The 48,043-nt window shown below is 72.3% G+C and carries 55 protein-coding genes (1 of these 55 only partly in view); 20 read left to right on the top strand and 35 right to left on the bottom strand.

Annotation, left to right across the window (positions count from 1 at the left end):
• Positions 1-93: 93 nt before the first annotated feature.
• The 5 genes from AC5JJ1_RS09755 to AC5JJ1_RS09735 all read left to right on the top strand — a co-directional run bounded on the left by AC5JJ1_RS09755 (position 94) and on the right by AC5JJ1_RS09735 (position 1,835).
• Positions 94-666 carry a GNAT family N-acetyltransferase gene (locus tag AC5JJ1_RS09755; protein ID WP_495784925.1) on the top strand — a complete coding sequence of 191 codons (573 nt, stop codon included), beginning with the start codon at positions 94-96 and terminating at the stop codon, positions 664-666.
• A gap of 176 nt (positions 667-842) precedes the next feature.
• Complete coding sequence (locus AC5JJ1_RS09750; RefSeq protein ID WP_495784924.1) at positions 843-1,049, top strand: cold-shock protein; 207 nt, start codon at positions 843-845, stop codon at positions 1,047-1,049.
• A gap of 56 nt (positions 1,050-1,105) precedes the next feature.
• The gene (locus tag AC5JJ1_RS09745; protein WP_495784923.1) at positions 1,106-1,318 is read left to right on the top strand and encodes a hypothetical protein; all 213 of its coding nucleotides are present in this window, start codon (positions 1,106-1,108) and stop codon (positions 1,316-1,318) included.
• Positions 1,319-1,415: 97 nt separating this feature from the next.
• The gene (locus AC5JJ1_RS09740) at positions 1,416-1,586 is read left to right on the top strand and encodes a hypothetical protein (protein ID WP_495784922.1); all 171 of its coding nucleotides are present in this window, start codon (positions 1,416-1,418) and stop codon (positions 1,584-1,586) included.
• Between the two features lie 30 nt (positions 1,587-1,616).
• Positions 1,617-1,835, top strand: a complete 219-nt coding sequence (locus AC5JJ1_RS09735; protein WP_495784921.1) for a hypothetical protein — start codon at positions 1,617-1,619, stop codon at positions 1,833-1,835.
• Positions 1,836-1,922: 87 nt separating this feature from the next.
• On the opposite strand, the gene AC5JJ1_RS09730 is transcribed toward AC5JJ1_RS09735, so the two are convergent.
• Positions 1,923-4,040 carry a sodium-translocating pyrophosphatase gene (locus AC5JJ1_RS09730; protein WP_495784920.1) on the bottom strand — a complete coding sequence of 706 codons (2,118 nt, stop codon included), beginning with the start codon at positions 4,038-4,040 and terminating at the stop codon, positions 1,923-1,925.
• A gap of 189 nt (positions 4,041-4,229) precedes the next feature.
• Here AC5JJ1_RS09730 and AC5JJ1_RS09725 point away from each other — a divergent pair, with 189 nt between their 5' ends.
• Entirely contained in the window at positions 4,230-5,399 is a 1,170-nt protein-coding gene (locus tag AC5JJ1_RS09725; RefSeq protein WP_495784919.1) for an E22 family MetX-like putative esterase, read from the top strand.
• A gap of 110 nt (positions 5,400-5,509) precedes the next feature.
• Here AC5JJ1_RS09725 and AC5JJ1_RS09720 read toward each other — a convergent pair whose 3' ends face one another.
• Positions 5,510-5,896 carry a response regulator gene (locus tag AC5JJ1_RS09720; protein WP_495784918.1) on the bottom strand — a complete coding sequence of 129 codons (387 nt, stop codon included), beginning with the start codon at positions 5,894-5,896 and terminating at the stop codon, positions 5,510-5,512.
• 197 nt (positions 5,897-6,093) lie between these two features.
• On the bottom strand, positions 6,094-7,473 hold the full coding sequence (locus AC5JJ1_RS09715) for a glycosyltransferase family 4 protein (protein ID WP_495784917.1): 1,380 nt from the start codon (positions 7,471-7,473) through the stop codon (positions 6,094-6,096).
• 189 nt (positions 7,474-7,662) lie between these two features.
• On the opposite strand from AC5JJ1_RS09715, the gene AC5JJ1_RS09710 reads away from it, so the two are divergent.
• Positions 7,663-7,803, top strand: a complete 141-nt coding sequence (locus AC5JJ1_RS09710) for a hypothetical protein (protein ID WP_495784916.1) — start codon at positions 7,663-7,665, stop codon at positions 7,801-7,803.
• Between the two features lie 86 nt (positions 7,804-7,889).
• Complete coding sequence (locus AC5JJ1_RS09705; protein WP_495784915.1) at positions 7,890-10,097, top strand: glycosyltransferase family 4 protein; 2,208 nt, start codon at positions 7,890-7,892, stop codon at positions 10,095-10,097.
• Between the two features lie 80 nt (positions 10,098-10,177).
• On the opposite strand, the gene AC5JJ1_RS09700 is transcribed toward AC5JJ1_RS09705, so the two are convergent.
• From AC5JJ1_RS09700 to AC5JJ1_RS09680, 5 genes are read right to left on the bottom strand one after another with little or no spacing between them, the layout of a single operon-like run.
• Positions 10,178-11,947 carry a polysaccharide biosynthesis/export family protein gene (locus AC5JJ1_RS09700; RefSeq protein WP_495784914.1) on the bottom strand — a complete coding sequence of 590 codons (1,770 nt, stop codon included), beginning with the start codon at positions 11,945-11,947 and terminating at the stop codon, positions 10,178-10,180.
• A gap of 4 nt (positions 11,948-11,951) precedes the next feature.
• A complete protein-coding gene (locus AC5JJ1_RS09695) occupies positions 11,952-13,157 on the bottom strand; it encodes a KpsE/RkpR family capsule polysaccharide export protein (RefSeq protein ID WP_495784913.1) in 1,206 nt (401 codons plus the stop codon).
• On the bottom strand, positions 13,114-13,761 hold the full coding sequence (locus AC5JJ1_RS09690; RefSeq protein ID WP_495784912.1) for an ABC transporter ATP-binding protein: 648 nt from the start codon (positions 13,759-13,761) through the stop codon (positions 13,114-13,116). The genes AC5JJ1_RS09695 and AC5JJ1_RS09690 overlap by 44 nt, the downstream gene beginning before the upstream one ends.
• Before the next feature lie 3 nt (positions 13,762-13,764).
• Complete coding sequence (locus AC5JJ1_RS09685) at positions 13,765-14,583, bottom strand: ABC transporter permease (protein ID WP_495784911.1); 819 nt, start codon at positions 14,581-14,583, stop codon at positions 13,765-13,767.
• Positions 14,580-14,972, bottom strand: a complete 393-nt coding sequence (locus AC5JJ1_RS09680; protein WP_495784910.1) for an RT0821/Lpp0805 family surface protein — start codon at positions 14,970-14,972, stop codon at positions 14,580-14,582. Before AC5JJ1_RS09680 ends, AC5JJ1_RS09685 begins: the two co-directional genes overlap by 4 nt.
• 167 nt (positions 14,973-15,139) lie before the next feature.
• On the opposite strand from AC5JJ1_RS09680, the gene AC5JJ1_RS09675 reads away from it, so the two are divergent.
• Positions 15,140-15,961: an SDR family NAD(P)-dependent oxidoreductase gene (locus AC5JJ1_RS09675; RefSeq protein ID WP_495784909.1), complete on the top strand. Its 822-nt coding sequence runs from the start codon at positions 15,140-15,142 to the stop codon at positions 15,959-15,961.
• A gap of 22 nt (positions 15,962-15,983) precedes the next feature.
• Here AC5JJ1_RS09675 and AC5JJ1_RS09670 read toward each other — a convergent pair whose 3' ends face one another.
• Both AC5JJ1_RS09670 and AC5JJ1_RS09665 read right to left on the bottom strand, forming a co-directional pair.
• On the bottom strand, positions 15,984-17,378 hold the full coding sequence (locus AC5JJ1_RS09670; protein WP_495784908.1) for an amidase: 1,395 nt from the start codon (positions 17,376-17,378) through the stop codon (positions 15,984-15,986).
• Positions 17,375-17,566, bottom strand: a complete 192-nt coding sequence (locus tag AC5JJ1_RS09665) for a hypothetical protein (RefSeq protein WP_495784907.1) — start codon at positions 17,564-17,566, stop codon at positions 17,375-17,377. Before AC5JJ1_RS09665 ends, AC5JJ1_RS09670 begins: the two co-directional genes overlap by 4 nt.
• 216 nt (positions 17,567-17,782) lie before the next feature.
• On the opposite strand from AC5JJ1_RS09665, the gene AC5JJ1_RS09660 reads away from it, so the two are divergent.
• Positions 17,783-18,970: a CaiB/BaiF CoA transferase family protein gene (locus AC5JJ1_RS09660; RefSeq protein ID WP_495784906.1), complete on the top strand. Its 1,188-nt coding sequence runs from the start codon at positions 17,783-17,785 to the stop codon at positions 18,968-18,970.
• Complete coding sequence (locus tag AC5JJ1_RS09655; RefSeq protein ID WP_495784905.1) at positions 18,967-19,863, top strand: hydroxymethylglutaryl-CoA lyase; 897 nt, start codon at positions 18,967-18,969, stop codon at positions 19,861-19,863. The genes AC5JJ1_RS09660 and AC5JJ1_RS09655 overlap by 4 nt, the downstream gene beginning before the upstream one ends.
• Before the next feature lie 54 nt (positions 19,864-19,917).
• On the opposite strand, the gene AC5JJ1_RS09650 is transcribed toward AC5JJ1_RS09655, so the two are convergent.
• Both AC5JJ1_RS09650 and AC5JJ1_RS09645 read right to left on the bottom strand, forming a co-directional pair.
• The gene (locus tag AC5JJ1_RS09650; protein ID WP_495784904.1) at positions 19,918-20,424 is read right to left on the bottom strand and encodes an Ig-like domain-containing protein; all 507 of its coding nucleotides are present in this window, start codon (positions 20,422-20,424) and stop codon (positions 19,918-19,920) included.
• Positions 20,421-20,975 (bottom strand): hypothetical protein, encoded by a 555-nt coding sequence (locus AC5JJ1_RS09645; protein ID WP_495784903.1) that lies wholly within the window; start codon positions 20,973-20,975, stop codon positions 20,421-20,423. Before AC5JJ1_RS09645 ends, AC5JJ1_RS09650 begins: the two co-directional genes overlap by 4 nt.
• Positions 20,976-21,218: 243 nt before the next feature.
• On the opposite strand from AC5JJ1_RS09645, the gene AC5JJ1_RS09640 reads away from it, so the two are divergent.
• Complete coding sequence (locus AC5JJ1_RS09640; RefSeq protein ID WP_495784902.1) at positions 21,219-21,683, top strand: CHAP domain-containing protein; 465 nt, start codon at positions 21,219-21,221, stop codon at positions 21,681-21,683.
• Here the strand turns inward: AC5JJ1_RS09640 and AC5JJ1_RS09635 are convergent.
• Positions 21,680-22,906: an ABC transporter substrate-binding protein gene (locus AC5JJ1_RS09635; protein ID WP_495784901.1), complete on the bottom strand. Its 1,227-nt coding sequence runs from the start codon at positions 22,904-22,906 to the stop codon at positions 21,680-21,682. The two genes, AC5JJ1_RS09640 and AC5JJ1_RS09635, sit on opposite strands and share 4 nt — an antisense overlap.
• Positions 22,907-22,967: 61 nt before the next feature.
• Positions 22,968-24,560: a benzoylformate decarboxylase gene (mdlC, locus tag AC5JJ1_RS09630; RefSeq protein ID WP_495784900.1), complete on the bottom strand. Its 1,593-nt coding sequence runs from the start codon at positions 24,558-24,560 to the stop codon at positions 22,968-22,970.
• A 46-nt stretch (positions 24,561-24,606) separates the two neighbouring features.
• Here mdlC and AC5JJ1_RS09625 point away from each other — a divergent pair, with 46 nt between their 5' ends.
• Positions 24,607-25,314, top strand: coding sequence for an aspartate racemase/maleate isomerase family protein (locus AC5JJ1_RS09625; RefSeq protein ID WP_495784899.1), 708 nt, complete (start codon positions 24,607-24,609; stop codon positions 25,312-25,314).
• A 67-nt stretch (positions 25,315-25,381) separates the two neighbouring features.
• On the opposite strand, the gene AC5JJ1_RS09620 is transcribed toward AC5JJ1_RS09625, so the two are convergent.
• Both AC5JJ1_RS09620 and nth read right to left on the bottom strand, forming a co-directional pair.
• On the bottom strand, positions 25,382-26,617 hold the full coding sequence (locus tag AC5JJ1_RS09620) for a glycosyltransferase (protein WP_495784898.1): 1,236 nt from the start codon (positions 26,615-26,617) through the stop codon (positions 25,382-25,384).
• A 176-nt stretch (positions 26,618-26,793) separates the two neighbouring features.
• On the bottom strand, positions 26,794-27,501 hold the full coding sequence (gene nth / locus AC5JJ1_RS09615) for an endonuclease III (protein ID WP_495784897.1): 708 nt from the start codon (positions 27,499-27,501) through the stop codon (positions 26,794-26,796).
• A gap of 56 nt (positions 27,502-27,557) precedes the next feature.
• Here nth and AC5JJ1_RS09610 point away from each other — a divergent pair, with 56 nt between their 5' ends.
• Positions 27,558-28,079, top strand: coding sequence for a DUF2244 domain-containing protein (locus AC5JJ1_RS09610; protein WP_495784896.1), 522 nt, complete (start codon positions 27,558-27,560; stop codon positions 28,077-28,079).
• 7 nt (positions 28,080-28,086) lie between these two features.
• On the opposite strand, the gene AC5JJ1_RS09605 is transcribed toward AC5JJ1_RS09610, so the two are convergent.
• The 3 genes from AC5JJ1_RS09605 to AC5JJ1_RS09595 form a co-directional block, all read right to left on the bottom strand.
• A complete protein-coding gene (locus AC5JJ1_RS09605) occupies positions 28,087-28,536 on the bottom strand; it encodes a helix-turn-helix domain-containing protein (RefSeq protein ID WP_495784895.1) in 450 nt (149 codons plus the stop codon).
• A 150-nt stretch (positions 28,537-28,686) separates the two neighbouring features.
• The gene (lnt, locus tag AC5JJ1_RS09600; protein ID WP_495784894.1) at positions 28,687-30,240 is read right to left on the bottom strand and encodes an apolipoprotein N-acyltransferase; all 1,554 of its coding nucleotides are present in this window, start codon (positions 30,238-30,240) and stop codon (positions 28,687-28,689) included.
• A gap of 48 nt (positions 30,241-30,288) precedes the next feature.
• The gene (locus tag AC5JJ1_RS09595; protein WP_495784893.1) at positions 30,289-30,861 is read right to left on the bottom strand and encodes a DUF2939 domain-containing protein; all 573 of its coding nucleotides are present in this window, start codon (positions 30,859-30,861) and stop codon (positions 30,289-30,291) included.
• A 158-nt stretch (positions 30,862-31,019) separates the two neighbouring features.
• Here AC5JJ1_RS09595 and AC5JJ1_RS09590 point away from each other — a divergent pair, with 158 nt between their 5' ends.
• Entirely contained in the window at positions 31,020-31,679 is a 660-nt protein-coding gene (locus AC5JJ1_RS09590; protein WP_495784892.1) for a hypothetical protein, read from the top strand.
• 94 nt (positions 31,680-31,773) lie between these two features.
• Positions 31,774-32,412 carry a GTP cyclohydrolase I FolE gene (gene folE, locus AC5JJ1_RS09585; protein ID WP_495784891.1) on the top strand — a complete coding sequence of 213 codons (639 nt, stop codon included), beginning with the start codon at positions 31,774-31,776 and terminating at the stop codon, positions 32,410-32,412.
• 166 nt (positions 32,413-32,578) lie between these two features.
• Here the strand turns inward: folE and AC5JJ1_RS09580 are convergent, their stop codons facing one another.
• From AC5JJ1_RS09580 to AC5JJ1_RS09550, 7 genes are all read right to left on the bottom strand, one after another.
• Complete coding sequence (locus tag AC5JJ1_RS09580; protein ID WP_495784890.1) at positions 32,579-32,866, bottom strand: hypothetical protein; 288 nt, start codon at positions 32,864-32,866, stop codon at positions 32,579-32,581.
• A 77-nt stretch (positions 32,867-32,943) separates the two neighbouring features.
• On the bottom strand, positions 32,944-33,573 hold the full coding sequence (locus AC5JJ1_RS09575; protein WP_495784889.1) for a hypothetical protein: 630 nt from the start codon (positions 33,571-33,573) through the stop codon (positions 32,944-32,946).
• A gap of 41 nt (positions 33,574-33,614) precedes the next feature.
• Entirely contained in the window at positions 33,615-34,595 is a 981-nt protein-coding gene (hslO, locus tag AC5JJ1_RS09570) for an Hsp33 family molecular chaperone HslO (protein ID WP_495784888.1), read from the bottom strand.
• 71 nt (positions 34,596-34,666) lie between these two features.
• Positions 34,667-35,623: an ornithine carbamoyltransferase gene (gene argF, locus AC5JJ1_RS09565; protein ID WP_495784887.1), complete on the bottom strand. Its 957-nt coding sequence runs from the start codon at positions 35,621-35,623 to the stop codon at positions 34,667-34,669.
• Positions 35,620-36,822, bottom strand: a complete 1,203-nt coding sequence (locus tag AC5JJ1_RS09560; RefSeq protein WP_495784886.1) for an aspartate aminotransferase family protein — start codon at positions 36,820-36,822, stop codon at positions 35,620-35,622. The genes argF and AC5JJ1_RS09560 overlap by 4 nt, the downstream gene beginning before the upstream one ends.
• 158 nt (positions 36,823-36,980) lie before the next feature.
• A complete protein-coding gene (locus AC5JJ1_RS09555) occupies positions 36,981-37,652 on the bottom strand; it encodes a PRC-barrel domain-containing protein (protein ID WP_495784885.1) in 672 nt (223 codons plus the stop codon).
• Between the two features lie 125 nt (positions 37,653-37,777).
• Entirely contained in the window at positions 37,778-38,233 is a 456-nt protein-coding gene (locus AC5JJ1_RS09550; protein ID WP_495784884.1) for a GlcG/HbpS family heme-binding protein, read from the bottom strand.
• Between the two features lie 90 nt (positions 38,234-38,323).
• Between AC5JJ1_RS09550 and AC5JJ1_RS09545 the strand changes: the two genes are divergently transcribed.
• The gene (locus tag AC5JJ1_RS09545) at positions 38,324-38,908 is read left to right on the top strand and encodes a RecX family transcriptional regulator (RefSeq protein ID WP_495784883.1); all 585 of its coding nucleotides are present in this window, start codon (positions 38,324-38,326) and stop codon (positions 38,906-38,908) included.
• A 62-nt stretch (positions 38,909-38,970) separates the two neighbouring features.
• Here the strand turns inward: AC5JJ1_RS09545 and AC5JJ1_RS09540 are convergent, their stop codons facing one another.
• The 6 genes from AC5JJ1_RS09540 to AC5JJ1_RS09515 form a co-directional block, all read right to left on the bottom strand.
• Positions 38,971-39,348 (bottom strand): hypothetical protein, encoded by a 378-nt coding sequence (locus AC5JJ1_RS09540; RefSeq protein WP_495784882.1) that lies wholly within the window; start codon positions 39,346-39,348, stop codon positions 38,971-38,973.
• A gap of 64 nt (positions 39,349-39,412) precedes the next feature.
• The gene (locus tag AC5JJ1_RS09535) at positions 39,413-39,754 is read right to left on the bottom strand and encodes a hypothetical protein (protein ID WP_495784881.1); all 342 of its coding nucleotides are present in this window, start codon (positions 39,752-39,754) and stop codon (positions 39,413-39,415) included.
• Entirely contained in the window at positions 39,754-41,151 is a 1,398-nt protein-coding gene (locus tag AC5JJ1_RS09530) for an amidase family protein (protein ID WP_495784880.1), read from the bottom strand. The genes AC5JJ1_RS09535 and AC5JJ1_RS09530 overlap by 1 nt, the downstream gene beginning before the upstream one ends.
• A gap of 54 nt (positions 41,152-41,205) precedes the next feature.
• The gene (locus AC5JJ1_RS09525) at positions 41,206-41,547 is read right to left on the bottom strand and encodes a DMT family transporter (RefSeq protein WP_495784879.1); all 342 of its coding nucleotides are present in this window, start codon (positions 41,545-41,547) and stop codon (positions 41,206-41,208) included.
• A 10-nt stretch (positions 41,548-41,557) separates the two neighbouring features.
• The gene (locus AC5JJ1_RS09520) at positions 41,558-42,559 is read right to left on the bottom strand and encodes a glycosyltransferase family 2 protein (RefSeq protein ID WP_495784878.1); all 1,002 of its coding nucleotides are present in this window, start codon (positions 42,557-42,559) and stop codon (positions 41,558-41,560) included.
• 11 nt (positions 42,560-42,570) lie between these two features.
• Positions 42,571-43,305: a methyltransferase domain-containing protein gene (locus tag AC5JJ1_RS09515; RefSeq protein ID WP_495784877.1), complete on the bottom strand. Its 735-nt coding sequence runs from the start codon at positions 43,303-43,305 to the stop codon at positions 42,571-42,573.
• 217 nt (positions 43,306-43,522) lie between these two features.
• On the opposite strand from AC5JJ1_RS09515, the gene AC5JJ1_RS09510 reads away from it, so the two are divergent.
• The 3 genes from AC5JJ1_RS09510 to AC5JJ1_RS09500 are packed head-to-tail and all read left to right on the top strand — an operon-like array spanning position 43,523 to position 46,277.
• Positions 43,523-44,488, top strand: coding sequence for a DMT family transporter (locus AC5JJ1_RS09510; protein WP_495784876.1), 966 nt, complete (start codon positions 43,523-43,525; stop codon positions 44,486-44,488).
• Positions 44,488-45,405 carry a DMT family transporter gene (locus tag AC5JJ1_RS09505; protein WP_495784875.1) on the top strand — a complete coding sequence of 306 codons (918 nt, stop codon included), beginning with the start codon at positions 44,488-44,490 and terminating at the stop codon, positions 45,403-45,405. The genes AC5JJ1_RS09510 and AC5JJ1_RS09505 overlap by 1 nt, the downstream gene beginning before the upstream one ends.
• Positions 45,402-46,277: an MBL fold metallo-hydrolase gene (locus AC5JJ1_RS09500; RefSeq protein WP_495784874.1), complete on the top strand. Its 876-nt coding sequence runs from the start codon at positions 45,402-45,404 to the stop codon at positions 46,275-46,277. The genes AC5JJ1_RS09505 and AC5JJ1_RS09500 overlap by 4 nt, the downstream gene beginning before the upstream one ends.
• On the opposite strand, the gene AC5JJ1_RS09495 is transcribed toward AC5JJ1_RS09500, so the two are convergent.
• The 3 genes from AC5JJ1_RS09495 to AC5JJ1_RS09485 all read right to left on the bottom strand — a co-directional run.
• Positions 46,263-46,937 (bottom strand): NUDIX hydrolase, encoded by a 675-nt coding sequence (locus AC5JJ1_RS09495; RefSeq protein ID WP_495784873.1) that lies wholly within the window; start codon positions 46,935-46,937, stop codon positions 46,263-46,265. The genes AC5JJ1_RS09500 and AC5JJ1_RS09495 overlap by 15 nt on opposite strands.
• Positions 46,930-47,760 carry a nitroreductase family protein gene (locus tag AC5JJ1_RS09490; RefSeq protein WP_495784872.1) on the bottom strand — a complete coding sequence of 277 codons (831 nt, stop codon included), beginning with the start codon at positions 47,758-47,760 and terminating at the stop codon, positions 46,930-46,932. The genes AC5JJ1_RS09495 and AC5JJ1_RS09490 overlap by 8 nt, the downstream gene beginning before the upstream one ends.
• A gap of 126 nt (positions 47,761-47,886) precedes the next feature.
• Positions 47,887-48,043 carry the 3' end of an SDR family NAD(P)-dependent oxidoreductase gene (locus AC5JJ1_RS09485; protein ID WP_495784871.1) on the bottom strand. Its footprint extends 749 nt past the window's final position, so 157 of the gene's 906 nt are visible here — the last part of the coding sequence; its start codon lies beyond the right edge, outside the window — the gene reads right to left on this strand; its stop codon occupies positions 47,887-47,889.

Raw genomic sequence — 48,043 nt, 5'->3', positions numbered from 1 at the left:
AGGCGCTGCGGAAGCTGAAGCATCCGAGCCGCAGCCGCAAGCTGCGCAGCTTCCTCGACAACTGACCAGGGGCGTCGCAGCGGAGCGCGCGGCATGAGCGTGGCGGCGGAGCGGACGGCGGCGGTCGCCGTCGATGTCACCTTCCTGCGGATGGACCGGCGGCCGGCCGATCCGCCGCTGCCGCTGCCGCCCGGGGCCACCGTGGTCGAGGCGACGCGCTGCACGACGGGCTTCTACCGCTACCTCTACGACACGGTCGGACACGACTATGTCTGGTGGCTGCGGCGGACGCTGACCGAGGCGGAGCTCGGCCGGGTGCTGGCCGATCCGGGCGTCACCATCCATGTACTCTACAAGGATGGCGAGCCGGCGGGTTTCTACGAGATCGACCGGCGCAACCGGCCGCTGGTCAACCTCTCCTATTTCGGGCTGATGCCGCATGCGATCGGCGCCGGCCTCGGGCGGGCCTTCCTCGGCCATGCCGTCGAGGCGGGCTGGGCGCAGGGCACGCGGGCGCTGACGGTGAATACCTGCACGGCGGACCATCCGCGGGCGCTGCCGAACTACCTGGCTGCGGGATTCGGGCGGCTCAGGACGGTGCGGGAGGTGTGGAACGTGCCGCTGCATCTCGGCCTGCCCATCCCGTCGCGGCTGCGGATCGGCTGAGCCGGGCCCATTGCATTCGGGTTGGCGAAGGCCCATACCTAGACCGTCAACCCGTCTGGTTCGGCCCGTTTCGTTTGCTCCCCCGGGAGCCCGAGCCTGGTTTCCGTCCCTCAAAGGCAGATTGGCCCGCCCCGCGATGGCGTGGGACGGCACCCTTGCATGATGGGATTCCCCGCATGTCTACCGGCACTGTTAAGTGGTTCAACGCGACCAAGGGCTACGGCTTCATCCAGCCCGAGGACGGTACCGCTGACGTTTTCGTCCACATCTCCGATGTCCAGCGCTCTGGCCTCCAGGGCCTGCAGGACGGCCAGCGCATCAGCTTCGACGTGCAGCGCGGCCAGCAGGGCAAGCTCTCCGCTTGCAACCTGAAGCTCGACTGAGCGAGGGGGCGGGCTTCGGCCCGCCTTTTTCTTTTCTACGGTGGCAGGAGGCCTGTATGGCTACGCATCTCTACACCGTCGGCCAGAATGTCGAATTCATCGCCGGCCGCTTCGATGGCAATGTGCCGCGCGGCCTCTACACCGTGGTGCGACAGCTCCCTGGCCCGGCGAATGTCCGCGAGTACCGGGTGAAGCACCAGCAGGACGGGCATGAGCGCGTGGTGCCCGAGAACCAGCTTCGCGGCGGACCGCCTGCCGCCTTCAGCTGAGCGGCCCAGGCGCGGTCACCGTAGCCGCTGCGGCATGAGGCCGGCGGCGTAGAATCACGTGTCCGGGCCTTCAGCACCGGAGCTCCAGGAGCAGCCGATGGCGCGCAGACCGAATTACGGCCAGCAGCGGTCCGAGGTGAATCGCGGCAAGCAGGCGAAGCAGGAAGCCAAGCAGCGAGAGCGCGAGGAGGCCGCGGCCCGCCGCAAGGCGGAGCGCGAAGGCGCCGGCCTACCGCCCGAGGACGAGCCTGCGGAGCAGGACAAATAAGCGCCGCTGCGGCGGCATGAGGATTGGATCATGGCCAAGCGCCGCGATGACGGGAAATACGTGTTGTTCGATGTCGCCTATGCGGATGGCAGCCGTGCCTCCAATCGCAAGGTGCTGACGGAGTTGCTGGGCGGCCTCGATGGCGACGACCCGGCGCGGGACGAGATCGAGGCGCAGGACAGGCGGATCGCCGAAGCCTCCGGCAAGCCGCAACGGGCCATTCTGACGCTGGCCCGGGCGGGTCGGTGATCGAACAAAGAGCCGGCGGAGCGATCCGCCGGCCCTTTCGCCTTGGGAGCCCGCCGCGCCGAGGCGCGGCGGCATTGCGGTGACTGCTCAGCTATGGGCGAGGATCGCCAGCAGCAAAAGCGCCACGATGTTGGTGATCTTGATCATCGGGTTGACCGCGGGGCCGGCCGTGTCCTTGTAGGGATCGCCCACCGTGTCGCCCGTCACCGCGGCCTTGTGGGCGTCCGAGCCTTTGCCGCCGTGATGGCCTTCCTCGATGTACTTCTTCGCATTGTCCCAGGCGCCGCCGCCGGTCGTCATCGAGACGGCGACGAAGAAGCCGGTGACGATGACGCCGAGCAGCATCGCTCCCAGCGCCTCGAAGCCCGCCGCCTTCCCGGCGATGGCCGTGATGCCGAAGTAGCAGACCAGCGGCGACAGCACCGGCAGCAGCGACGGGATGATCATCTCCTTGATCGCCGCCTTGGTGAGGATGTCGACGGCGCGGCCGTAATCGGGCCGGTCGGTGCCCTGCATGATGCCGGGCTTCTCGCGGAACTGCTTCCGCACCTCCTCCACCACCGCCATGGCGGCGCGGCCGACGGCGGTCATCGCCATGCCGCCGAAGAGGAAGGGCAGCGCGCCGCCGAAGAGCAGGCCCATCACCACATAGGGGCTGGTCAAGCTGAAGGTCAGCGCCCCGATCCCGGCGAAATAGGGGAAGCTCGCGGCGTTCGCCGAGAAATAGGCGAGGTCCTGGGTATAGGCGGCGAAGAGCACCAACGCGCCGAGGCCAGCCGAGCCGATCGCATAGCCCTTGGTCACCGCCTTCGTCGTGTTGCCGACGGCGTCCAGCGCATCCGTCGTGACGCGGATCTCCTTCGGCAGGCCGGCCATCTCGGCGATGCCGCCGGCATTGTCCGTCACCGGGCCGAAGGCGTCGAGCGCGACCACCATGCCGGCCAGCGCCAGCATCGTCGTCACCGCGATGGCGATGCCGTAGAGCCCCGCCAGGTTGTAGCTGAACAGCACGCCGGCGATGATGATGAGCGCCGGGATCGCGGTGCTCTCCATGCTGACGGCGAGGCCGCGGATGACGTTGGTGCCGTGGCCCGTCACCGAGCTTTCGGCGATGGCCTTGACCGGGCGGTAGTCGGTGCCGGTGTAGTACTCCGTCACCACGATGATGAGGCCGGTGACGATGAGGCCGACGAAGCCGCAGAGGAAGAGCGAGAAGGCGGTGAAATTGGCCCCGCCCGCGCTCAGCGTGCCGGTGCCGAAGACCAGGTAGCTCAGCGGCAGCAGCACGATCAGCGAGAGGACGCCGGTGACGATGAAGCCGCGGTACATCGCCCCCATGATGGAGTTGTTGGCCGGCAGCTTCACGAAATAGGTGCCGGCGATGGAGGTGACAACGCAGACCGCGCCGATGGTGAGCGGGAAGAGCATGCCGGCCGCCAGCATGTCGGTGGGGAAGGCGATCGCGGCGAGCACCATGGTCGCCACCATGGTCACGGCATAGGTCTCGAACAGGTCGGCGGCCATGCCGGCGCAGTCGCCCACGTTGTCGCCCACGTTGTCGGCGATGGTGGCGGGGTTGCGGGGGTCGTCCTCGGGGATGCCGGCCTCGACCTTGCCGACCATGTCGCCGCCGACATCGGCGCCCTTGGTGAAGATGCCGCCGCCGAGGCGGGCGAAGATCGAGATCAGCGAGGCGCCGAAGCCGAGCGCCACGAGCGCGTCGATGACCGGGCGGCTGTTCGGCGCATGGCCGACGAGGATCACCAGGATGAAGAAGTAGACGGCGACGCCGAGCAGGGCGAGGCCGGCGACCAGCATGCCGGTGATGGCGCCCGACTTGAAGGCGACGTCGAGCCCCGCGGCGAGCGAGGTGCTGGAGGCCTGGGCGGTGCGCACATTGGCCCGTACCGAGACGTTCATGCCGATGAAGCCCGCCAGGCCTGACAGCACCGCGCCGAGCAGGAAGCCCATGGCGACCCCGATGCCGAGCCAGAGCACGATCGCTGCGAACAGCACGATGCCGACGAGGCCGATGGTCATGTACTGGCGCTTCAGATAGGCCTGCGCGCCCTCCTGGATCGCCTGGGCGATCTCCTGCATGCGGGCGTTGCCCGCATCGAGCGCCATGACCTGCCTGGCGGTCACCACGCCATAGGCGAGGGACAGCCCCCCGAGCAGGATCACGAGCAGCAACGTCACTGTCATCAAGACGGAAGCCCCCCTAGGTTCGCCGCGCCCTTCTGGGGGCGCTGGTAGGGCGAGGCTAGGCGGGCAGCGGTAGCGGCGCAACGGTGTCCCTGGTGCATTCCGGCGCCATATCAGCAGTTGCGAGGCTTGTCGGGCGGCCGGCGTATCGTCACGATGGAGGGAGGAATTCCTTTGGGGGAAATGCGGATGATGCGGCGTGCTTTGCCGGCGCTGGCTCTGGCGCTCGGGCTGTGGACGGGGCCGGCGATGGCGCAGGATGTCGTGGAGAAGCGGGTTTTCGAGGGCGGCGCCTACCAGACCCGCGGCGGGGCGACCATCGCCAACCTCCGCATCGGCTACCAGACCATGGGGCGGCTGAATGCTGAGGGGACCAACGCCATCCTCATCTGCCACTTCTTCAGCGGCAACAGCCATGCCTTCGGGCGGCTCGCGGCGGGCGGGCCGGCGGGCTACTGGGATGCGATCATCGGCCCGGGCAAGCCGATCGACACGGACCGGTACTTCGTCGTCTCGGCCGATACGCTGGTCAACGTGAACGTGCCGGATGCGAACACCGTGACGACGGGGCCGGCGAGCATCAACCCAGATACCGGCCGGCCCTATGCCCTGACCTTCCCCGTCGTCTCCATGCGCGATTTCGTCGAGACGCAGAAGCGGCTGCTGGACAGCCTCGGGGTCAAGCGCCTGGCGATGGTCGCAGGGCCGTCGAATGGCGGGCTGCAGAGCATCGAATGGGCGGCCGCCTATCCGGGCTTCATTGAGCGGGTGATGCCCGTCATCGCCGCCGATATCGATGCCTGGATGCAGGGCTGGCTCGACATCTGGGAGGCGCCGATCCGCCTCGACCCGAACTGGGCGGAGGGCAATTACTACGGCCCAGGGCGGGAGGCGCCGCTGCGCGGCCTGGCGGAGGCCTGGAAGATCGTCACCCTGCATGCGCGCGACCGGCCCTGGGCCAGGCAGTATGACCGGCGGGTGCCGGAGGGGCAGGACCCGGCGCGGCGGATCGGCGACCGCTTCGCCATCGAGCGCTGGCTCGACGACGCGGCGGCGGCGCGGGCGCGCACCTCGGACGCGAACTCCTTCCTCTACATGGTGCGGGCGAACCAGCTCTTCCTGAACGAGTACCCAAGCTTCGCCGCGGCGCTCTCGGGCGGGCCGGCGCGCTGGCTGGTGATCTCGGCGCCGACCGACCGGGTCTTCGTCGCGGATGGCGTGCGCGAGTTCGTGGAGACGCTGCGCGGGGCGGGCAAGCAGGTGGAGGCGGCGGAGCTCGACGGGCCGCTCGGCCATCTGAACGGCGTGGTCGGGATGGCGCCGGCCGGGGATCGGATCAGGGCCTTCCTGGCGCAGTGACCGTCCTTGGCGCGGGTTCCGTTCGCATAGGCTCACGCAACCCGCTCTAGCCTGTCGTTTGATTGAGCACATACCTCCGATCAGGTGGCATCACCTGATCGGAGTTTGCTCTAGTGCAGCGGCAGCAGGGCGGGCGCCGGCTCGGCCTGCGCGCCGATGACCTTCTCGATGGCCCGGATGAGGTGATTGATCTCGAAGGGCTTGAGCACCAGGGCGAGCGGCCCGCCCTGGCCGGAGAGCAGGACCTCCCGCCCGTTCGGGGGCAGGAAGCCGGTCATGACCACCACCGGCAGGTCGGGGCGCTGAGTGCGGAGGCGGGGAATCAGCTCCCACCCCGTCATGCGCGGCATGGCGAGGTCGGTGACCAGGACGTCGAATCCATGGAGTTCGGCCATGCGCATGGCCTCCTCGCCATCCGAGGCGAGCAGGACGTCGTAGCCGAGCTCGCTCAGCACGTCCTCGACGACCATGGCGGCGAGGGGCTCGTCCTCGGCCACCAGGACGCGTATGCCGTTCCTTGATCCCAGCGCCTGATCCATGTCAGCCCCAATACGCCGTTCCTGCAACCTCGATGGGATCGCATGCCGCATTACGCCTATCGCTGGTTTAGCCGATCATTGGTGCAGGCAATTTCAAGTTCCGTTGAGCGCACGGGTAAATCAGCCGCTGTGGCGGATCTGCATTGGGGGCAGGGTCAGACCGCCATCCGGTACTCGGCAGGCGCCGGCTGGCCCGCGGCGGGCGGGACGCCGAGCCGGGCGTAGAGGGCGGCGAGCCTCGCGGCATAGCGCTCCGCGCTGAAGAGCGCGGCCCGCTGCGGGCCGGCCTGGGCGAGCCGGGCGCGGAGCAGCTCGTCCCGGTCCATGGCCTGGATCGCCTGCACCAGGCTGCTGATGTCGTAGGGGTCGATCGTCAGCGCCGCATCGCCCACCACCTCCGGCATGGAGGCGGTGTTGGAGGTGATGACCGGCGTGCCGAGCAGCATCGCCTCGAGGGCGGGCAGGCCGAAGCCCTCGTAAAGCGAGGGGAAGAGCACGCCGCGGGCGCCGCGGATCAGGTTCACCAGGAGGCGGAAGGGGGCGTAGTCGAGCAGCATGATCTTGTGCCGGGTGCGGAGCGTCATTCCCTCCTGCACCAGGTAGCGGATATGGTCGTCGAACATGAGGCGCAGCTCCTCCTCCGACTTCCAGGCCTTCTTGCCGACGATGACGAGCGGGCCCTCGACGCCGCTGGCGAGGAAGGCCTGGATCATGCGGCCGACATTCTTCTTCGGCTCGATGGCGCCGAAGAAGAGCCAGTACCCGCCGGCCTCGAGGCCGAAGCTGCCCTGCACTTCGGCGGCGACCTGGTGCATCGGCGCGTCGGTGAACTTCCGGGGGATGTCGACGGCCTGGTAGGTGTTGGTGACGCGCTCCTCCGGCACGCCGAGCAGGCTGACGATGTCCCGCTTCGAGGCCTCGGAGACGGTGACGATGTGGTCGGCCTCGCGGCCGAGGCGGCGGTTCAGCCGGTAGTAGCGGCGCTTGTTGTCGAGCGTCGTATAGGGCAGGCGCAGCGGCACCAGGTCGTGCATCGTGTAGATGTTGCGCGTGCCCTTGGCGTGGAGCGGCAGCGGATAGGTCCAGTGCATGAGCTGCGGGGGCTTCGGGATCTCCACCCGGAGCTCGCGGCCGAAGATGCGGTAATGCGCATGGGCCTGCTGGAACAGGTCGCGGGTGTTCCAGATCTCGTCGAAATGCGGCAGGCGGTCGCGGAAGGTGGTGGCGATCACCTGGCCGGTGATGGGCACCGGCACCGCGAGCTCGCCGACCGGGGCGCGCAGCATGCGCTTCGCCCTGCGGAGCGCGACGAGCCATTGCGGCGGGTCGCCGACGCGCTCGTCGAAGAAGGCGATCTCGCGAATTAGCGGGTCGAGCGAGGGCGCGGCGCGGGTGCCGTAGAGCACGCCAACCTCGGCGCCGAGCGCCCCCATCGCCAGGCTGAGGTTGCGCGCATAGGTCGCGACGCCGGTGCCCTGGCCGAGGGCGAGGTTGTAGCCGTCGAGGAAGAGGCGGGGCCGGGCCTGGGAGGTCATGCGAGGGCCTTCGGGATCGGGGGCGTCGGGTCGAGTTGCACAGAAAGTTGAAGAAGAGAAAAGGGACCCACTATTTCCGAAACATTCACCGTTCCATGTTATCCCTTGTGGCGCGGTAAAAGCGGGTGTCTTATCGCCTGGTTGGTTCGGGAGCCTAACGTGGCGCGGTCCTCGGAAAGGGTTGTTGACTTGGCGGCCTCGGAGGCCGCCCTCCCGCTGCGCAGCGCTGCTGCTCTCGGCATGGTTGATCTTGCCGTTCTTATCATCCGCGCAAGCGCCATCCTCCTGCTGATGTTGCCGATTCTCCTCCTGCTGCTCGCATTCTCTTGAGCGCAACGCGCTGATGGAGGATACCGGCAGCCAGACAGCGGCGGTTTAACCGCAAGCTGATCTGGTTGACCGCGAGGATCCGTCGGATGGACATCATGACCTGGGCCGGCGGCATCGACGCCGGGGCCGACCCCGATGCGGCGTTGACCCGGGCCGACGCCCTGCGGGATGCCGGCGCCTGGGCCGAGGCCGCCTCCGCCTATGCCGCCTTCCTCCGCTCGCGGCCCAGGGAATGGTCGATCCGGGTCCAGTACGGGCACTGCCTGAAGGAGGCCGGGGACCCGCATGCGGCGCTGCTCGCCTATCGCGATGCGGAGCGGGAATGCCCCGCGGATGGCGACATCCATCTCCAGATCGGCCATGCGCTGAAGCTGCTCGGCCGACAGGATGAGGCGCTCGAGGAATATGCCAGGGCGCTGACCCTCGATCCGGCCAGCGACGCGGCGCGGGGCGAGTTGCTGGCGCTGCACGCGGCCGCGGTCGAGGAGCGCGCGCTCGCCTCGGCGGCCGCGCTGCCGGCGGTGCCGGCCGGGCGGGCGGCGGCGGGCTCCCTCATCTTCGACGCGTCCGACCTGCTCGACTATTTCCGCCACAACCGGGCACCGACCGGCATCCAGCGCGTCCAGCTGAACGTCATCCGCGAGGCGCTGGCGGCGGCGGATGCCGGGGGCGTCGCCATCGTCGGCTTCGATGCCGCCATGGGGGAGTGGAAGCCGCTGGCGCCGGCGCTGTTCCTCCGGCTCGCGGCGCTGTCGCGGGAGGGCAGCGCGGTCGGGGACCCCGCCTGGCGGGCGGTCCTTCAAGCGGTGGAGGAGGCGCTGCGGGAGGCGCCGCCGCTCGACGTCCTGCCGGGGGCGAGCCTGGTCAATCTCGGCACCTCCTGGTGGATTCCCGACTACCTGCGCGTGGTGCGGCAGGCCCAGGCGCGGTTCGGCCTGCGCTACATCCCCTTCATCCATGACTGCATCCCGCTGCTGGTGCCGGAGCATTGCCCGGGCGGGCTCGTCGATGAATTCGCCCGTTGGTTCGCCTCGGTCTGCCTGCATGCCGATGCGGTGCTGACCAATTCCGAGTGCACCCGGGCGGATTTCCGGCGGGCGCAGCGGCGGCTGCTGCCGGGACTCGAGATCCCGGCCTTCACCGTGCCGCTGGATGCCGCCGACCCGCCCACCGGCGGCGGTGCGCTGCCGCCGCTGCTGCGCTCCGGCCGGCCCTATGTACTCTTCGTCGGCACCATCGAGTCGCGGAAGAACCACCTGCTCGCCTTCAACGCCTGGCTCGGGCTGCTGCGCCGGCATGGGGCGGAGGCGGTGCCGGACCTCGTCTGCGTCGGCAAGCAGGGCTGGCTGGCCGAGGCGGCGCTGCAGCTGCACCGGAACTCGCCGGCGCTCCGGGCCAAGGTGCACCTGCTGCACGGCGTGCCGGATACCGAGCTGAGCGCGCTGTACCGGGGCTGCCTCTTCACCCTCTACAACAGCTTCTACGAGGGCTGGGGCCTGCCGGTGACGGAGAGCCTGGCGGCCGGCAAGGTGCCGCTGGTGCCGGACCATTCCTCGCTGCGCGAGGCGGGGCGGGACAGCGCCGTCTACTTCACCCCGCAGAGCGAGCCCGACCTGGTGGCGAAGCTGGAGCGGCTGGTCTTCGAGCCGGGCTTCCGGGCGGGGCGGGAGGCGGCGCTGGCCGCCGCCCCGCCGCCGCGGCCCTGGGCGGAGGTCGCGGCCCAGGTCCAGGCCGCGGTGCGGGAGGCGGGGCGCATCCGCCTGCCGGCGCCGCGCGAGCGGCTCGCCTGCCGGCTGGGCGAGGTGCATGCGCTGCGGCTGCTGCCGGGGCCGGAGCCGAGCCCCGCCATGGCGATGGCCGACCTGCTGCGCGACGGCGAGGGCTGGCACAATCTGGAGGATTGGGGGGTCTGGACCGGCCCCGGGCGGAGCCTGCTGCGCCTGCCGCTGGAGCCGGAGGCCGAGGCCGGGCGGCTGCGGGTCTATCTCGAACTGCTGGCGCCGCCGCAGGCTCTCGCCTTCCGCATCCGCGCCGGGATGCGGGGCACGGCGCCCGGCGCCTCCCGCGAGGTGGCGGCGGCGGCGGGCGAGGCGCTGTTCTGCATGCTCGAGGTCGAGGCGGCGGCGGGCGGCGAGATCGAGGTGGAGATTGAGGTCGACCGCGGCGTGACGCTGCCGGACGGGCGGCAGGCCGGGATCGGGGTGCGCAGCCTGATGGCCTGCCGGCGGGACGACCTGGCGGCGCGGCTCGACTACCTGGAGCGGGCGGCGCTGCCGCGGATGGTCGCCGCCTGACAGCCGGCTTCCTGCGCCGGACATGGAAAACCCCTCCCGGGCGGCCTGCCCGGGAGGGGTTTTTCGTCAGGCCCCGCCGCTCAGAGGAAGATGCGGGTCGAGACGGCGATCTGGTAGAGCAGGCCGAGCAGGTCGCTGCCGATCTGGAAGGCCTTGGGGTCGAGCCGCGGCAGGACGATCAGCTCGTCGCCCGGGCGCAGGTTCTCTCGCGGCTCCAGCACCAGCTCGCCGCTGGCGCGGCGGATCATGATCGACCCCTCGCTGCCGCGCGGGGTGAAGCCGCCGGCGGCGCGGACGTAATCGGCGAGGCGCATGTCCTGACGCCAGATGACGGCATGCGGGGCCGTCACCTCGCCGGCGACCAGCACGGTCTGCGAGCGCTCGGGGATGACGATGACGTCGCCATCCTCGAGCCGGATCGGCGCGCAGCGGCCGTCGCCGTCGGAGACGACGACGCGGCCCTCCGGCTGGGTGCGCCGGGCGCGCTGGATGTAGGAGGAGACGAGGTTGGCCTCGCTCGCCCGGATCGCCGCGACGCCGGTGGTCGGCGAGACGGCGAGGAAGAGCTGGCGCTCCAGCCTATCGAGCGCCTCGTCGATCGCGCGGCGCTGCTGCTGGGCGATCGAGGGGCGGAGGAGGAAGACCGAGCGGGTATCGGCCAGCACCGGGTCCACCGCGATGTGGTCGAGCAGCTGGCAGAGCTGGGTGTCGCGCTCGGCGACCAGCACCGAGGGGCCGATGCGGCTGCCCTCGACAGTGACGCGCACCGTCCGCGCCGGGCTGTCGGTGATGAAGGTGACGGTGTCCTGGTCAGCAAGGGTCTGGCCGGCGAGCTCCGTCAGCGTCGCGTAGCGGGAGAAGGGCTGGCCGCTGCGGGTGCCGCGCACCACGGCATTCGTTGCGGAGGGGAGGGGCCGAGCATAGTCGATCAGCTCGCGCCCTGTCATGGCGCGGCCGGGCACCTCGAAGAGGTAGTTGTTGCGCACCGCGCCATCGGCGCCGACGACCGCGCGCTGGCGGGCGACGACGATGGTGTCGCCCTCCTGCAGGCGGAGCTGCGGCAGCGTGCCCTCGGTCAGGAAGCGGTAGAGGTCGACATTGGCGACGTTGCGGCCGCCGCGCTGGATGGCGATCTCGCGGTAGGAACCGCGGCCAGGGTCGACGCCGCCGGCGCGCACCAGGAAGTCGATCACGCTGTCCGCCGCGGAGCCGCCGAAGCGGCCGGGGGTGCGGACGAAGCCGGTGACGAAGACGCCGATGCGCTGCGTGGACAGCAGCACGGCATAGACCTGGACCTGGCTGGTGTAGACCTTCTGCACCTCGCCCTCAACCACGCGCTGCAGGTCGCCAGCGCGGGTGCCGGCGACGCGGATCGGGCCGATATTCGGCAGGAACAGGTTGCCCGAGGGGTCGACGACGCCCATCGCCTCCGCCTCCACGGCGCCCCAGACGCGGAGCGAGACGCGGTCGCCGGGGACGATGACGTAGTTCGGGTTGGGCGCGTCGGAGACGGCGGTCGCCTCGCGGGTGAAGAGGCTGGCGCCGAAGACGGCGGTGACGCCGGCGGCGCGCTGGCCGTCGCCGAGCGGGCCGACCGCGACCGGGCCGCCCTCCGATTCCGTCACCTGCCCGGCGCGGGAGACGACGCGCTCCGAGCCCAGCAGGTTCGGCAGGGTCTGCACCACGCCGGTGCTCGGCGCCCCCATGCCGGCGCGGCCCTGGGCGGCGAGGCCGGCGGCCGACTGGTTCAGCAGTTGCTGCTGCTGGTTCATCTGGTAGGCCTGCAGCGGGGTCTGCGCCGCGGCCGGGGCTGCGGCCAGCAGCGCGGCGGCGAGGAGGGTGCTGCGCATCGCGTCAGGCCGCATGTTCGCGCATGCCGGCGACGAGCAGCCAGGCCAGCCCATAGGCGACGGAGAGGGCGAGGAAGATGTACAGCACGGTGAGGGTCGCCTTCGGGTAGCGGGCATATTCCGCGAGGTTCGGCTCGACCACGCGGAGCAGGAAGAGCTGCTGGCGCTGGGCATCGGCCCGCGCCTTCTCGAGCGAGGCGGTGGCGGAGGCGAGCTGGCCACGCGCCAGCTCCCGCTCCAGGCTCAGCCGCTCGAAGTCGCCGATCTGCTGGGAAAGGCCGGCCTCGCCGATGCTGACGCGCTCGCGCTCCTCGCGGGCCTGGGCGCCCAGCGCCTCGACGCGGTTGCGCAGCGTGGTCAGGCGCGGGTTGTCGGCGCGGGCGAAGCGCTGCGCCTCGGCCAGCTCGGCGCGGGCCTGGGCCAGGGCGCCGTCGAGCTTGCCGATGGTCTCGACGGCGACGGCGGCGGAGCGCGTCGGGTCGACCGCGCGCTCGCGCTCGCGGAACTGGCTCATGCCGAGCTGCGCGGCGGTCAGGCGGGCCTCGGCGCGGGCCAGCTCCTCGCGCGCGACGCGGAGGCTGTCCTGCTGCAGGCGCTCGTTCAGCCGGTTCACCATGGCCTCCGAGAGGTCGAGCAGGGCGGTGGCGACGCCGCGCGAATCCTCGGCGCGGAAGCTGCGGACATGGAGGGCGGTGATGCCGCTGGTCGTGTCGTACTCGACCGTCACCATGCGGCGGAAGTAGTCGAGCAGCCGCTCGGCATTCGGCTCCTCCCACCAGAGGCGGGCGATCGGGTCGGCCTCGGGGCGACGGAAGATGTCGACGAGGGGCAGCCTCTGGCGCAGCGAGGCGACGGCGTCATGCGATTGCAGGTAGTCGCGGATGCCCATCGCATCCTCGGCCGAGGGGCGGAGGGCGCCGCCGGACATCATGTCGCCGAGCCCGCCCAGGCTGGGCGCCGCGGGGGCGCGGCCGCGGATCAGGTAGCGCGCCTCGCTGTCGTATTGCGGGGCGGCGATGCCGAGGAGGTAGGCGCCGGCGATCGCGGTCGGCAGGATGACGGTGAGGCCATAGGCATGGCGCCTCGCCCAGCGGCGCAGCCTGGCGCCGAGCGCGGGGCGCGGGACGGGCCCCGACCAGCCGGCGCCGTCGAGCGCATCCGCGGCGTCAGACCGTTTGGTAGACGGCGATCGCCTGGTCCAGATCGTCATATCGGGTCAGCCTACCATCGTTGAGGACCGCGGCCGTGGTGCAGAAGGCCCGCACCGTGTCCGCCTGGTGGGATACGAGGAGCAGCGTGCTCCGGGCCTGGCGCTCGGCCAGCGCCTTGCGGCAGCGCTCGCCGAAGCGGGAATCGCCGACGGCGATCACCTCGTCCACCAGGTAGCATTCGAAGTCGACGGCGAGCGACAGGGCGAAGCCGAGCCGCATGATCATGCCCGAGGAATAGGTCCTGACCGGCAGGCGGTAGTACTCGCCGAGCTCGGCGAAATCCTCGACGAACTCCACCGTCTCCCCGATCGGCTTGCCGTAGATCCGGGCGATGAAGCGGGCATTGTCGGCGCCGGTGATGCTGTAGTGCATCGCGCCCGCGAAGCCGAGCGGCCAGGAGACGCTCATCCCCCGGTCGACCTTGCCGCGGGTCGGGTATTCGACGCCGGCGATGAGCCGCAGCAGGGTGGTCTTGCCGGCGCCGTTGCGGCCGAGGATGCCGACCTTCTCGCCGGGGTGGAAGGTGGCGTCGATCCCGCGCAGCACGGGCCGCGGCCCGAGATGGGTCTTGTAGGCCTTGTGGATGTCGTGCAGGCGGATCATCGGCTAGAGCACGAGGTCGCGGCGGGCGGCACGGATGGCGGCCATGCCGAGCAGGTTGGTGCCGGCGATCCAGGCGAGGACATAGCCGATGTCGTAGGTCGTCGGCACGGCGCCGCCGAAATGCCCTTCGCGGATCAGCTCGAAGACATGCACGCTCGGGATCCAGAGGGCGAGCCGCTGCGCCTCGTAGGGCAGCCAGAAGACCATCCAGAAGGCGCCGAGCAGCGGCATCGACAGGTAGGTGACGAGGTGGACCAGGCGCTCGAACAGCTCGGTGTAGACGGCGCCGGCCGAGACCAGCAGCGAGACGCCGTGCGAGAGCAGCAGCATCAGCACCATGCCGAACAGCATCTTGAACGGGTCCGACGGCCAATGGCCGAAGACGATGCCAAAGAAGACCAGGAAGACCACCAGCGCGCCGAGCACGGCGGCGCCCTCGAGCAGGTTCCGCGCCAGCAGGATGTCGTGGATGGTGACGTTGCGGTGGTAGAGCAGCGACTGGTTGGCCTGGATGCCGAAGGGCGCCCGGTTGATGATGCCGCGCAGCAGGTAGAAGGGGATGTAGGCGACGACCCAGAACTCGAAGGGGTTCAGCCCGCCCGGCATGGCATGGGCGATGACGTAGTGCAGCGTGCCGAGCGCGCCGCCGAGCAGCGCGGGCTCCACGAAAAGCCAGAGATAGCCGAGATTGTCGCGGCCGAACCGCGTGCCGAGCTCGCGCAGCAGCAGCGCGCCGACGACGCGCAGCTGGCAGGCGAGGGCGTCGCCCATCCGGGCGCGGGGCCGGGCCGGGGCGGACGCGGGCAGGGCGGCGCCGCTCACGGGCGCTGCAGGCCGCCGCCCCGGAGCAGCGGACGGGCCTCGGCCCATTGGCCGTCCGCGCCGCAGACCAGACGGGTCCGCTCGCCGATGCCGGCGCCGACCAGCAGCTCGCGGCATTCGCGGCCGCTGGCGGCGTTGTAGGCGCGCACCACGCGGACCAGGGCGGGGCCGCCGCCGGGGAGGGCGAGGGTGGTCTCGGCGCCGGGCTGGGCGGTGGCGGCGAAGGCGACGAGCGGGTCCATCGGCGCGGCTGCGGCGACCGGCGCGGCGGGGGTGCCCGGTGCCGTGGCGGCGGTGCAGCCGGCGAGCAGGCCAAGCCCCAGAACCATCGGGACGAGCCGCGCCATCTGCGTCCGGCCGGGACGGGCATAGCCAGAGTTGCACAGCATCACGATCAATGGCCCCCCGATCCCTTTACCAAAACGCGAGCCAAGGACAAGCTTTCTTCCTGCGACAGGCGGGCCGGTTCACCCCTATAGGCTTGGGTCCGTAAACGATGCCTTAACCGAAGCCCGGCATTCCGCCATCGTTCCGGTTTCGTTTTGGGAGCGACGCGATGCCGCTGGTTGCCGGGACAAGCCTCGCCCATCTCGTCGTCACCGGGGCGTCGCGCGGGCTCGGGGCGGCGCTGGCGCTGCGGCTGGCGCAACCGGGGCGGCGGCTGGGGCTGATTGCCCGCGGCGCGGCGGCGCTCGGCGAGACCGCGGCGGCCTGCCAGGCGCGGGGGGCCGTGGTGGAGACGGCGGCGCTCGACGTGCGGGAGGCGGCGGCCATGGCGGCCTGCCTCGCGGGGTGGGAGGCAGCGGCGCCGGTCGATGCCGTCATCGCCAATGCGGGAATCAGCGGCGGCACCGGGCCGGATGGCCGGCCCGAGGGGCATGCCGCGGCCAGCGCGCAGATCGCCGTCAACCTGATGGGGGCCGTCAACCTGGTGGAGCCGGCGCTGCCGGGGATGCTCTCGCGCGGCCGGGGCTCCGTGCTGCTGGTCGGGTCGGTGGCGGGGTTCGTCGGCCTGCCGGACAGCCCGGCCTATTCGGCGAGCAAGGCGGGGCTCTGGGCCTATGGCGAGGCGCTCAGGGCGGCGCATGGGCCGGCCGGGCTGCGGGTGACGGTGGCGGCGCCGGGCTTCTTCGAGAGCGCGATGTCGGCGCGCTTCCTCGGCCGGCATCCGCTCGAGCTGCCGGTGGAGGCGGTGGCGGCGCGGCTGGAGCGGGCCCTGCTCCGCGGCGAGGGCAGGGTGGCGATGCCCTGGGGGCTGGCGGCGGCGCTGCGCGGGCTGGCCCTGCTGCCGGCCCCGGTGGCGGACCGGCTGGTGCGGCGCTTCCGCTTCCGGATCGCGCCGGAGGACCAGGGACCGTCAGGCGAGGCCCGGGGCTGAGCGCCGGCGCAGCGCAGCCGCCTCAGACGGGTGGCGTCATGTCCTTCCACGGCGCGGCGCGCTCAAAGGCGGCGGCGGCGCGGTAGAGCAGGGCTTCGCGGAAGCCTGGGGCGACCAGCTGCATCCCGAGGGGCAGGCCGGCCTCGCGGCTCAGGCCGCACATCAGGCCGATGGCCGGGTGGCCGGTGACGTTGAAGGGCGTGCGGGCCTGGCGGGAATAGGTGCGCTCCACCTCCGTGGCATCGTCGATGCGGCAGGCGGGATCCATGGAGCTGGCGCAGAGCAGCAGGTCGGCCTCGGCGAAGGCGGCTTCGACGGCGGCGACCAGCGCGCGGCGGCGGCGCTGGGCCTGCACGTAGTCGGCGCCGGTGACGAACATGCCCGGCAGCAGGCGGCGGCGGGTGATGCGGGCATAGTCGCCCGGGCGCTCGCGCAGCCAGGCCTCGTGGATGGCGGTCGCCTCGGCGAGCATGATGGTGCGGTTGACCCCGGCGAACTCGCCGAGCGGCGGCAGGACCAGGTTCGTCACCCGGGCGCCCTCGGCGGCGAGGAGGGCGGCGGCGGCCTCCAGGGCGGCGGCCGTCTCGGGCGTCGCCGGCTGGTCGTGCTCGTGGAAGTGGCGGACGAAGCCGATGCGGAGGCCCTTCAGGCCCTTGTGGAGGTCGCGCGTGTAGTCCTCGGGCGGGTGCGGGGCGCTGCCCGGGTCGGCGGGGTCGTGGCCGGCGATGGCGTTCAGCAGCAGGGCATTGTCGCGCACCGTGCGCGTCATCGGCCCGACATGGTCGAGGGTGAAGGAGAGCGGGAAGACGCCGCGGCGGGAGACCAGTCCGTAGGTCGGCTTCAGCCCGACCAGGCCGCAATGGCTGGCCGGATGGCGGACGGAGCCGCCGGTGTCGGTGCCGAGGGCCGCCGGCAGCATCCGCGCCGCGACGGCGGCGCCCGAGCCGGAGGAGGAGCCGCCCGGATGGTGCGCCGCATTCCACGGATTGCGGGCGGGCGGGAAGGGCAGGTCGAAGGCCGGCCCGCCGATGGCGAATTCATGCGTCGCCAGCTTGGCCGGGAAGAGGGCGCCGGCGGCGCGGAGGCGGGCCGTCGCATGCCCGTCCTCGGCGGCGACGCGGTCGAGCTGCAGCTTCGAGTGGCAGGTGGTCGGGTGGCCGGCGAGGTCGATGATGTCCTTCAGCCCGACCGGGATGCCGTGCAGCGGGCTGCGCGGGCCGCCGCGGGAGATCTCGGCCTCGGCGGCGCGGGCATCGGCCATCGCTTCCTCGGCGAGGAGGCGGATGACCGCGTCGAGGCGCGGCTCCACGGCCGCGATGCGGTCGAGGCAGGATTGCAGCAGCTCGACCGGCGAGAGGCGGCGGGCGGCGATGAGGGCGGCGGCCTCGGCCAGCGGCAGGGTGTGCGGCGCGCTCATGCCTCCCCCTGGGGCTTCGCCGGGGCGCGGTAGGGCGGGATGGGCTCGGCGGCGGGGTTCGCCGGGCGGGCGAAGGCGCCGCGGAAGCGGGCGGCGAGGGCGATCGCCTCCTCCACATCGGCGCGGTGGTCCCGCCAGGCGCGGTCGAGGCCGGCGGCCTTCGCCAGGGTCTCGGCATCCTCCGCCATTCCGCTGCCCTTCTCGCTGCGGCGGCGATGGTGGCGCAAAAGAGGAGGGCGCGGAACCCTGGCAGGCGCCGCCGGGATGGGCAGGAGGCCCGGCCTTACCGGCGAAGGGACGGGGTGCCGCGGTGTGGGGGGCCCGGCACCGTTGCGGGGATGGCGGCTTTCGTCGGCACCCGGCGGGGGCTATGCAGGACGCATCGCCAGGCGGGAGGAAGGGACATGCCGTCGCCACAGGGGCTGCCGCTCGCGGGGCTCAGGATCGTCGAGCTCGGGCACTACATCGCGGCGCCCTTCGCCACGCGGCTGCTGGCCGATCTCGGGGCCGAGGTGATCAAGGTCGAGCCGCCGGACGGCGACCCGGTACGCGGCTGGGGCTCCGCGGTCGACGGGCATGCCGTCTGGTTCAGCGTGCACGGGCGGAACAAGCTCTCGGTGACGCTCAACCTGAAGAGCGAGGCGGACAAGGCCAAGCTGCGGCGGCTGCTGGCGCGGGCGGACGGGCTGGTCGAGAATTTCCGCCCCGGCCAGCTCGAGCGCTACGGCTTCGGACCGGAGGCGCTGCATGCGGTCAATCCGCGCCTCGTCATCGCGCGGATCAGCGGCTACGGGCAGGACGGGCCCTACCGCGACAAGCCGGCCTTCGGGGCGATCGGCGAGGCGATGGGCGGCCTCCGGCACCTCACCGCCAATCCGGGGCAGACGGAGCTGCCGCCGCCGCGCTGCGGCGTCTCGATCAGCGACGACCTGGCGGGGATGTATGCCGCGATGGGGCTGGTCGCGGCCTGCTGGCAGGTGAAGGGCAACCCGGAGGCGCGCGGGCGCGTCATCGATGTCGACCTCGTCAGCAGCGTCTTCTCGCTGATGGAGGGGATGCTGCCGGAATACGGGCTGTTCGGCTGGGTGCGGCAGCCGCAGGGCGCGGCGATCAAGACCGCGGCGCCGACCAACACCTATCCTTGCGCCGATGGGAAGTGGCTTTGCATCGCGGGCAATTCCGACCTCATCTTCCGCCGGCTGATGGCCGCCATCGGCAAGGCGGAGGCGGCGAGCGACCCGCGCTTCGCCACCAACGCGCTGCGCTGCGAGAATGTCGCCGAGCTCGACGGGATGATCGCCGGCTGGACCCGGACCCTGCCGGCCGCCGAGGCGGAGGCCGTGCTGGAGGGGGCGGAGGTGCCGTGCTCGCGCCTCTACGACATGCGGGACTGCGCGGAGGATCCGCATTTCCGCGCGCGGGGGCTGGTGATGCCGGTGGAGGACCCGCTGCTCGGCCAGGTGCTGCATCCGGCGGCGCCCTTCCGCTTCGACGGCGTCGCGCCGCGCGAGATGGTGCGCTGGACGGGGCCGGCGGCCGGGGCGCACAACGCGCATGTCTTCGAGGAATTGCTGGAGGAGGGCGAGGGATGAGCAGGGTCGCATTGTCGGAGGTCGCGCCGCGCGACGGGCTGCAATCCATCGGGGCCTTCGTGCCGACGGAGACCAAGATCGGCCTCGTGCGCGCCTGCTACGAGGCGGGCCTCAGGCGGATGGAGGTGGGCAGCTTCGTCTCGCCCAAGGCCATCCCGCAGATGGCGGATACCGGCGCCGTGCTGCAATTCGCCAAGCAGCTCGAGGGGCTGGAATGCACGGTGCTGGTGCCGAACCGGCGCGGCTTCGAGGCGGCGATGGCGGCGGGCGCCGACCGGCTCGGCCTCTTCATGTCGGTGACCGAGAGCCACAACAAGGCGAACCTCAACCGCAGCCGGGCGGAAAGCCTGGCCGACCTCTCGGCCATCGTGCGGGAGGCGCCGAAGGGGACGCCGATCCGCTTCAACCTGTCCTGCGCCTTCCACTGCCCCTTCGAGGGGGTGGTGCCGGAGCAGGCGACGCTCGACCTGGTGGAGCAGGTGGTGGCGCTCGACCCGGAGATGGAGGTCGCCATCTGCGACACCACGGGGAATGCGGCGCCGGACCAGGTGCGGCGGATCTTCGAGCGGGCGATCGCGGCCTGGGGCAAGCGCTTCGCCTTCCATGGGCACGACACCTACGGGATGGGCGTCGCCAATGTGGTCGCGGCGTATGAGGCGGGGGTGAGGGTGATGGACGCGGCCTCTGGCGGCATCGGCGGCTGCCCCTTCGCGCCGGGGGCGACGGGCAACGTGGCGATGGAGGACGTCGCCTGGATGTTCGGCCGGATGGGCATCGAGACGGGCGTGACATGGGACCGGCTGCTCGTCGCCGCCGACATGGCCGCCGCCGTGCCGGGCGCCGTGCCCGGAGGCGCCATGCGCCGCGTCCCCGCCGCCCGCAGGGCGGCGTAACGCAGAGAAAGCGAAGGGGGCCCGGGGGAAGCGCCTTCCCCCGGACTGTCTTCCTTAGCGCTTGCGCGCCGGCGTCCGGCTCTGCCGCGGCGGCGGCGCGGGCGGGGCGGGAGGCGCCGGCGGGGCCGTGTAGGTCACGTTGACAGCAACCCGCATCGTCGCGTTGCCCGGCTTGAGCTGGACGGTGAAGTTGTCCGTCCCGCCGAAGGCGGCGTTCGGGGTGTAGTCCACGCGCGTGTTGTCGCCGACGGTGTGGATATGGACGCGGCCGTTCTGCGGGCGGCTCTGCACCGTGCCATAGGCGAAGGGCTTCGCCCCGGACTGGGCGACGGTGATGCCGCACCAGCCGCCATCGTTGTCGACGGTCATCGTCGTCTCGACCTGCTGCCCGGCCGAGAGCACCGCGGCCTGCGGCACGGTGCAGGTCTTGGCGCCGCCGGCGAGGTCGTTGGCGTAGAGGCGCGCGCCGGTCGCGGCCTGGCGGGCCTCCTGCTGCGGGGCGCAGGCGGCGAGCAGGGCGGCCAGGGCGAGCGGGCCGGCAAGGGGAAGGCGAAGGCTCATCGCGTATGGGTTCCAGCGGTGCGGCGGGCCGGGGTGGCGGCGCGCGGGGCAGGCGCGCCCTGGCAGGCGGTGGCGCCGGAGGAAAGCAGGTCCTTGCCGGCGGCGTAGCCGGGGAGGTCATCCGCGCTCTGCAGCGCCATCACCTCGTCGAAGAGGCCGCCATTGCGCGAGCAGTAGTCGCTGCCGAGCGAGCGGGCGACGTTGGAGCGCACATTGGCCAGCTCGGTGATGTAGATGTCGTTCTGCCGCTGGCCGGGGCGGGTGCCGCCATGGGTGCGGATGAAGTACTGGCCGAAGGCGCGGCCGTTCTGCGCCAGCACGGGCTGGTACTTCGTGACGAAGGCGTTGTAGCGGTCTTCCTGCTTGCAGGTGGTGGCGACCACCATCAGCTCGGTCTTCAGCGCCTCGATCTCGAAGACGGTTTGGTCGGTGTCGGCGGCGCAGCGCGGCAGGGCGCTGGCGGGCTGGGCGGCGAGCAGCGCGCCGGCCATGAGCAGCGCCACCGGCGCGGCGGCGGGGCGGCGACGCGGCCGCCTGTTCGATTCGGTCATACCTGGCCCTTCCTGAGCAAGTGCGGGCCCTGTCCCTCCGGCCGGCGAAGCCGGCGCGGCTGGAATTTCCCCCCGCATGCGCGCCGTCTTTCGCATAAACGGCGGGCTTGGGCGAGGGGTTGATGATGGCGTTTCAGTCATGCGTCGCAAACCCCTGATCGGGCATGGTTTCCGCCTGGCTCGACCGGTGGTTTCGGCTATCATGCGGCGGGCCGGGGGGCCTTGGGGGCAGGATTCGCCGCGATGCGATGGGGGATGCTGCTGGCGCTGCTCGCGCTCGCTGCCTGCGGGACCGCGCAGGCGCCGCGGACCGGCGCCGAGGGGGCCGGGGCTTGGAGCTGCGTGCCCTATGTGCGAGCGCGGACCGGCCTGCCGATCCGCGGCGATGCCTGGGAGTGGTGGGGCGGCGGCGCGGCCTATGCGCGGGACCGGGTGCCGCGGGCCGGCAGCGTGCTGGTGATGATGCGCACCGCGCGGCTGCCGCAGGGGCATGTCTCGGTGGTCGCGCGGGTGGTCTCGGCGCGGGAGATCCGCGTCGACCACGCCAATTGGGCCTCCGGGCGGGGCAAGGGGCGGGTGGCGCGGGACCAGCCGGTGCTCGACATCTCGCCGGGCAACGACTGGTCCCAGCTGCGGGTCTGGTATCCGCCGGTCGGCGGCTACGGGGCCACGGCCTATCCGGCCTATGGCTTCATCCACCCGGGCTAGCTGCGGATCATCGGGCAGGCACCCTCGGCGAGCGGGCGGAAGGCCTGGTCGGCCGGGACGGTGGCGGCGAGGCGGTAGACATCGCCGGGATAGCGGCTCTCGCCGGGCTTCTTCACCTCGAGCAGGTAGGAAGGGTGGATCTTGCGGCCATCCTCGCGGATGGAGCCCTGGCCGAAGGCGTCGTCATCGGTCGGCATGCGCTTCATCTGCGCCACCACCTCGCGCCCGCTGGCCTTGGCGCGGGCGATGCCGAGCGCCTCGACGGCCTTCAGGTAGTGGAGGATGCCGCTGTAGTTGGCGGCATGGACGTAGTTGGGGAAGACGCCGGCGGGCAGCTTCTGCTGCACGCGGCGGGTGAAGGCGCGGGTGCGGTCGTCGAGGTCCCACCAGAAGGTCTCGGCGATGTACATCCCCTGCATGGTCTGCAGGCCGGCCGCGTTGACGCCGGTGATGGAGCCGATGATGGCGGCGAGCTTCATGCTGCGGGTGAGGCCGAATTCCTGCGCCTGCTTCACGCAGTTCACCAGGTCGTCGCCGGCCATGGCGAGGCCGAGGATCTTGGCGCCCGATGCCTTCGCCTGGAGCAGGAAGGCCGAGAAGTCCGTCGTTTGCGGGAAGGGATAGCGGGAGGCGCCGATCATCCTGCCGCCGGCCGCCTCGATGAAGCGGGTGGTGTCGCGCTCGATCGCGTGGCCGAAGGCGTAGTCGGCGGTGATGAAGTACCAGCGGTCGCCGCCGGCCTTGGTCAGCGCGGTGCCGGAGGTGTTGGAGAGGCACCAGGTGTCATAGGCCCAATGGATCGAGTTCGGCGTGCAGGCGCGGCCGGTGAGGTCCGAGGTGCCGGCGGAGGCATTGAGATGCACCTTGTCCTTCTCGACGCAGACCGGGTTGATGCCGAGGGCGATGGCGCTGTTGCCGACATCGGTGACGACATCGACGCCGCGCTGGTCGAACCACTGGCGGACGGTGTTGATGCCGACATCAGGCTTGTTCTGGTGGTCGGCGGCGATGACCTCGACGCGGAGGCCGGGGCGCGTCGCGGTGTATTCCTCGACCGCCTGGCGGACGCAGGCGACGGAAGTCGGGCCCGTCACGTCGCGATAGGGGCCGGCGAGGTCGGTCAGCACGCCGATGCGGATGACATCGGCGGGCTGGGCGCGCAGGGCCGGGGCGGCGAGCAGGCCGGCGGTGGCGCCGAGCGCGGCGCGGCGGGTCAGATGCATGGACGAGGTCTCCCAGTGGCGGCCCTTGGCCGGGACGCTCTGCGGAGCAGCCTAGAGGTTGTCACCCTTTGCGGTACAGGGTGTGGATCGCCGGGTCGAGCGCAACGTCGAGCAGCATGGGCGTGCGGGAGGCGAAGGCCGCGGCGAGGGCGGGGGCAAGCTCGGCCGGATCGGCGACCTGCCGCGCGGGGCAGCCCATGCCGGCGGCGAGGCTTGGGAAGTCGAGGCCGGGAAGGTCGATGCCGGGGGCATTCTCCACGCCGAGGACGCGGCTGAAGGAACGCATGGCGCCATAGCCGCCGTTGTTCAGCACGATGACGGTGAGCGGCAGGGCTTCGCGGACGGCGGTCCAGAGCGCCTGGATGGAGTACATCATCGAGCCGTCGCCGATCACGGCGACGACGCGGCGGCCGGGATGGGCGAGGGCGACGCCGACCGCGGCCGGCAGGCCATAGCCGAGGCCGCCGCTCGCCATGGTGTAGAAGCCGCCCCAGTCGCGGATCGGCAGGTGCTGCTGGATCGCCGGGCGGTGGGAGGGGGCTTCCTCGACGATGATCGAGTTCGCGGGGCGCGCCGCAGCGAGGCCGTGGAGCAGGTATTCGACGGGGATCGGCCTGGCCGCCGCAGGGGCCGGCGGGCGCGGGCATGGCGGCGGAGCGGGGCGGCGGCTCTCCGGCAGCAGCGCGGCGAGGGCGGGGAGGCCGAGGCGGAGGCTGCCGAGGATGCCGGTGCCGGAGGGGGCGGCGGCGATCGCCTCGCCATCCGCCGTCATCTGGATCAGGGGCGGCAGGCGGTAGCCGCCGGCGACGTGGAAGGTGAAGACGGGGGCGCCGAGGACCAGGACGAGGTCATGGGCGGCGAGCCCGGCGGTGACGGCGTTCGGCGCGGCGGCGAGGAAGCCGGCGAAGAGCGGATGCTCCTCCGGGAAGCTGGTGCGGCTGGAGAAGGGGCTCGCCAGGACGGGGGCGTTGAGACGCTCGGCCAGCGCCACGGCGGCGGGGCCGGCGCCGGCGGCATCCACCTCGGGGCCGATGACGAGGACGGGGTTGCGGCTGGCGGCGAGCGCCGCGGCGGCCTCCCGCAGCAGCTCGGGGTCGGGCCCGGCGTCGCGGCCGGTGCGGCGGGGCGGGAGGGGCTCGGCGGGGGCTGACCAGTCATCCATCGGGATGGAGACGAAGGTCGGGCCGCAGGGCGGCTGCATGGCGATGTGCCAGGCATGGGCGAGGGCGGCGGGCACGTCCTCGGCGCGGGCGGGCTCGACGGACCACTTCACATAGGGCTTCGGGAATTGCGCTGCCTCGGTGGCGCCGAGGAAGGGGTTCATCGGCAGCAGGCTGCGGGCCTGCTGGCCGGCGGTGATCACCAGCGGCGCCTGGTTGCGGTAGGCGGTGAAGATGCTGCCGGCGGCATGGCCGACGCCGACCGCCGAATGCAGCGAGCAGAAGGCGGCGCGGCCGGTGGCGCGGGCATAGCCGTCCGCCATGGCGACGACGGAGGACTCCTGAAGGCCGAGGATATAGCGCAGGTCGTTCGGCCAGCGGTCGAGGAAGGGCAGCTCGGTCGAGCCGGGATTGCCGAAGACGGTCGTCATGCCGCAGTCGCGGAGCAGCTGCATGACGGCATGGCGGACGGTGCTGGTGCCGGGCGTGCTCATCGGGGAAGCTAAGCGCAGAGCCCCGCGCGCCGGAAGGAGCCATCGCATGCGCCGCCCCGCCATCGGCACCGTCCTGCCCTCCTCGAACCGGATGGTGGAGCGGGTGCTGGCCGAGATCCTGGCGCTGTTACCGGCGGTGGATGGATGCGTGGCGCGCATTCCCTATTGGGGGCAAGGGCTGGGGCAGCCGGCGGATGGCTACGACCTCGCCGGGTTCCGCGAGGCGGCGCGGCTGCTCGGGCATGCGGGCGTCGGCGTCGTCTGCTGGAACGGGACGCGGGGGGCGGCGCTCGGCCTCGCGCAGGACGAGGCGCTGGCGCGGGCGATGGCGGAGGCGGCTGGCTGCCCCGGCATCACCACGGCGATGGCGACGGTCACGGTGCTGGCGCGGCTCCGGGTGCGGCGGGTCGGGATGGTGGCGCAGGGGCCGATGGAGGAGGCGGCGGCGCATGCGGCCGGGCTGCCGGTGGAGGTCGCCGGGCTGCGGGGCTTGGGCATCCGCGACAATGCGGCGGCGAGCGCGGTGGAGCCGGGGGCGATCGCGGCCTCGGCGCGCGAGGTGGCGGCTGGGGCGGAGGCGGTGCTGATCTGGAGCACGAACCTGCCGGGCCTCGGGCTGGTCCCGGCGCTGGAGGCGGAGCTCGGCGTGCCGGTGCTGGACTCGGCCTCGATCGGCGTCTGGGCCTGCCTGGATGCCTTGGGCGTGGACAAGCGCCCGGCGAGTGGGCTCGGCCGCCTGTTCAGCCTGAACTAGAGGCAGGGTCCGGGGCCAAGCCTTGGCCCCGGCGGGGGTCTACGGGGGCAGCGCCCCCGTATCCTGGCTAGTCGCCAGCGGCCGCCCGCTTGACCATCTCCGCCGCCGTCCGCGTCCGGGCCGTGCGGTCCGCTGCGCGCATCGCCGTCTCCATCAGCCCGCGCATCTCGGCCCAGGTGCGGTCCCAGGAGATCTGCGCCAGGCGCCGGTCCACCTGCTTCAGCCAGGGGGTGCGGGGGCGGGTGAGCATCATGTCGAGGGCGCGGGCGAAGCCCTCCGCATCCTCCGCGATCTCGACGAGGCCCGGGCTGCCATCCGGCTTCGGGCCCCAGTCGCGCACCACGTCGGTGATCGGCGTGGAGACGACGGGGAGACCGGCGGCCAGGAATTCCGGCGTCTTGGTCGGGCTGATGAAGCGCGTGCTCTCGTTCCGGGCGAAAGGCATGAAGCCCGCATCCCAGGCGCCGAGACAAGCCGGCAGCTCCTTGTAGCCGCGGCCGCCGAGCCAGTGGATGTTCGGCAGGCGGGGCAGGTCGGCCGGATCGATCTTCATCACCGGCCCGATCATGACGAAGGACCAGTCGGGGCGGAGGGCGGCGAGCTCGCCGACCAGGGCCGGGTCCATCCGCTCGTCGATCACGCCGAAGAAGCCGATGCGCGGGCGCGGCAGCCCGGCCACCTCGGCCGGCTCCGCGGCACCGGCGCGGGCGGCGGCGAAATGCGCCGTGTCGATCGAGGAGGGGAAGCAGGAGACGCGCGCATGGCGGTTGCGCTTCGCCTCGTAGAGGCTGCGGCCGCCGGTGAAGACCAGGTCGGCGCGGTTCAGCAGCGCCTGCTCCAGCTCCAGCATCCGGGGCGGGGCGCCGCGGAAGGCGGAGAGCTCGTCCATGCAGTCGTAGACGGTGATGTCCGGGCGGAGATGGGCGCTGAACTCCAGCGCCATCGGCGTGTAGTACCAGGCGATCATCGGCCGGCCGGCCTCGGGCGCCAGCAGCTCGTTCAGCAGGCTGCGCTGGGCGGCGATGGCGGCGGCGTCGGTGATGCCCTCCGGCAGCAGGGGGACGGCGATGGTCAGGCCCTCGGGCATCCTGTGGATGTCGAGGCGGGGAGTGATGCCGGGATGGTAGACCGGCTCCTCGAGGTAGAGCACGTCATAGCCCTGGGCGGCCCGTGTCAGCAGGTGCTGCGGCCGCTGGTAGACGAAGTTCCAGCGCAGGTGGGACAGGCACAGCAGCAGCGTGGACGGGGTCGGGCGCGCAGCGGCCAAGCGGGGGGCAGCGCTGCCCGGCAGGGCGTCGGTCATGAGGGGTCCCTTCAGTTGCACTCGCCTGGGACCACCGGCGGGAACCCGCCGGCGGAGGCCGAGCCGGGCGGCAAGCCGCGCCGTGCGCGGTTGGGGCCAGCGGATCGGTTATGGCATTGCAACGCAGCGAAGGAGCCGGCAGTTCCCGTCCGGAACGCCTCCGGATGCGCAACGGTTCAGCCCGGAGCCGCCACTTTGTCGCCGTAATTGCAATGCGTTGCGGCTGCACAGCGCCAACATTCCGGAAGCCGGGCCTTGCAGACGTAGCGGCCATGCAGGATCAGCCAGTGGTGGGCGTCGCGCAGCAGCTCGGGCGGGCAGCGCCTGACCAGCCCGTCCTCCACCTCGCGCGGAGTCCGGCCCGGGGCGAGGCCGGTCCGGTTGCCAATGCGGAAGATATGGGTGTCGACCGCCATGGTGTCCTCGCCGAAGGCGACGTTGAGGACGACATTCGCCGTCTTGCGGCCGACGCCGGGCAGGGCCTCGAGCGCGGCGCGGTCGGCGGGGACCTCTCCGCCATGGCGCTCGATCAGCAGGCGGGAGAGGGCTGCGACGTTCTTCGCCTTGCCCTGCCAGAGGCCGATGCTGCGGATGAAGGGGGCGACGCCCTCGGGGCCGAGGGCGGCCATCTCGGCCGGGCCGGGGGCGGCGGCGAAGAGGGCCGGGGTGCAGCGGTTGACCGCCGCATCCGTCGTCTGGGCGGAGAGGACGACGGCGACCAGCAGGGTGAAGGGCGTCGCGTAGAGAAGCTCCGTCTCCGGCTTCGGGTTGTGCATGGCCAGCGCCCGGACGAATTCGCCGGCCTGGGCGGCCGCCATGCGGCGGGCGCGGCGGGGCTTGTCGGCGGTGCCGTGAAGAGGCGTCTTGGCGGAAAGGCGGGGCATTGGCGGCGATTCAATCCATGGCAGGATGCGGGGGCGATCCCATCTCCGGTGACGTTATGCCAGCCCCCAGCGAGAGCGCAGCCCAGCCCGTCCTGTTCGAGGCGATCTGCACCCCGGCCCGCAGCCTGGGGCGGCGCGGGATGCGCGTGCTGAGCGTAGCGCTGCTCGGGCTCTCGGCGGCGACGGGGGGGATGTTCCTGGCGCTCGGGGCTTGGCCGATCCTCGGCTTCACCGGGATCGAGGCCGTGCTGGTGCTCGGGCTGATCGCGATGCACCGGCGCTGGAGCGCGCGGGCGGCGGAGGTGCTGGTCCTGACCGGGGAGCGGCTGACCATCCACCGGACCGACGGGCGCGGGCGGCAGGAGGAGATCGGGATCGACCCTTATTGGGCGCGGCTCAGGCTGGAGGAACGGCCGGGTCGCGTCAGCCTGCTGGTGCTGCGGCAGCGGGGCAGCGAGGTGGAGATCGGCCGGCTGCTGGGCGACGAGCAGAAGCGGGACCTGGCGGGCGCGCTGGACCAGGCGCTGCGGCGGCTGCGGGAGCCGGTCTTCGACAACCCGCAGCTGCGCAAGGAGTGAGAGCCGGCTATTCGCCCGGAGTGAGGCTCTTGATGAGGTCGAAGACGCGCTTCCGCACCGAGGGGTCGGTGATGCGGTAGTAGGCGCGAACGAGCTCGAGCGTCTCGCGGCGGTGGAGCGTGTCGTCCTCGAAGGCGTCCTGGCTGTCGGCGAAGCCCATGGCACGGCGGATGCCGTTCATGGCGCCGCCGACGGCATCCGGCATGTCGTCGAAGAAGAAGCCGATCGGGACGTCGAGCACGCGGGCCAGGTCGAAGAGCCGGCTGGCGCCGATGCGGTTGACGCCGCGCTCGTATTTCTGCACCTGCTGGAAGGTCAGGCCGAGCGCCTCGCCCAGCTTCTCCTGGCTCATGCCGAGCAGGGTGCGGCGGAGGCGGACCCGGGTGCCGACATGCACGTCGATCGGGCTGGGGCGGGGTTCCCGCGCGATGCGGTCCAGGGGTTCGTCGCTCGGCATTCCTGTCTCATCCCAATCCGAGGCGCCGGTCGCAGGGCACCCGAAGGCTGCGGCCGACGCACGGGCCGCAACGGCAGGGACCACTCCCTAACAACTCTCTTACGCGCGGCCCCAGGAAGCGTCAATACTTTCGAGATTTCTCAATAAAGATCACACTCGCGGCGCCGGCGATGCAGCCGGTTGCGATACAACCCTGGGCCGCAGACGCCACGAGAAGCCAAGGCACAGCACGGCCAGGACAAAGGGAATCGCCAGCCCGAACCGGGCGAAGGGCGGCGGCGCCGCAGGCCCCGGCAGCGTGGCCATGGTCGTGCCCATGCTGCCGAGCGGGATCATGGCCAGCAGCCGGCCCCGCGAATCGAAGAGGGCCGAGATGCCGGTCTGCGCCGCGCGGGCCAGCGGCAGCCCCTCCTCCACCGCGCGCAGCCGGGCGGCGGCGAGGTGCTGCCAGGGGCCGGCGGAGAGGCCGAACCAGCCGTCATTGGTGATGTTCACCAGCCAGTCCGGCCGCGGCGAGGGGGTGACGGCGGCGGGGAAGATCACCTCGTAGCAGATCAGCGCGCCGAAGGGCGGCAGGCCGGGCGGGGCCAGGCGCTGCGGCCCGGGGCCGGCGGTGAAGTCCATCCCGCCGGTCACCAGGCGGATCGGCAGCAGGCCGGAGAGCGGCATGTACTCGCCGAAGGGGACGAGGTGGGACTTGTCGTAGACCGCCTCGACCCGGCCTGCCGAATCGAGGGCGACGAGGCTGTTGAAGACGCGCTGCAGCTGGCCGTCCGGCGCCCACTCGCCGCGCACGGTGCCTGCCAGCAGCGTCGCGCCGGGGGGCAGGGACCCGGCCGCCAGACGCTGGGCCTCCGGGTCCTGGGCGAGGAGAAACGGGCTGGAGGTTTCGGGCCAGATCACCGCCAGCCTGCTGTCCGGTCGCGCGTGCCGTGCGGCCTCTGCAGTCAACCGCAGGTAGCGCTCGAAATTGGGCATGCGCTGCTCGGGACGCCACTTTACCTCCTGCTGGATGTTGCCCTGCACCAGCAGGAGTTGCAGCCCAGGGGCCAGGGGCTCCGGCTGGGCCAGCCGCCAGGCGCCGAAGCCGGCCAGGGCGGCCATCAGCGCCATCGCCCCAGCCCAGGGGCGCCAGCCCGGCAGCAGCGGCAGGCCGGCGAGCAGCATCGTCAGCAGGGAGAGGCCATGGACGCCGATCAGCGATGCGGGCTGGATCGGCAGGGCGGCGAAGGCCCAGACCGTGCCCATCAGGTTCCAAGGGAAGCCGGTGAAGAGGAAGCCCTGGGCGAGCTCCGCCAGGACCCAGGCGCCGGCGAAGCCGAGCAGCCTCGGCCAGCCCGCCGGCAGGGCGCGCGCCGCCAGTACCGGCGGCAGGACGAAGAGCGCGAGGGGGATGGCGACCGCCGGCGCGGCGACCGGGACGAGCCACCAGAAATCCGCGACATCGGTGAGGATGGCGTGGGTGATCCAGTAGATGCCCGCCAGCCCGTGCCCCCAGCCCCAGGCGAAGCCGAGCCAGGCGGCGCGCCGGCCGCTCGGCGCGGCGGCGACGAGGGCCAGCAGGCCGGGGATGGCGACCAGCAGGACCGGCACGGCATGCACCGGCGGCAGGGCGAGGGCGGAGACCAGGCCGAGCCCGAAAGCGGCCGCCAGTTGCCGCCGCCAGGGAAGCGCGACGAGGCGCGCGAGGGAGGAGGTGAGCACGGCCGCAGCTAGACCAGCGGGGCGGCCAGGGCAAGCCGCAGGCGCGTGTCAACCGAAGGGATCCACCGCGACCACGCGCCAGCGCGGCGGAAGCCAAGCCTGCAGGGCGAGGGAAAGGGCGATGCCGCGGCCTGGCTGGCTGGCGGAGGCGAGCACGAGGCGCACGGTGGCGATTCCGGTGGTCTCGATCGCCGGTTCCGCCCAGCCGGGGCCGACCCGGGCCTGGACCAGGGCCGCCAGCCCCTCCGGCGTCGCCCGGTGCTGCTGCACGCTGCGGCTGAGGCCGTCGAGGAAGCCCGGCCCCGGCGCGGCCAGGGGTGGGGCTGCCTGGCGCAGGGCCTGCCAGTCGACCAGGGCGGCGAGGCTGGCGCGGTCTGCCGCTCGCAGCGCCGCCGCCAGCTCCCGCGCCGCCTGGCGGGGGGCAGCGAAGGCGGAGGCGGCCATGACCAGCAGGGCGAGCGTCAGCAGCGCCGGCAGGATGCGGCCCTTGCGCTCGCGGGCGCGGGTCGGGGCAGGGGCCTGCGGCGGCATCCGGCGATGGGTGGCGTCATAGCCGGCCCAGATCTCGTCCCAGGGATCCTGCTCGACGCTTGACCTCGCCGCGAAACCCGGGCGCATCATGGCTCATCCCCGGCGATGGCGGCGGGGCGGGAATATCGCCTTCTGAGAGAATGTCCCATTTGTCGCTCCATCGTCTCGGCGAATGGGATTCTGTCTGGGCGTGCTGAAGGAATGGTTAAGGCGTGCCATTGCGATTCCGAGAGGCCAAGACCCTCCGCATGCGCTTGCGTCCCGGCAAAGGCCTGCCGTTGATCGCCTTCGCCCTGCTCGGCTGCAAGACGCCGACCCCGCAGGCCGAGAAGGACTGGGTCTTCGCCTGCCCGGAGGCGGAAAGCCGCGTCACCTGGGATGACGGGCGGAGCCTTACCTTTACAGGGACGGACCCGGTCGACCCCGCCATCTGCACCGGGCGCCTGGCGGGCGGCGGCACGGTACGGCTGGTCTGGGGCATGGTCGAGGAGATCAACAGCGAGGGTCGCGGGCACCGGGCGGGGATGCAGAGCCTCTTCCCGGCGAAGACCGGGATGAATGCCAGCTACACCGCGACCGTCTCCTACCCCGGCAGCGGCATCCAGTACCCTTTCGAGACGCGCTGGCGGGTGGTCGGCTTCGAGAAGCTGGACGGGCCGGCCGGGCGGCTCGACACGGTCGTGCTGGAGCGGATGGTGAACGGCACCGGCGGCAATGCGCAGCAGAGCTTCACCGTGCGCTACTGGCTGGAGGGCGTCTCCGGCATCGTGGTGCAGCGGAAGGTGGAGCTCGGCCGCGGCGCGACCAGCCTGCTGCGGGACCTGAGGGCGACCGCCCTCGGCCTGCCCCCGCCGCCGCCGCGGCAGCCGCCGCCGGCGGGGGCGCCATCCGGTGCGCCTCCGAGTTGATTTTGCCTCCTCGAACCATTGCAGCTTCGCGAACAGGGCCCATCTGCGGCCGCGAGCCTGGGTCATCGGCCCGTGAGCCTCGGGGATCCGCATCGTGAACATTCAGACGCCGAACCACGTCATCGACACCAAGGCCAGCTTCGAGGGCCGGCCGAGCCGGGAGGAGGCCGAGGCCGCCGTCCGCACCCTGCTGCGCTGGACCGGCGACGACCCCGACCGCGAGGGGCTGGTCGACACCCCGGCCCGCGTCGTCCGCGCCTACGAGGAGTTCTTCGCCGGCTACGATGTCGACCCGGTGGAGCTGCTCGCCCGCTCCTTCGAGGAGACGGATGGCTATGACGAGATGGTGGTGCTGCGCGACATCCGCATCGAGAGCCATTGCGAGCACCACGTGGTGCCGATCATCGGCCGGGCGCATATCGCCTACCTGCCCGCCGGGCGCGTGGTCGGCATCAGCAAGTTGGCGCGGGTGCTCGAGGTCTATGCCAAGCGGCTGCAGATCCAGGAGAAGCTGACCGCGCAGGTGGCCAACTGCATCAACGACGTGCTGAAGCCGAAGGGCGTCGCCGTGGTGGTCGAGGCGGCGCACCAGTGCATGACGACGCGCGGCATCCACAAGCCGGGCGTCACCATGGTGACGAGCCGCATGCTCGGCGCCTTCCGCGACGATGCCTCCACCCGGAGGGAGTTCCTGGCGATGATCGGCGGGCAGCGCGGGTCGGTCGAGGGGTAGAGGGCACCCCGACCAGGCGGGGTCGGCGGCCGGAGGAGGTCGCTGGAACGGATGCCTGGCCCTTAGGGCGCCTTCCGTTCGCACCGGCTCGCGAAAGCCGCTCCGGTTTATTGTTTCGTCGGGCAAACACCTCCGGCCAGCTATGTCCAGCCGGTCGGAGTTTGCCCTAGCGGCAGGCGCTCCGGGCGGACTGCTCGGTGCGCTCGGCCCGGCCGGCATCGCGGCTGCGGCCGGTGGTCGCGGCGATGGCGGCGGCGCTCTGCGCCTCGCCGGCCGCTTCGGCGCAATAGGAATCGGTCGAGGCTTGGGACGCATAGCCCGTCGGCGGCAGCGGCGCCGCATAGGGCGGGGCCTGGGAGTAGACGGCGCGCGGCTGCGGCTGCTCGCTCACCGGCACGCGGACCATGCAGGCGGCGAGGGAGAGCGCGGCGAGGGGCAGGACGATGCTCTTCATGCCAGCCCCATCGCGCGTCGGGGCCGGTGGTTCCGCCTCCAACCCTTGAAGCAAACTCCGATCGGATGGAGTTTGCCCTAAGGCAGGGTTTCGCGCGGCGGCGCGGCACCTTCGGGCGGCAGGTCCTCGACGCCGACCGGGCCCGGGGCGGGGGCGGGCAGTCCGCCATCGGCATTGGGCGTCGCTACCGAGATCCAGTCCCTGAGCGCCCGGCGGAGCTGGAACTCGAACTCCACGTTGAGGTCGTCCATGGCGCGGCGCAGCAAGGCATCCGGCGCGTTCGGGCGCCTGGCTTCCGGCCCGCTGACCGAGCGGGTGACGGCGGCCTCGGCGAAGCCGAGCCGGCTGCCGAGGCCGGAGAGGATCTCCAGCCGGCAGCCGAGCAGGCAGGTCAACGCATCCGCCCGCTGGATCACCTGCGCCTGGCTGACGGTGAAGCGCGCCTCGCCGGTGGTGCCGACGGCGATCATCCGGTCGCGCGCCATGATCCGCACCGCCTCCGGTGCCGAAGGCGAGAGGCGGGCGCCGACATCGCCGGGCACCGGGGGCAGTGCCTCCTCGACGATGTCGATGGCGGCGACGTTCAGCGGCAGCGGCGAGAGGTACTTGTAGCCGAGCGGTCCGGGCGGCAGCGGCACCGGCTCCGGCGGCCCCGCGCAGGCGGCGGCGAGCAGGGGGAGCAGCAGGATGCTGCGCCGGTCGGGCATCGGGCACCTTTCAGCCGAAGCGGCGCCGCTTGGGTCACGGCTCATCCGGCCGTACCGCTGCCCTGGACTTCCGCGCGGTCGAAGCGGAAGTCGAGGTTGCAGAACTCGCAGGTCATGGTGATGGCGCCATCATCCTGCGCCATGTGGTCGAGGTCGTCCTGGCCGAAGCGCGCCAGCACGCCGGCGAGGCGCGAGCGCGAGCAGCGGCAGCCGTAGGAGAGCGGCCGCGGCCGGTCGAGCGCCAGCCCCTCCAGGTGGAAGAGCCGGCGCAGCAGGGTGTGGGAGGGAAGGGCGTCGTCCAGCAGCTCGGCATCGGTGAGGGTGCCGGCGAGCGCCAGGCCGGTGCGCCAGGCCTCCTCCTGCGCCTCGGCATCGAGCTCGGGCGCGATGCCGCCCTCGCCGGCGACCCTCTCGATGATGAGGGCCGAGGCGCGCCAGCCGGCCTCGGTGCGGTCGCAGGCGAGCCGAACATAGGCCCGGAGCTGCTCCGAGGTGCGGAAGTAGTGCGCGGTCATGGCGGCGAGCGTCAGGCCCTGGATCTCGATGATGCCCTGGTAGCGCTCCATCTCCGGCCCCTGGTCGCAGGTGAAGGCGAGGTAGCCGCGGCCGAGCAGCGCCGCGGCATCGCCGACCGGATCCTTCGACAGGAGCCTGGCCAGCGCCGCCTCGTCCGCCTTGGCATAGCCGCGGAGCGCGCCGGCCTCGGTGCAGTCGGCCAGCAGCATGGAGACCGGGCCGTCGCCCTTGGCCTGGAGCGAGAAGCTGCCCTTGAATTTGAGCGCGGCGGCGAGGCCGGCGGTCAGCGCCAGCGCCTCCCCGGCCAGGCGGGTGACGGCGGGGTGGTTCTCGTGCCGGGTGAGCAGCGCATCGGCCAGCGGGCCGAGCCGGACCAGCCGGCCGCGCACCGGCTTGCGCTCCAGGTGGAAGGGCAGGATGCCGCGCGGGACGCTGATGTCCGGCACCGGCGGCCGGTCATGCTGGAGGAAATCGGGTGTGGCGGAGGGTTGGGTGGGGTCGGACAACGGAACGGACCTTGGTGCTTTGGCCCCATAGATAGGGGCGCGGATGGGCCGCGCCCACCCGCCCCGGCGGATCAGCCGGCCCCGAGCGCCCAGAGCAGCACGCCCTTCTGGGCGTGCAGCCGGTTCTCCGCCTCGTCGAAGACGACGCTCTGCGGCCCGTCGATCACCTCCGCCGCCACCTCCTCGCCGCGATGGGCGGGGAGGCAGTGCTGGAAGATCGCGTCCGGCGCCGCATGGCGCATCAGCGCCGAGGTCACCTGGTAGGGGGCGAGCAGGTTGTGGCGGTTGGGGCCGGCGCCGTCATCGCCGGTCTCGTCGTTCATCGAGACCCAGGCATCGGTGACGACGCAGCGGGCGCCGCGGACGGCCGCCACCGGGTCCTCGGTGAGCTCGATGGTGGCGCCCTGCTCGCGGGCCCAGTCGACCACCCATTGCGGCGGGCGGAGTGCGGCGGGCGTCGCCAGGCGTAGGGTGAAGCCGAAGCGGGCGGCGGCCTGGATGAAGCTCTGCGCCACGTTGTTGCCGTCGCCGACCCAGGCCACGACCTGGCCGGCGATCGGGCCGCGATGCTCCTCGAAGGTAAGCACGTCGGCCATGAGCTGGCAGGGGTGGGAGATGTCGGTCAGCCCATTGATGACCGGCACGGTGGCGTGGGAGGCCATCTCGCGGATGCGGTTCACGTCATGCGTGCGCATCATGATGGCGTCCACGTAGCGGGAGAGGACCTTCGCCGTGTCGCTCAGCTCCTCGCCGCGGGAGGACTGCATGTCGCGGGCGTTGAGGTAGACGACGTCGCCGCCGAGCTGGCGGATGCCGACCTCGAAGCTGACGCGGGTGCGTGTCGAGGGCTTCTCGAAGATCAGCGCCACGGTCTTGCCGGCGAGCGGCTTGGCGCCGAGGCCGCGCTTGGTCTGCGCGGCGAGGTCCAGCATGCGGCGGAGCGTCGCCGGCTCGAGATCCATCAGCTCGAGGAAGTGGCGGGGGGGATGCTCCCCCCCGCTGGCCATGGGCTTCAGCGCTGCGCTCATTTCGCGGCGTCCCGCGCCTGGGAGGGCGTGCAGCGGAGGCAGGCCCGGTCGAGCAGGCGGAGCGCCTCGTCGGCCTCCGCCTCGGTGATGATGAGCGGCGGCGCCAGGCGCAGCACGTTCATCCCGGCGGCGACGGTGAGCAGGCCCTCCGCCACCGCGGCGTTCTGCATCTCGCCGTTGGAAACCTCCGGCCGGAGCTTGAGGCCGACGAGGAGCCCGGCACCCTGGACGCCCTCGGCCACCGCCGGGTGGCGGTCGGCCAGCTCGAGGAGGCCGCGCCAGAGATGGCGGGCGACGCGGTCGACGCCGTCGAGGAAGCCAGGGGCGAGGATGATGTCGAGCACGGCATTGCCGGCCGCGCAGGCAAGCGGGTTGCCGCCATAGGTGCTGCCATGGGTGCCGGGCTTGAGGTACTGCGCCACCCGCTCCTTCGCCAGGATGGCGCCGAGCGGGAAGCCGCCGCCGATGCCCTTGGCCGAGGACATGACATCCGGCTCGATCCCGGCCCATTGATAGGCCCAGAGCTTGCCGGAGCGGCCCATGCCGGTCTGCACCTCGTCGAGCGCGAGCAGCAGGCCGAACTCGTCGGCCGCGGCGCGCAGGTCGCGCAGGAATTGCAGGCTGGCCGGGCGTACGCCGCCCTCGCCCTGGATCGGCTCCACCATGATGGCGGCGGTCGATCCGTCGATGGCGTCGCGCAGCGCGTTCATGTTGCCGAAGGGCACATGCCTGAAGCCCTGCACCGGCGGGCCGAAACCGGCGAGGTACTTCTCGTTGCCGGTCGCCGCCAGCGTGCCGAGGGTGCGGCCGTGGAAGGCGCCCTCGAAGCAGATGGTGACGAAGCGCTCCGGATGGCCCTGCTCCGCATGGTACTTCCGGACGGCCTTGATCATCCCCTCATTCGCCTCGGCGCCGGAATTGGCGAAGAAGACCGAATCCGCGAAGGAGGTCTCGACCAGCCGCTGGGCGAGCTTCTCCGCCTGCGGGATGCGGTAGAGGTTCGAGGTGTGCATCACCCGCGCCGCCTGCTCGGCGATGGCCTGCACCAGGTGCGGATGCGCATGGCCGACGGAGGCGGTGGCGATGCCGGAGCCGAAATCGAGGAATCGTCGCCCGTCGCCGGTCCACAGCCAGGCGCCCTCGCCCCGCTCGAAAGCGAGGTCGGCGCGGTTGTAGGTGGGCATCAGGGACGGAATCACGGGGTCATGGGCTCCTCTTCTCGCGCGGCCCGCGCGGATCGCGGGCCTGCCCGGGAGAAGAGGCGGATTTGGCCGCAATCGGCGGGCGGCGTCAAACCGTCCGGGATGAAATTCGCCCGCTCCGGCCGGGGAAATGCGTTTCTCGTCCGGTGCGGGGCTCAGCCGCGGCGGTCGGGCTGGCTCTCATAGGTGAAGGTCGGCAGGCTGCCGAGGCTCTCCTTGGTGGCGCCGGCCAGCGTCCAGCGGCCATTGCTGTTGGCGGCCATGTTCAGCCGGTCATAGGGCACGGCGACCAGCTTGGCGCCGATGCCGAGGAAGCCGCCGACCGAGATCACCGCCACCGGCGCGCTGCCGCCGGGCGGGATCAGGATGTCGTCGATCTCGCCGATGCTCTCGTTGTTCTCGTTGTAGACGGCCGAGCCGATCACCTTGCTGGCCCGGCGGCCGCTGCGCAGCGCGCTGCTGTCGACGGCGAGGGCGCCCGTAGTGGCGCCGGTGCCGGACGGCGCGGCGGCGCGGTTGCTCTCGGGCTGGGTGCCGGTGGTGTTGGTGCCGAGGGCGCGGTCCACGGCGCGGCCGGCCGCGGTGCCGGGCGGGTTGCCGGGCGTGCCGTCGGCCGGGGTGCGGTTGCCGGTCGCCCCGTCGACGCCGCGCTGGGTGGCGGTGCTCGGCGGGTTGCCGGGCGTGCCGTCGCGCGGGCTGGCCTGGGCGAGAAGGCCGCCGGCGGCCTCGCGCGGCTGGCCTTGGCCCTGTCCCTGGGCCAGGGCCGGGAGGGAGAGCAGCGCGGCGGCGGCGGTCATGGCGAGGAGGGAGTCGCGGGTCGTTCGCATGGGCGGCGTTACCTTCGTTGCTTGACCCGGTCCGGGCCGGGCGAGGCATGGGGAACGCCAGGCGGCAAGCCGTGGTTGCCTCCTGGGCGCAGCCGCGCCGGTGACAACCCGGGGCTGTGAAGGGCTCAGGCCGGGTCGCCGGTGTCGGGGACGAGGCCCGCCGCCTCGATGCCGGCCGCGGCGCAGACCTCGTCCTGGGCCGAGACGTCGCCGCTGATGCCGACCGCGCCGAGGATCAGGCCCGAGGCGTCGCAGGCGAGGACGCCGCCCTGGACGGGGACGGCCTTGCCGCCCGAGAGGTCGGACAGGGCGTTCATGAAGCCCTGCATCGACTGGGCCCGCCGCGCCAGCTCCCGCCCGCCGAGGCCGAGGGCGAGGGCGCCCTTCGCCTTGCCCTCGGCGATCTCCGGGCGGAGGAGGGAGGCGCCGTCCTCGCGCTGCATCGCCTTCACCTGGCCGCCGGCGTCCAGCACCACGACGGTGAGCGGCAGCAGGTTGAGCTCCCGCCCCTTGGCCAGGGCGGCGGCGATGATGGCATTGGCTTGGGCGAGGGTGAGGCCGTTGGTCGGGTAGCGGGCCATAGGGGCGTTCTCCGGCTTGCGTCGCCCTTGCCTATGCCCGGCCAGGCGGGGGTTCGCCAGCCCCGGGGGGATCGTGGCAGATTGCGCGCGATGACGAAGGAGCGACCGAAACGCCAGCCCATCCCCGCCGGCCCGCCGCCGGGCGAGGCGCGCTTGCGCGAGGCGGCGCTCGCCCATCTCGCCCGCTTCGCAGCGACGGAGATGGGGCTCAGGCGAGTGCTGGAGCGGCGCGTGGACCGCTGGGCACGGCGCGCGGAGGCGGAGGGGCAGGACATCGCCGCCGCGGCCGGGGCGCGGGCGCTGGCGGCGCAGGTTGCGCGGCAGATGGTGGCGCTCGGCGCCGTGGACGATGCGGCCTTCGCCGCGGCCCGGGCGCGGCGGCTGGCCAAGGCCGGGCGGTCGCGGATGGCGATCGCGGCCCATCTCGCCGGGAAGGGCGTGGCGCGGGAGGTCGCGGCCGCCGTCCTGCCGGAGGAGGAGCTGGATGCGGCGCTCGCGCAATGCCGGCGGCGGCGCATCGGCCCCTTCGCCCGCGCGCCGACGGAACGGGAGGCGCGGCTGAAGGCGCTGGGCGCGCTGGCGCGGGCCGGCTTCGGGCGCGAGGTGGCGGAGCGGGCGCTCGACATGGCGCCGGAGGAGGCGGAGGAGCGCCTCATCCGGCTGCGTCAGGGCTAGGGCGCGCTGTCAGGCCGAACCAATGACCCCGATCGGATGATCCCATCCGACCGGAGTTCGCCCTAACCGGCCTTCAGCCCGCGATCCTCGATCCGGACGGTGCCGGTGGCGCAGGGGTCGACCTGGCGCAGCTCGGCGGCGCGGCCATCCGCCCAGATGACGCGGAGGTCCTGCGCGCCGCCGGCCGTCGCGCGGTAGCGGGCGCTGCGGCCCGGGCGCAGCACCTCCTGGCCGAGCCGGTCCTGGCCCCAGCCCTCCAGCGAGAGCCGGGCGAGGAAGAGCCGGTCCACGGTGCGGGAGGAGGCGTTGACGACCTGCAACTCGCCCTCGCAGCCGCGGCCGGGCGGTGGGGCCTCGGCGGCGGTTTGGGCCGGCGGGGCCGGGGCGCAGGCGGCGAGGCCGAGAGCCAGGGTGATGAAAGCCAGGGCGCGTCCCGGCATGCCGGCGATCCTCGAAGGAGGCCGGGACGATAGGGGCACGGGCCGGTGGCCTGCAAGTTCAGGTTTAGCCGGCTATGAGGATATCATCGCGTATGGTGATGCGCCGGGTGGTGCAGCCATCGACGCTGCGAAGCTCGGTCGCCCGTCCGTTCACCCAGACCAGGCGCAGGCGCCAGGGGCCGGGACCGTCGAGGGCAACGGGCATCCGCCCCGAAGCGGGCAGGGCGGGCGCCTGGCCGAGCAGGTCGGTGCCCCAGGCCTGGCCGGCGGCGGGGGCGAGGTAGAGCTGCTCGACGGCGAGGGAGGAGGCATTTTCCAGCACCGCCTGCGACGGGCCGCAGGCGGCGCGCTGGCTGCCGCAACCGCCCAGCGCCGCGACCAGGCCGAGGGCAGCGAGCCGCCGCATCAGGCCGGGTCGATGGGGGAAGGCGGGGTGCCGCCGGCCTCGATCGCCTCGGCAGCGGCGAGCAGGATGTCCTCCCGGTAGCGCCCGGCGACGAGCTGGACGCCGACCGGCGCCGTGCCGGCGAGGCCGGTGCTGACGGCGAGGCCGGGCAGGCTCAGCAGCGGCAGGCCGACCTGGGGGAGCTGCGCGGCGAGGATTCGCTGGAAGCCCTCGAAGCTCTCCACATCCGAATGGTCGGGGAAGGGCAGGGCGCCGGAGACGGGCATCAGCGCCACCGGGTACCGCTCGAGGAAGAGCAGCCATTCGCGCAGCAGGGTGACGCGGCGCTGCAGCGCGTCCTGGAACGCATTGAGGTCGGGGGCGGGGCTCAGCCGCTCCATGAAGCCGTAGACGGCCAGCGCATCCGGGTCGGCCTCGCGGGCGATGGCCGCATTGCCGCCGCGGCGCATCTCGGCGAGCCAGAGCGTCGCCTGCAGGCGGGCGGATTCGCCGAGCGGGGGAAGGGCATCCACCTCCTCCACCTGCCAGCCGGCCGCCGTCAGCCGGGCGGCGGCGTCGCGGAGGGCCCCGGCGATGGCGGGGTCGACCGGCATGCCCTCGGGGGCGATGCAGAGGGCGGCGCGCCGCGGATAGGCCGGGCCTTCGAGCGGGGCGGGCGTCCACCAGGGGTCGCGCGCATCGGCGGCGCTCATCGCGGCGAGGCCGAGGCGGAGGTCGGCAATGCTGCGGGCGAGCGGGCCGGAGACGGCCATCAGCTGCCCGCCGATGAAGCGGTCCGCCGCGCTGGCATTCCAGGCCGGGATCCGGCCGATGGTCGGGCGCAGGCCATGGATGCCGCAGGCATAGGCTGGGTAGCGGATGGAGCCGCCGATATCCGTGCCATGGCCGATGGCGCCGATTCCTGCGGCAGTGGCGGCCGCGGCGCCGCCGGAGGAGCCGCCCGGGGTCAGCGAAGCATCGCGCGGGTTGCGCGTCGCGCCATGCAGCGCGTTGCGGGTGAACCAGCGGAGCGAGAAGGCCGGCGTGTTGGTGCGGCCGATGATGACGGCGCCTGCGCGGCGGAGATTGGCGACGACCGGGCTGTCCTGCTCGGCAACCAGCCGCTCCTGGAGGCGAAGGCCGTTGGTGGTGGGCCATCCTGCCTGGTCGGCATTCACCTTCACCGTGACTGGCACGCCGGCCAGCGCTCCAGGATCCTCGCCGCGGGCCAGCGCCGCATCGACGGCATCGGCGGCGGCGAGCGCCTCGGCCGGGTCATGGGCGATGACGGCGTTGATGCGAGGGTTCACCGCGTCGAGCCGGGCGAGGGCGGCGGCGGTCGCCTCGCGGGCCGAGGCCTCGCGCCGGCGGATGCGGGCGGCGAGGTCGGTGGCGGTCAGCCGCCAGAGTTCGGTCATGCGGGGCTCCTCAGGCGTTAGGGCGGCGCACTGTTTCCCGCGCCCGGCGGGCGGTCAACCGGGGGCGCTGGCGAGGAGCAGGACGCCGCCGCAGATCAGCCCGATCGCCGCCAGCTTCTGCCCGCCGAGGCTCTCGCCGAACATCAGATGGCCGATGACGGCGACCGCGACGTAGCTGGCCGCGGTGCAGGGCAGGGCGACGCTCATCGGGATCCGCCGCAGGGCGACGATGTAGAGCAGCGCCGCGCCGCCATAGGTGGCGAGGCCGATGATGGTCATCGGCCGGAAGAGCTGGGAGAGGAAATGCCCGCCCGCCACCGCCCCTGCCTTCAGCATGACCTGGCCGGCGAGCGAGGTCGCGATGGCGAGCGCCAGCGCGCCCCAGTAGGCGCTCATCGCTGGGCGCTCACTGGGCGCGGTCCACCGGGAGGCGGGCCGGCAGCACCTCCCGCACCACGCCCTGCGGCTTGCCGTTGGCCGAGAGGAAGGCGCGGCCGACATACTCGCCCATCACGCCGAGGATGAGGAACTGCACGCCGGCGAGCAGCAGCGTCGTCGTCATGGAGGAGGCCCAGCCGGAGGGCGTGCCGCTGCCCGTCAGCGCCTCCACCACCACGGCGACGGCGCCGAGCAGGCCGAGGATGCCCATCGCCACGCCGGCCAGGATGGCGAGGCGGAGCGGCAGGATGGAGAAGTTGGTGGCAAGGTTCAGCCAGAGCAGGACGAGGCGCTTCAAGGTGTAGTTGGAGCGGCCCTCGGCGCGGGCGAGATGCATCACCTCGATGGACGCGATCCGCTGCGTCACCTGCATGATCAGCCCGTCGATATAGGGATAGGGGCCGCTGTAGCGGGTGACCTCGGCGACGACGAGGGCGCTCATGCAGCGGAAGGAGGAGAGGTAGAGGCCGCGCGGCTTGTCGAGCAGCATGTCGGCGACGCCATTGGCGAAGCGGCTGCCGAGGTTGCGCCAGCCCTCGTGCCTCTTCTCGGCATAGCGGGTGTAGACCACGTCCCAGCCGCCGAGGCGGGCATGGTCGTAGAGCTTCAGCACCTCCTCCGGCGGGTTCTGCAGGTCGTCGTCCATGGTGATGACATAGGCGCCGCGGGCATGGCGGAGGCCGGTCATGACCGCGTTGTGCTCGCCAAAGTTGCGGGCGTGCTCGACATAGGTGAGCGGGATGGTGGCCGTCGCCGCCAGCGCCCGGCAGACCTCGCCGGAATTGTCCGGGCTGCCGTCATTCACCAGCACCACCTCGAGCCCGCCCTCGGGACGGAGGGCAGAGAGCGCCTCGACCAGGCGGCCGACGGTCGCGGCGCCGCGATAGACCGGGACGACGATCGAGAGGCCGACCGGAGGGCCGGGTGGCTCCGCCAATGCCTGGGAAAGCTTCAGGTCCTCGAAACCCATCTGGGGAAACCTCATGCGCGGATGGCGGTGGCAAGGATGGAACCGCCGGCGGGGAAGGGAAGCCCGAGCCCCATCAGCCGGCGCTCCAGCACCGTCACCGTATGGAGACTACGGTCCAGCCAAGGCGGAAACGGGGCAACATCGGAGCCATGATGGGGCGCGCGGGCCAGGAGCTTGCGCTGCGCGACCATCACCGGCAGCAGCAGGGCGTTCCAGTAGCGGGTGCGGATGGCGGTGAAGCCGCCGGCCTCCAGCAGGCGTCGGGCGCCGGCGGCGGTGAAGCGCCGGCTGTTCCGCACGCGGAGGTCGTGGGCGGAACGCAGCCAGTCGAAGGCGGGCAGGTTCAGCAGCAGGAGGCCGCCGGGGGCGAGGACCCTGGCCATCTCGGCCAGCGCCGGCCCGGGCTCCACGGCGGCGTGGCAGAGCACGTCGAGGCTCGCCACGGCGCCGAAGCGGCCGGCCTCGAAGGGCATGGCGTTCACCGAGCCGATGGCGACGGGCACACCGGCCTTGGCCCGGGCGCGGGCGGCGGCGGCGGGGAAGTATTCGAGGCCCGTCGCCGGGAGGTCCGGCCGGGCGGCGCGCAGCCGGGCGAGGAAGCCGCCGGTGCCGCAGCCGGCATCGAGCAGGCCGGCGCCGCCGATCCGCGCGGCCGGCAGGGCGGCGATCGCATGGGCGTGCAGGGCGCGGTACCACCACATGCCCTGCTCGGCGGCATCCATCAGGTCGTATTCGGCGGGTTCCACGCGGCGCTTCTGACGGTTCGGCGCGGCGAAAACAAGGCGCGACGGTGGCGGCATTCCCGTTCTGTCTTGCGAAGCATGCACCTTCGGTTATCACCCTGAAGGGTAAGGCGCCGCCTGTCCTTCCGCCGATTGGCCGCCCCGCGCGGGGCCGCAAGGAGTACGCCGTGCCGGAGCCTGTCTGCTGCCCCCTGCCTCCCGAACCCGGGCGGGCGGGCTGATGCGTGCCACGGCCCTGCCGCTGGCGCCGAGCTTCCGCGCCGCGCCCACCGGCGAGGAGGCAATGCGGGGCCTCGCCGTCGTCGCCCTCGGCTACGGGGTGGTCTCCCTCGCCGATGCGACGGTGAAATGGGTGATGCCGGAGATCGGGCCGGCGGCGGCGCTGGTCTGGCGCGGGCTGATCGGGGCGCTGCTGGTCTTCCTGCTGGCGCGGGGGCGGGGGCTGATCCCGGTCAACCGGCGGCTGCTCGCGGTGCGGAGCCTGCTGCACTGCTGCGTCTCGATCACCTGGTACTATTGCTGGGCCGCGGGGGTCTCGCTGGCCGACAGCTATGCGGTGGCCAGCGCCTCGCCGCTGCTGATGACGCTGCTGGCCATGCCGCTCCTTGGCGAGAAGGTGGGGTGGCGGCGCTGGACCAGCACCATGGTCGGCTTCGGCGGCGTCCTCTTCATGCTGCAGCCCGGGGGCGAGCTGTGGCGCATCGAATCGCTCATCCTGCTGGCGGCGACGGCAGTGATGGCGCTGACCCGCATCTGGACGCGCATCCTGACGCGGACGGACGGGCCCAACGCCATCGCCTTCTGGCTGCTGCTGGCGCATGTGCCGATGGGGCTGCTCGGCCTGCCCTTTCCCTTCCTCTGGCCGGCGGGCGGGCCGCCGCCGCTGCTGCCGAGCCTTTTCGGCATCGCGGCGCTGGTCGCCTTCGGCCTCGCCAATGCGGTGGCGCAGATGCTCTTCGCCCGCGGCTTCGCCCTCGCGCCGATCCAGGCGATCGCGCCCTTCGAGTACACGCCGCTGCTTTGGGGGATCGGGCTCGGCTTCCTGATCTGGGGCGAGGTGCCGGCCTGGACCACGCTCGGCGGGGCGGCCGTCGTGATCGGGGCGGGGCTCTACAACGTCCACCGTGAGCGGGTGCGGCGGGCGCAGGAACGCGAGGCCCAGACAGGCGGGGTGGGGCGCGGCTGATGCCCTTTCGCCACGACATCCGGCGGGGCGCGCTCTGCATGCTCGCCTCGCATGCGCTCTTCACCGGCATGAACGTGCTGGTGAAGGAGCTGGGCGGGCGCATCCCGGTCGTCGAGCTGATGGTCTTCCGGAGCGTCTTCGCCCTGCCGGTGCTGATGGTGATCCTGATGCGCTCGGGGACGGGCCTCGGCAGCCTCCGGACGCGGCGCTTCGGCGGGCATGTGCTGCGGGCGGGCAGCGGCATCGCGGCGCAGTCCTGCGGCTTCTTCGCCCTCACCCTGCTGCCGCTCGCGGAGCAGACGGCGCTCGGCTACACCCAGCCGCTCTTCGTCACCATGCTGGCGATCCCCTTCCTCGGCGAGAGGGTGGGCATCCATCGCTGGTCGGCCGTCGCCATGGGCTTCTGCGGCGTGCTGGTGATCGCGGCGGGGCAAGGAGCGCTCGGCGGCGTCGCGGGGGCGCCGGTGATGGGCGTGGCGACGGCCGTCGCGCAGGGGATGTTCTCGGCGCTGACCACGCTGCTGGTGCGCCAGCTCTCGGCGACGGAGAGCTCCACCTCCATCACCCTCTGGCAGTCGCTGTTGATGGGCAGCTTCGCCCTCGTGCTGCTGCCCTTCTTCTGGGTGACGCCGACGCCGCTGGAGTTGGCGCTGCTCATCCTGATGGGGCTGGTCGGCGGCGCGGCGCAATGGCTGCTGACCGAGGCCTGGGCCAGTGCGCAGGTCTCGGCGCTGGCGCCCTACTCCTACTCGGCATTGCTCTGGTCGATGCTCTTCGGCTTCCTAGCCTTCGGGGACTTGCCGGGGCCGGCGATGCTGGTGGGGAGCGTGTTGATCGTCGCGGCCGGCTTGTACATCCTCCACCGCGAGCTGGTGCGCCGCAGGGCGATGCCGGTCGCGGAGGAGCGTAAGGTATGAGCATCCCCTTCCTGACCCAGGATGGCCTGGCGCATGGCGCGGTGGAGCGCATCGCGCCGGGGGTGCGGAGGCTGGTCTGCAACAACCCCTCCGCCTTCACCTTCCGCGGGACCAACACCTACCTGATCGGCGAGGGCGCAGTCGCCGTGATGGATCCCGGGCCGGAGGATGAGGCGCATCTGGCGGCGATCCTGCGGGCGACGGAGGGGGAGACCATCACCCGGGTGATCGTCACCCATACCCATCGGGACCACTCGCCAGGCGCGCGGCCGCTGGTCGCGCAGACCGGGGCGATGACTTATGGCTTCGGCCCGCATGTGACGCCGCCCGAGGTGGGCGGGGAGGGGGGCGACCATGGCTTCCACCCGGATGTGCGGCTGGCCGATGACGAGGTGCTGGAGGGCGAGGGCTGGCGGCTCCGGGCGCTGCACACGCCGGGGCATTGCGCCAACCATCTCTGCTTCGCGCTGGAGGGGACGGGCATCCTGTTCAGCGCCGACCATGTGATGAGCTGGTCGACCAGCGTGGTCAGCCCGCCGGATGGCGACATGGCGGACTACATGCGGAGCCTCGACCGCGTCATGGCGCGGGAGGACCGGCTGCTGCTGCCGGGGCATGGCGCGCCGCTCACCGAGCCGAAGCCCTTCCTCGCCGCGCTCAAGGTCCATCGGGAGGAGCGGGAGGCGAAGGTGCTGGCGGCGCTCCGGGTCGTCGGCCGCGCGACGCCGACGGAGCTGGTGCCGCCGGTCTATGGGCCGCTCGACGCGCGGCTGGTCGGGCCGGCGGGACGGAGCCTGCTCAGCCACCTCATCAAGCTGGAGGGCGAGGGGCGAGCGGCGCGCGAGGGCGAGGCCTGGTCAGCGCTCCGGTAGGCGCGTGTCCATCCCGCGGAAGCAGACCAGTTCCCGCGCCTCGCGCTCGGCCGGGCTGAGGGCGAGCCAGCCGACGAATTCCCGCAACACCTTCGAGGTGATGCTGGCGATCTTGTGCCGAAAAGCTTCCTCGATGCCGAAGAAGCGCAGCTCCTCCAGCTCGCCGCTGCCGCGGAGGGTGCCGTGGGCGGCCTCGGCCGGGGCAATGAGGAAGCGGGCGTTGAAACGGCGGAACCGGTTGGGCGGCGTCACCGCGCGGCAGAGATAGTCGAGCGCGGCGAGGTCGGGCAGCAGGCGCTGCCCCTCCTTCCGGCCGAGGACGAGGCCGGTCTCTTCCTCCAATTCCCGGGCGGCGGCGATGCCGATGGCCCGCGCCAGGGAGGGCGGGGCCTGGCGCTCGAGGCAGGCGCGGGTGAAGGGCGGGAGGTCGCCGAGGGCCGGGGCGCGGTGGTCGGCGCGGTCTACCCGGCCGCCGGGGAAGACCAGCACATTCGGCATGAAGCGGTGCGAGGCGTGGCGGAGGCCCATCAGCACCTCAACCCCCTTGGGCCCCTCGCGCCAGAGGATGAGGCTCGCGGCATGGCGGGGGGTGACGGAGCGGGCGGCGCGCTTCGCCTCCTCGGCGCCACCGGGATTGTCGGCGGTGGGAGCCTCAGTCAAGGGCGAGGCCTTGCAGCTTCAGCCAGGTGCGTAGGCCGAAGCGCTCCGGGACGGAGAGCTGGCGGGCGGCATTCTCGCTCCAGCCGCAGCCCTCGGGCTTCGGGCCGTGGATCTCGGGGTAGCGCGGCTTGGCCGGGGGTCGGGCGCCGTCATAAGCCGGCAGCGCCGCCTCGAGGCCGCTGTCGTCATAGGTCTCGTGGTGGACAACGAGGGACTGCGGCAGGCGCGGCGAGAGCCAGTTGCGCGGGCCCTCGGGCCAGCCGAGGGTGAGGCCGGCGACGGGGAAGACGCCCTCCGGCAGGCCGCACATCGGCCCGATCTTCTCGACATGGTTGCGGACATAGGAGATCGGGCAGGTGCCGAGCCCGGCCGCCTCCGACGCCATCACCGTGAAGCCGAGGGCGAGCGCCGCATCGGCGGTGGCATTGAGGAAGGTGTCGACATTGTCGTTGGCGTGGCGGCGGCCATGCAGCGCGGCGACGCGCCGGCCGCGGCGGATATCGCCGCAGAACAGCAGGAAGACGGGCGCCTGCTTGATCCAGTCCATGCCGCCGATCCAGTCGGCGATGCGGGCGATTTTCTGCGGTGTCCGGATGAGGATGACCGAGTATTGCTGCAGGTCCGACTTGCTCGGCGCCGATTGCGCGGCGGCGAGGACCGTGTGCAGCAGGGCCTCCGGCACCGGCCGGTCGGCGTAGCGGCGGGTAACGCGGCGGTCGAGCAGGGCGGCCAGCGCCGGCGGGACTTCGGCAGGCGGCGTGAAGGGCAGCGGCGCCTCGGGCGTGAGGCCGTAGCGACCGCGGATCAGGCTCTCGGGCGTCACGGCATCTCTCTCGTCGCTGGATGGAGCCCTTCCGTGGCTTTGCCACGGAAGGGTTGCCGAAGCCTCACGCATCAAGGCGGCCTTGCCGGGGCCCCCGTAACGCCGCGAAGCGGTGTCCTGGGGAGGTTACAGCGGATCCCAGCTGAACACTTCGCCCGACCGCTCGAGCGGGACGAAGAAGCTCTTCAGCGCCGGCAGCGCATGCTCCGCCAGGCTCTCCGGCGTCCAGCCCTCGCCGCTATGGATGCTGCGGATCGGGCGGTTCTGGCTGAACAGGAAGAGC

The organism is Belnapia sp., from assembly GCF_059504005.1.
The sequence above is the reverse complement of the archived record's forward strand: the minus strand, read 5'-3'. Positions and strand labels throughout refer to the sequence as shown.

Excerpts from the sequence above, each read along its gene's own strand:
- AC5JJ1_RS09755 (WP_495784925.1), top strand. The coding sequence starts at position 94 with ATGAGCGTGGCGGCGGAGCGGACGGCGGCGGTCGCCGTCGATGTCACC.
- AC5JJ1_RS09750 (WP_495784924.1), top strand. The coding sequence starts at position 843 with ATGTCTACCGGCACTGTTAAGTGGTTCAACGCGACCAAGGGCTACGGC.
- AC5JJ1_RS09745 (WP_495784923.1), top strand. The coding sequence starts at position 1,106 with ATGGCTACGCATCTCTACACCGTCGGCCAGAATGTCGAATTCATCGCC.
- AC5JJ1_RS09740 (WP_495784922.1), top strand. The coding sequence starts at position 1,416 with ATGGCGCGCAGACCGAATTACGGCCAGCAGCGGTCCGAGGTGAATCGC.
- AC5JJ1_RS09735 (WP_495784921.1), top strand. The coding sequence starts at position 1,617 with ATGGCCAAGCGCCGCGATGACGGGAAATACGTGTTGTTCGATGTCGCC.
- AC5JJ1_RS09730 (WP_495784920.1), bottom strand. The coding sequence starts at position 4,040 with ATGACAGTGACGTTGCTGCTCGTGATCCTGCTCGGGGGGCTGTCCCTC.
- AC5JJ1_RS09725 (WP_495784919.1), top strand. The coding sequence starts at position 4,230 with ATGATGCGGCGTGCTTTGCCGGCGCTGGCTCTGGCGCTCGGGCTGTGG.
- AC5JJ1_RS09715 (WP_495784917.1), bottom strand. The coding sequence starts at position 7,473 with ATGACCTCCCAGGCCCGGCCCCGCCTCTTCCTCGACGGCTACAACCTC.
- AC5JJ1_RS09705 (WP_495784915.1), top strand. The coding sequence starts at position 7,890 with ATGGACATCATGACCTGGGCCGGCGGCATCGACGCCGGGGCCGACCCC.
- AC5JJ1_RS09700 (WP_495784914.1), bottom strand. The coding sequence starts at position 11,947 with ATGCGCAGCACCCTCCTCGCCGCCGCGCTGCTGGCCGCAGCCCCGGCC.
- AC5JJ1_RS09695 (WP_495784913.1), bottom strand. The coding sequence starts at position 13,157 with ATGACGATCTGGACCAGGCGATCGCCGTCTACCAAACGGTCTGACGCC.
- AC5JJ1_RS09690 (WP_495784912.1), bottom strand. The coding sequence starts at position 13,761 with ATGATCCGCCTGCACGACATCCACAAGGCCTACAAGACCCATCTCGGG.
- AC5JJ1_RS09680 (WP_495784910.1), bottom strand. The coding sequence starts at position 14,972 with ATGCTGTGCAACTCTGGCTATGCCCGTCCCGGCCGGACGCAGATGGCG.
- AC5JJ1_RS09675 (WP_495784909.1), top strand. The coding sequence starts at position 15,140 with ATGCCGCTGGTTGCCGGGACAAGCCTCGCCCATCTCGTCGTCACCGGG.
- AC5JJ1_RS09670 (WP_495784908.1), bottom strand. The coding sequence starts at position 17,378 with ATGAGCGCGCCGCACACCCTGCCGCTGGCCGAGGCCGCCGCCCTCATC.
- AC5JJ1_RS09665 (WP_495784907.1), bottom strand. The coding sequence starts at position 17,566 with ATGGCGGAGGATGCCGAGACCCTGGCGAAGGCCGCCGGCCTCGACCGC.
- AC5JJ1_RS09660 (WP_495784906.1), top strand. The coding sequence starts at position 17,783 with ATGCCGTCGCCACAGGGGCTGCCGCTCGCGGGGCTCAGGATCGTCGAG.
- AC5JJ1_RS09655 (WP_495784905.1), top strand. The coding sequence starts at position 18,967 with ATGAGCAGGGTCGCATTGTCGGAGGTCGCGCCGCGCGACGGGCTGCAA.
- AC5JJ1_RS09650 (WP_495784904.1), bottom strand. The coding sequence starts at position 20,424 with ATGAGCCTTCGCCTTCCCCTTGCCGGCCCGCTCGCCCTGGCCGCCCTG.
- AC5JJ1_RS09645 (WP_495784903.1), bottom strand. The coding sequence starts at position 20,975 with ATGACCGAATCGAACAGGCGGCCGCGTCGCCGCCCCGCCGCCGCGCCG.
- AC5JJ1_RS09640 (WP_495784902.1), top strand. The coding sequence starts at position 21,219 with ATGCGATGGGGGATGCTGCTGGCGCTGCTCGCGCTCGCTGCCTGCGGG.
- AC5JJ1_RS09635 (WP_495784901.1), bottom strand. The coding sequence starts at position 22,906 with ATGCATCTGACCCGCCGCGCCGCGCTCGGCGCCACCGCCGGCCTGCTC.
- mdlC (WP_495784900.1), bottom strand. The coding sequence starts at position 24,560 with ATGAGCACGCCCGGCACCAGCACCGTCCGCCATGCCGTCATGCAGCTG.
- AC5JJ1_RS09625 (WP_495784899.1), top strand. The coding sequence starts at position 24,607 with ATGCGCCGCCCCGCCATCGGCACCGTCCTGCCCTCCTCGAACCGGATG.
- AC5JJ1_RS09620 (WP_495784898.1), bottom strand. The coding sequence starts at position 26,617 with ATGACCGACGCCCTGCCGGGCAGCGCTGCCCCCCGCTTGGCCGCTGCG.
- nth (WP_495784897.1), bottom strand. The coding sequence starts at position 27,501 with ATGCCCCGCCTTTCCGCCAAGACGCCTCTTCACGGCACCGCCGACAAG.
- AC5JJ1_RS09610 (WP_495784896.1), top strand. The coding sequence starts at position 27,558 with ATGCCAGCCCCCAGCGAGAGCGCAGCCCAGCCCGTCCTGTTCGAGGCG.
- AC5JJ1_RS09605 (WP_495784895.1), bottom strand. The coding sequence starts at position 28,536 with ATGCCGAGCGACGAACCCCTGGACCGCATCGCGCGGGAACCCCGCCCC.
- AC5JJ1_RS09595 (WP_495784893.1), bottom strand. The coding sequence starts at position 30,861 with ATGATGCGCCCGGGTTTCGCGGCGAGGTCAAGCGTCGAGCAGGATCCC.
- AC5JJ1_RS09590 (WP_495784892.1), top strand. The coding sequence starts at position 31,020 with ATGCGCTTGCGTCCCGGCAAAGGCCTGCCGTTGATCGCCTTCGCCCTG.
- AC5JJ1_RS09580 (WP_495784890.1), bottom strand. The coding sequence starts at position 32,866 with ATGAAGAGCATCGTCCTGCCCCTCGCCGCGCTCTCCCTCGCCGCCTGC.
- AC5JJ1_RS09575 (WP_495784889.1), bottom strand. The coding sequence starts at position 33,573 with ATGCCCGACCGGCGCAGCATCCTGCTGCTCCCCCTGCTCGCCGCCGCC.
- argF (WP_495784887.1), bottom strand. The coding sequence starts at position 35,623 with ATGAGCGCAGCGCTGAAGCCCATGGCCAGCGGGGGGGAGCATCCCCCC.
- AC5JJ1_RS09555 (WP_495784885.1), bottom strand. The coding sequence starts at position 37,652 with ATGCGAACGACCCGCGACTCCCTCCTCGCCATGACCGCCGCCGCCGCG.
- AC5JJ1_RS09550 (WP_495784884.1), bottom strand. The coding sequence starts at position 38,233 with ATGGCCCGCTACCCGACCAACGGCCTCACCCTCGCCCAAGCCAATGCC.
- AC5JJ1_RS09545 (WP_495784883.1), top strand. The coding sequence starts at position 38,324 with ATGACGAAGGAGCGACCGAAACGCCAGCCCATCCCCGCCGGCCCGCCG.
- AC5JJ1_RS09540 (WP_495784882.1), bottom strand. The coding sequence starts at position 39,348 with ATGCCGGGACGCGCCCTGGCTTTCATCACCCTGGCTCTCGGCCTCGCC.
- AC5JJ1_RS09535 (WP_495784881.1), bottom strand. The coding sequence starts at position 39,754 with ATGCGGCGGCTCGCTGCCCTCGGCCTGGTCGCGGCGCTGGGCGGTTGC.
- AC5JJ1_RS09530 (WP_495784880.1), bottom strand. The coding sequence starts at position 41,151 with ATGACCGAACTCTGGCGGCTGACCGCCACCGACCTCGCCGCCCGCATC.
- AC5JJ1_RS09525 (WP_495784879.1), bottom strand. The coding sequence starts at position 41,547 with ATGAGCGCCTACTGGGGCGCGCTGGCGCTCGCCATCGCGACCTCGCTC.
- AC5JJ1_RS09520 (WP_495784878.1), bottom strand. The coding sequence starts at position 42,559 with ATGGGTTTCGAGGACCTGAAGCTTTCCCAGGCATTGGCGGAGCCACCC.
- AC5JJ1_RS09510 (WP_495784876.1), top strand. The coding sequence starts at position 43,523 with ATGCGTGCCACGGCCCTGCCGCTGGCGCCGAGCTTCCGCGCCGCGCCC.
- AC5JJ1_RS09505 (WP_495784875.1), top strand. The coding sequence starts at position 44,488 with ATGCCCTTTCGCCACGACATCCGGCGGGGCGCGCTCTGCATGCTCGCC.
- AC5JJ1_RS09500 (WP_495784874.1), top strand. The coding sequence starts at position 45,402 with ATGAGCATCCCCTTCCTGACCCAGGATGGCCTGGCGCATGGCGCGGTG.